We start from the raw sequence: 57,671 nt of genomic DNA, 5'->3' as shown, positions 1-57,671 counted from the left end.
AATTCAGGAATATAGAGACTCCCTTTTACTATTACGATTGCGATCTTCTGCGCAAGACATTACATGTCATTCAAGAAGAAGCACGTAAGTACGAAGGTTATTTAGTACATTATGCTATCAAAGCAAACGCTAATAAGAAGGTTCTTAACCTAATTAGTCAGACGGGAATAGGTGCAGATTGCGTTAGTGGAGGTGAGATTCAACGCTGCTTGGAGAGTGGTTTTCCTGCAGATAAAGTCGTCTTTGCAGGTGTCGGAAAAGCCGATTGGGAGATCAACTTAGGGCTTGACAACGATATATTCTGCTTTAATGTAGAGAGCAAGGAAGAGCTTGAAATCATCAATGAACTAGCCCAGAAGCGAGGGAAGATAGCGAGTGTCTGCCTTCGAATTAACCCAAATGTAGGGGCACACACACACGCTAATATCACCACAGGACTGGCTGAGAATAAGTTTGGAATAGCCATGCAGGACATGCATTCAACGGTGCTTGCTGCAATGGAGATGACGCATATCAAGTTCATTGGTTTGCACTTTCATATAGGCTCACAGATTATGGAGATGGGAGACTTCCAGGCGCTTTGTGAACGCATCAATGCCATTCAAGATGACCTCAAGGAACGTGGTATTGAGGTCGAGAATATTAATGTTGGAGGTGGCTTAGGGATAGATTATAACGAGCCAGATGAGCACCCAATCCCTGACTTCCAATCGTACTTCAAGACCTTTGCTAAGCACCTCAAGTTGCGCAAAGGACAGAAGGTTCACTTCGAATTAGGGCGTTCCGTCGTTGGTCAAATGGGCTCTTTAATCACACGAACACTCTATGTGAAACAAGGTACAAGTAAGCAGTTTGCCATCGTGGATGCTGGTATGACGGACTTGATAAGACCGGCTCTCTATCAGGCACACCATCGAATAGTAAACCTGTCAAATACCGATGAACTACAGTCGTATGATGTAGTTGGTCCCATCTGTGAGTCTAGTGATGTCTTTGCAAAAGGGGTATCTCTTAACATGGTACATCGCGGTGATCTCATAGCGATAAGGTCGTCAGGAGCTTATGGAGAAATCATGGCTTCACAATATAACTGTAGAAAACTACCTATCGGATATATGTCCGATGAACTTTAAAACAACAATTCTTTAAACGAATGTTTACCATTGATAATACAACAATCATCTTATCAGCAGTATTGCTGGTGATGGCTTTATTAACACCTCTAATTAATCCTTTCTTTCGGAAGGTGCGCACAAGTGCGATAGTAACAGAGCCGACCACTCCACCAGAAGAAGCCAATGAGACGGAGACTTCATCGACTGAGACTACTGTTGAGAACTTCAGTTTGCCTCCCGTGTCGATTGTGTTTACCCCACACGACAATGCTAGCGAACTAGAAAAATACCTTTCCCTCTACTTCAACCAGTCGTATGACAATGACTTTCAAGTTATCGTTGTTGTTCCTCAGGGAGACCATGAAACGAACGATGTACTCAAGCGGTTCGCTGATAATAAACGCCTTTATACAACCTTCATACCCGACTCTTCACGCTATATGAGTCGTAAGAAACTTGCAATAACATTGGGTGTTAAAGCTGCAAAATACCCTTGGGTTGTTATGGCGGATGTATGTTGTTATCCTCAAAGTGACCGATGGTTACAAACGCTGGCACAGCATTGCATGAATGGAAGAGAGCTTGTTGTCGGTTACACCCGATACGAAGATGGCACACCAGACTATAGTCTTTTTGAACGTTACTATGAGGCTCGTTATATCATGCGAGAGTATCAGCACGACCACGCCTACCGCTGTCCTTTCAATGCATTGATGTTCCGCAAGGAGCTATTCTTACGGCAAGAAGGATTCCGAGGAAACCTTAAGTATCTTCGTGGAGAGTTTGATTTCATGGTCAACAAATATGCAAAAGGTAACAACTTAGCCTTTGAGTCTTCCCCAGAGGGTACATTGATTGAGGAAGTTCCAACCGATAAGGTATGGTTAAGCACACACCTCTTTTATATGGAGAATCGCCAGCACTTGGAAGGTTCGGGACGGCATCGTTGTTTGTCAATCATCGACCAGTTGGCTCTTCATGGCAATTACCTTATATTGTTTGTGGCTCTCGCTGTTTCACTCCTTACCCACAACTGGATCATAACAGCAGCCTCTGCACTTGGTTTACTGCTCACTTTAATACTCCGAATGATGATTGGTAAGCGAGCACTCAACCGCTTCGATATTGACATATCAGCATGGAAAGTAATCCCATACGAGCTTGCTATCACATGGAAAAGGCTCGGTTATAAGATCAAATACCGCCGAGCTAATAAGTATGACTTCATCTCTCATAAACTATAAATGCGTATTCTCCATTACATAAACAGCCTAAAAGCAGGCAACTTACTATCCGATTATATCCTACAACTCACTTCCGAGCAAAAGGAATATGCGGAGGTTAAGACCTTAACAAGCACTGACGACTTTCAAAAAGTAGCCGAGAAAGAGAACCCCGACATAATCCACATACATGCTTGTTGGGATTACCTCGCTGCCAAACGGGCGCAATGGGCAGTGAAGAAGGGCTATGCGGTCGTCCTTTCTACACACTGGGGACTGAACGAGCCTATACGTTCTAACGAACAGAGAATACGCAAGTTTATTAAGCAGATGATGTATCAGCAAAAGACTGTACATCAAGTGGATGCAATGCTAGTAACCAATGAGAAAGAGCGTCAAATGGCACTAACTCTAGGTTGGCAAAAGCGTATTGACGTTATTCCGAACAGCCTTTTAAACAGTAGTATATCGGCAAGTGAGATGGCAGAACAAACCATCCTCTATTATAATAAGGTGTTAGACACTCGTTACCAAGTGGCTATGTCTTCAATGGAAAACGATGCTGTATATAGTTTGTTACATGTTGGTCTGGCACGAGAAACCACTCACAACCTCCTTCCGAGCGATCAACTCCTGAATTTAAGGAGCTTAAATCCAGCGCAGTGGAGGCGTATCTTACTCTATTCCGATGATGAGAATATAAGGGAGATCATTGATGATGCCATTAGCAGATTACAGCTAAATGCCCCGAATATAGAGACTAGTACGATTCAACGTTTTGCCCTCGTCCTTCCCAAGGAGCGCAATCCTCTTAATCAAAAGAAGATAGTTGGAACAAAACCTCTTACTCGTCAACGTCTTAATGACAATATTAATAGCGACGAGACCATCGTTAGAACCATTGCAATCATGCTAGCCAATGCACATCAATTAGATAGGAAACAAATCCTTTCCATGCGTCATCTAGCAGATTTATATACGATGATTAAATATAATGACTACGACGAAGACCGCCTTGCAGAGGTGTTACGTCATATGCGCATCTATCGTTTCTCACGTCGTATCATCCAATTATTAGTAGACAAGCTACACCTAGAAGAAGGTTTCCGACCCTTCTCTCCACTTGCAGATAATGGGTTGAAAGCCATCATGAAAAGGAACTTTAAACATAGATACTAATAGGAGTTATCACCAAAGAAAGGCTGATTAACTCCATAACTAATAGAAAGGAGACATTCAAATGACACTTAAACAGTATGATCTAAAGAAGGATGAGCGTTACTTACAACTGCTTTCTAAGTCCTTCCCTACTATTGCTGATGCATCGACAGAGATAATAAACTTGGAGGCAATAGAACATCTTCCAAAAGGTACGGAGCACTTCCTTGCGGATATACATGGCGAGTATCAAGCCTTCCAACACGTGCTAAAGAACGCATCAGGTAATATAAAGAGAAAGGTCAACGAGTTGTTCGGTGACACTCTAAGAAACGCCGAGAAGAGAGAGTTATGCACACTTATCTATTATCCAGAACAGAAGTTAGAACTGGTCAAACATACCGAGAAGGACATCAACGATTGGTACCATATTACGATCTATAGACTCGTGGAAGTATGCCGCGATGTATCGAGTAAGTACACTCGTTCTAAGGTTCGTAAAGCCTTACCAACGGACTTCTCTTATATTATTCAAGAGCTTCTTCACGAACATTCGGACGATAAAGACAAGACCGATTACGTAAGTGCTATCATTCATACGATTGTCACTACGGGACGAGCTGACGATTTCATCATTGCCATCTGTGAGGTTATTCAACGCTTGGTTATCGATCAGTTGCACATCTTAGGGGATGTTTATGACCGTGGACCAGGTGCTCATATCGTCATGGATACGCTCAAACGCTACCATACATGGGACATTACTTGGGGTAATCACGACATCTTATGGATGGGAGCATGCGCTGGTAACGATGCTTGTATATGTAATGTCATTCGTATTGCCTTACGATATGCAAACATGGCAACTATCGAAGATGGCTATGGAATCAACCTCATTCAGTTGGCAACCTTTGCGATGGACATCTATGGAAATGACCCTTGTGAAGAGTTTAAGCCGAAGGTTTCTAAGGACAATCCACTCGATGAACGAAGTATGACCTTGACGTCTCAAATGCATAAAGCCATTAGTGTTATCCAATTCAAACTGGAGTCTCAACTCATCAAGCGACACCCTCTTTGGAAGATGAACGACCGCTGTTTACTGGAGGCAATAGACTATAAGAAGGGTACAATCATCGTCGATGGAAAGGAGTATAAGATGCGTTCTTGCAATTTCCCAACCATTGATCCGAAACATCCTGACCAGTTAACTGATGAGGAGCAAGCCCTCATCGACCGCCTTCACCAGTCATTTACTAGCAGTGAGAAACTACGTTCGCACATTCGTTCTCTACTACGTCATGGCTGCATGTATAACATCGTTAACCACAATCTTCTCTATCATGCTTCTATCCCATTGACGGCTGATGGAAAGCTAAAAGAGGTTGAGATAGGTCCTGGAGAGAAGTTAAAAGGAAAGGAGTTACTCTATCAGACGGGTATGAAGATACGTGCTGCTTTCCAAATGAATAACGATATTCAAACAGCAGAGGAGCACCAAGATGCAATCGACTTCTTCCTTTACTTGTGGTGTGGACCCGATAGTCCGCTCTTCGATAAGTCAAAGATGGCAACCTTCGAACGCTATTTCTTGACCGAAAAAGAGACCCATCACGAGGAGAAGGGATACTATTTCAGTATGCGAGACAATGAACAGATTGCAGACATGATAATGGATGAGTTCGATGTTCCTAAGCCCAACCGCCACATCATCAACGGGCATGTTCCTGTACACGTAGTGAAGGGAGAGAACCCAATTAAGGCCAACGGAAAGTTGATGGTGATTGATGGTGGCTTCTCACAAGCCTATCACAAGGAGACAGGTATTGCTGGTTACACCCTCGTCTATCACTCTCGTGGCTTCCAACTTGTACAACACGAGCCATTCACATCGGCGGAGGATGCAATAAAACGGGGCACTGACATCGTTTCGACTATACAAATCGTAGAGATGAATCAGCACCGCATTCGTGTGCAAGATACCGACAAAGGGTTAGAGTTAAAGATGCAGATTGAAGCGCTGAAGGAACTGCTCTATGCTTATCGCTCAGGCTTCTTGACAGAACAGGAACGCAAGAATCCACCCAAGCTATAGCCTACCACACCCCCTCCCCATCTCTTCCAACAGAAAAGGACAGCCTCCCCTTCCCACTCCTCTATGAATACAGAAGGGAGAAAACAGCAATGTTTACAAACAAAGAGGGCGTTTCTTTATAGCGAAGAGAGGCTTTCTTCACATCAAAGGAACGCCCTTCTCCAATCGAGAAGGGCGTTTCCTTTTATCCTAAGATTTGTAACCTCTTTTACACTTTACCATGATCTCATATCTTAATGACATTGTCCACTCCCCTATTTATTTGGCAAGGAGGACGGGAAAGTGCGCTCTCCATTCTCTAAAATAATGTTTGTTTATACAAACAAATAGCATAAACTGATAGATTTAAAGATATAAATAAGTATCTTTGCGGTCAAACTTTTGAATAATGACGACAAACGATAAGCATACTAAACGGGGTCGACTATTCATTACTTGGCTCTGTTCTCTCTTTCTAATTGCCGTTACGGGATGTGAAGAAACAACCACAACACGCTCTTTATCAGAGCAAGAATACCATTACGATGGCTCTCTCTCAACACTATCAGTAGACAAGCAAGGATACTGGATAGGGACTGAGAGTGGGTTATTATGGCATGTTGACGGACAAAATAAAACCCGCTATTATACGGGCTTAGACCGCATATACAATGTTGAACGTAACCTTGAACACCCTAATCAATTATGGATTGCAGCCCGAAATGCTGGTTTGCAATTATGGAACATAGCCCAAGATTCGTTGATTCATCAGGCTACTTTCCAGCTACCAAACAAACTGGATAAATATTCGCCTTATGATATTGAACAGGTAAAAGGGACTATTTATCTTGCAACATCGCAGGGGCTTTATTCCACTCCAGCCTCAAACACGCCAAAGGAGTTGGTTCCTATTTATCCAAAGAGTAATAAGAAAACCGAACAGGGGGTAATGCCTTTCTTGGTCAACAACCTCTGTCATGCTGGAGAGAAGTGGCTCTTCGCTGCAACGCAAGCAGGAATTGTCTCTCTGGACTTAGTATCTAATAAGGTGAACGTACGCCACAAAGGGGAATACATACGACACATTGAAGTTTATGATAACAAGCTCTATGCGCTTGCAGATGGTAAACTATTGATAGAGGAACTTGATAGACGAGGTGAGAAACAATATCCTCTCCCGCAAGCAGTACTTACTTTCTATAAAGTTGGGCGTACCTTTTACTTCATCACATTGTCAAGTGTGTTGCTTTCAGACAATCTTTCACACTTTATCAGTGCTCCCTTACACCATGAGATACCCAATAATCCACACGAGATAGCCATTCCTGATGATGGTAAAGGTTTCTCTCTGCTTTTAGGAAAGCATGCGGTATGGCGTATCCCACACCATCTTGGCATCTTCAGTACCAATGCGCCTATTGTTGCAGCATGTAAGGCAGGTGATAGTTACTTATATCTGAATGACAAACGGGAGCTCTTCCGCCAACAACGGAACGAAAAGGAGGCTACAAAGATATACGACTTTGAGGAAGGCGAACAGCCTAGAGAGATGAGAGCCTTGGGTAATGACATTTACTACTACAACTCAAATAACCAGTTGTGCAGGCTTACTGCAGATAAAAGTTACCTATTCAACCAACTCTTCGCAAGCCCGAAAGTACTCATGCAACCCACAACTCGCATTACAGCAATGGAACTGCAAGCAACCAAGGGACAGGTGTTGTTAGGAGTGCAAGACTATATGCTCTCCATTGACATGGCTTCCGGTAAGGCAGATACAATCAAGTCGATGCGTGGAAAATACATCACTTCGTTTTATCATTCGGCGTCAAAAGCGAACGAGATATACATCACCACATTGAATAATGGAGTATTCTATGGAGATGGGCAGACATTCCGTCCACTCCAGAGCACCATCAATAAGAGCTTTATGAATGGGGTTCTCACAAACAAGAAGTACCCAAATCGCATCCTTACCCTTACTAATCACCAGATAGAGATACAAGGTCTTGACTCGTTACAGATAGATGGTTGCAACCGAATGTACAGCATTAACGATAGTATCCTCTATGCTATTCCCGAGGCAGGTATTCGTAAGTTCATCATCAAACAAGGGCGAAAAATAGTGGACTGTGGTACATTCTATGATGATATACACTTCAATTCGCAAGCCGGATTCGTACAGAATCAAACCTTATATATTGGTTCTGACCTTGGAGTGATGGCACTTCAAGCAGGAAAAGAAACAGCAGGACGATGGATAAACTTCAATGATAAGGTGCCTAATCCACGCCTAATATTGCTCATAGCATTGGCTGTATTCCTCCTTATTAGTATGGTTGTCATTAGCTATCTCAAGCAGAAACACACGGAGAAGATACAACTACAACTAGGGAAAGAGGACCTCCTTCGCAGGCTCTCAACCCTTAATTCTATCCGTAACCGACTATCAGCAGGAGAACAAAAGGACATTGATAACATTTATCAAGAGATTAATTTGATTGGGAGTAAATCGCAAGACATGAAGGCTGCAGGTAAACAGTTTTCATCTGTATCAGCACGTATCTCACGCATTAATCGTGATACGGCATTGCAGATGGTGAAGTATTTGAACGAGCAAATAGAGCGTATCCATGAGGTAAATATATATGAAAGTAAGATCATATTACAGGCTTCGCAAGAGGCGAAACAATCGGATAATATTGAGCTAATCATACAACAATGTGAGAAGAACGAAGCGTGGCTTAACGAGATAGAAGATCTGCATGATCTATTGCACAAACTGCGTCGCTCGACAGAAGGAACACTAGTGCTAAAGGGCTTAAATGATGGTATGAAAGAGGCAATCAGCCATGTATCAGAGTTATATCAACAACGTCCTCTTACAGAATTACACGATAAGCTCCAAACTTTAAAGGGGCAATATGAGCGACTCTTTAGTACTGAAGGGCTCGCTATCATTCGTCAGTATATCGACACAAACATTGCTTACTTGAAGCAAGAGGAGGATTATCAGCATGTAAGTCAAGCTCTGTCTAAAGAATTAGAAGGTATTAAACAAGCGATAGAAGATTATGACAGAATAGACTTACTACGCACTTTGCAGATCATAGACTACCGCATTGCACAGGTGAAACAACTGAAGGCACTGCAACGACTCATGCACCACTTCGTCACAGTACACGATAACATCATACATGAGAATGAGTCAAGACGAATGAAGAAGTTTGATTCTAAGCTCTTTGCAGATATAGACTCTGCAACGCGAGACATCACTGATCGGATTAAAGCACTATCCGCTTTCTTCTTCGATAGTATGATGAAGACAGATGGAAGAGTGTGTGAGGATCTCTTCCACTTCACCTCTGCTAGCAGTCAGCAAGTGCGTGTGCTCATCCTCTTACTCGCAATTCCTAAGGTGAAGCGAACGCTCCTGCCAGGTATGCTAGGTATATATGGTAACCTCAACCCTGTTGTTAGTAGGCTTTATCACAGCAAGATTGGGGACAACAGAAAGGCGCTCACTGACTATTGCAAGCAGAATCCTTCAAGTATAGTACACTATATTTTAAAGTTGTCTGAATAGACAAGTAGTTTGAGAACCAGTGCCTTATAATAGTTGCATTAGCTTATTTATAAGAAATAAACTGATGCAACTTTTTTTATACCAGCATTCCTCCTACCTTTGCAGGAACAATATGATTCAATCTTATTAATAAACCTTTTTAAATTAAAAACCAAATGACAAAGAAAGCTCTCATCGTTGGTTTCGTTGCAATGTTATCGTTGTCAACATTCGCACAGACGGTATCTACTAAGATTAAAGATGCACGTACTAAACCCGACCTCTACTTCCTTCAGGACGGTCAACAGGCTAGTTCGCTCGACTTGCTACCACCTCCTCCACAGCTAGGAAGCATTCAGTTCTTATATGATGAAGCTCAATACCAATGGGGAAAGATGCAACGTGACACGCCAAGAGGCGACCAGGCGGCTGCAGATGCACGTGTTGGTGGTGACGGAGTGCCTAATGCTTTCTCTGAAGCATTCGGTGTTAAGATAAGCAAGGAGACCACTCCTGAGATTTACAAGCTCATTCTGAATATGCGTGAGGACGCTGGTGACTTAGCTACTCGTGGTGCTAAAGACCACTACATGCGTGTTCGTCCGTTTGCATTCTACAAGGAGATGACTTGCAATCCAGAGCAGCAACAGGAGCTATCCACCAATGGTTCTTATCCTTCTGGTCACACCGCTATTGGCTGGGCAACGGCACTTGTATTGGCAGAAATCAATGTCGACCGACAGAATGAGATATTAGAACGTGGCTACCAGATGGGACAGAGCCGTGTTATCTGTGGTTACCACTGGCAGAGCGACGTGGATGCTGCACGCATAATCAGCGCAGCCATCGTGGCACGTTTGCATGCCGACCCTGCATTCCAAGCACAGCTAGCAAAGGCAAAGAAGGAGTTTTCGAAGCTACAAAAGGATGGGAAGGTAGCTAAGAGTACCTTCAAAGCAGCCAACTAAACCGAGGATAACAACAACACAAACAACCTAATAATATCAAAGACAATGAAGAGAATAAACTTTATCGGCAATTGTTTGGGAGATTAACAAATAAGTTTTACTTTTGTCGGTGCGTGTAGATAAGGATGCAAGGCGGCAGAGATTCACGAACATATCATCTATCACATACACCTAAAGACCAAGTAAACAGACACTATAAAACAAATTATGAATAAGAAAGAATACGTGCGTTCATGGGCTGAAAGCTACAAGAACGACTTGACAAACAACATCATGCCATTCTGGTTGGAACATGGTTGGGATAAAGAGAATGGCGGTATTTATACATGTCTTAACCGTGATGGTTCGTTGATGGATACCACTAAGTCGGTGTGGTTCCAAGGGCGATGGGCATTCATCTGCGCCTTTGCCTATAACAATGTAGAGAAGAATCAAGAGTGGTTAGAGGCGTCGAAATCGGCTATCGACTTCATTGAGAAGTATTGTTTCGACCAAGATGGTCACATGTACTTCGAGGTTTCTGCCACTGGTCAACCTATACGCAAACGCCGTTATGTATTCTCTGAAACCTTCGCAGCTATAGCCTTTGCAGAATACTCAAAGGCAACGGGCGACCGCCATTATGCCGAACGTGCATTGCAAGTATTCCATGACGCACAACGCTTTCTGGCTACTCTAGGATTCCTCCCAGCCAAGTATGAAAAGGGTGTGGAGGCGCAGAGTCATTCGATTATCATGATTCTCATTAATGTTGGCTCACGCCTTCGAGAAGTAATTGACGACCCTACTCTCACCGAGCAGATAGATAAGTCAATCGCACTATTGCGCCAGTACTTCATGCACCCAGAGTTTAAGGCACTCCTTGAAACCGTTGGCATGAATGGAGAGTTTATAGATACTAATGCAGGGCGAATCATCAATCCAGGTCATTGCATTGAGACGGCATGGTTCATCATGGAGGAGGCTAAGCTGCGCAAGTGGGACAAGTCACTCCTTGACACAGCCCTGACCATATTCGACTGGTCGTGGGATTGGGGATGGGATAAGCTCTATGGTGGTATTATCAACTTCCGCGATTGCCGCAACTTACCTGCACAGGACTATTCACAAGATATGAAGTTCTGGTGGCCGCAATGCGAGACAATCATTGCCTCGCTCTATGCTTACCTCGGTACGGGTGATGAAGAGTACCTCTATCGGCACCAGCGAATCAGTGAGTGGACATACGCTCACTTCCCAGATAAGGATTACCCAGAATGGTACGGATACCTCCATCGTGATGGTACGGTAGCCCAACCAGCCAAAGGAAATATATTTAAAGGGCCGTTCCATATCCCTCGTATGATGATTAAAGGCTATATGCTCTGTCAGGAGATCTTACAGAAGATGGAGGAATAAAGCCCCTATCACTCCGCTTAAAGCATAAGCAGGGAAAGCGAGATACGCACGTATTGCATTTCGTTTTCCCTGCTTTTCTTTTGCTTACAAGCGTGTTCTGTATTACTTTACTACGTGTTCTGCATTGTTTTGATGCGTGTTTTGCATTGCTTTGATACGTATATTATTTAATTATCTAAGCGTGATAATACTTTATCACGCTTAGATAATATAAAAACATACGTGCTCTGTAAATACGAAAAGCGCACTAAATGAAAACAGATTACGTACAAAAGGAATACAAAAACGGCAAGTAAGCGCAGGCAGATGGGCAATGAAAAGAGGATTAGAGATAGCTGTCACAATTTCATACAATAGAATGTGTCAAACGAAAAAGAGGGTATGTGCCTATTGACACATACCCTCTTCACCTTATTATATATGTATTTACTCGAAACTACTAAGATATTTTATCGCCTCTTGCATATCGGATGCAAAGGTGCTATGGGTCAGCAAGAACCCTTCCCTACCGGATGCTAGTTTGTCATAGAGTTCCTTATTCATCGAGTCAACATACGAACTAATGGCATACTCTATATCGTCCTTTTGCCGTTCACTATGCGAGAATGCATACACTTGATACTTCTGATGAAAGAAGCAATAAGCCGCATCTATACTGTCTTTTGTTATCATATTACATTACTTTTTACCTATCTATTCATACGCTGTAGCGTGTTCATTAACATGCTCAAGCATACATTGAAAAGAATTTCCAAAGCGGTGCGACCATCAGTGCTTGTATGAATTTCCCTTGCACAAGCATATCCTTAACTTCCGCTTTCGTGCGTAAGAAAACCTCTATATCTTCGGTCTCATCCAAATGTTGCAGGCTTGTCTTCTTCACCCCACGAGCATAGAAACAGTGGCAGAGATTATCCATCACGCCAGGGTTAGGGGCGATTGTCATAATTTCTTGCCACTCGCCACCGGTGTAACCCGTCTCTTCCTCCAGTTCCCGTTGTGCAGCGTGCAAGGGTTCCTCACCTGCTTCAATCACACCAGCACAGATCTCGGTTGAGACAACACCCAGCCCATGACGATACTGACGTTCTAATATAATGTCGCCTTCCTCGGTCTCTGCAATAACATTGATCCACGACGGATAAGAGAGCACATAATATTCATCATAAATCTTGCCATTCGGGAGTTCCACCGTGTCGCAACGCGCCTTCAGCCAAGGGCGATTGATGAGTTGCTTTGAAGAAAGCGTATGCCATACCATTTCTTTATCGTTCCGTGCCCCACCGTGTCGCAACGCGCCTTCAACCAAGGGCGATTGATGAGTTGCTTTGAAGAAAGCGTATGCCATACCATTTCTTTATCGTTCCGTGCCATATTATCATTCATTTAATTGATTGTCATTCGTTATACACCAACAAAGGTAAAGGATTACACTTGAATAAGCAAATATATACTCGCAAAGTAATAAGCACATAACACCTATTCCGTGCAACATATACGCCTTGAACGAAAACATTTCGTGTTTATTGACAACTTATTCATCTTTTATACCTATCTTTGTACACGAGCTAACAAAAAGGATACAATCCTATCAATCACAGAATACTAACCCCATCACCTGTAGTGAAGCTAATTAATTATGGAGGAATACAACTATGAAAAGAAAACGTAAGATGCACAATGAACGTGAGTTTGAACTTGATAATATCTATCAAGATGATGAACGTCAGCTTGACATTCTAGATGATCTGCCTTTTGAAAGGCTCAATAGATAAAAGGATAGGCTGTATTAAAAGACTGAACATGGATACCTAATACTGGGGCAATAGCTCTTGTCGATAAGATACAGCCTCCTTCCTAACTCACTGACCACAATTATACATTGCTGGAACAGAGCTTAACTTTCTCCCACCCGACAATGATAAGTCGCAGAACTTGTCATTAATATTACTATTGTCACGCATCAACACCACTAAGCAATATTAATCAACTAATTATTGTTAACGAACTAACATTTATCATAAGGAGCTGTCACGTATAATACAAAAAATTACTAACTTTGCAACCGATTATGCCGTATTGGGCTCAGAACAAGTGCTGGATAGATGCTCAGCCGCCCATCGGTACAAACCCGTTTTACAATATAAACATGTACGCAATTGTAGAAATTAACGGTCAACAGTTTAAGGCAGAGGAGGGCAAGAAGCTCTTCGTAAACCACATCAAAGATGCGGAAGAAGGTAAAGCTGTTGAGTTTGACAAGGTCCTGTTAGTAGATAATAACGGATCTATCACAGTAGGTGCACCAACTGTAGAAGGTGCAAAGGTAGTAGCTGAGGTTGTAGCTCCTCTAGTAAAGGGCGACAAGGTTATCGTCTTCAAGATGAAGCGTCGCAAGGACTACAGAAAGAAGAATGGTCATCGTACCCACTTCACTCAGGTAGAAATTAAATCAATTAACGCTTAAAAAGGAGGACTTAAGAATGGCACATAAAAAAGGTGTAGGTAGTTCTAAGAACGGTCGCGAATCAGCTTCAAAGCGTTTAGGTGTTAAGATCTGGGGTGGTCAGAAAATCATAGCTGGTAACATCATTGTACGCCAGCGTGGTAACAAGCACTACCCAGGTGAGAATGTCGCACAGGGTAAGGACGACACATTGTATGCTCTTGCAGACGGTGTTGTTTACTTCCACAAGGGCAAGTACAATAAGAGTACTGTATCTGTTCTTTCAGAGGAAGTTTACGCTGCAAAGACTGTAAAGCCTGAAGCTTAAGCGAGAAACAAAACAACTATTCCAAACAAACAACATAATCCCAGCTCCATTAGGAGACTGGGATTTATGCGTTTAAAGGGGTAGACAAATTAGGGAGTTGATGGGTAAACGAGTGATTGGGGAATGATTTGAAGAGGGTAATAGTTTATGTATTGATAGTTTATCTGTGGATAAACTGACGGGGTATTGATCGACTAATGAAGATGTTCAAAGTAAATAGACCATGAGATAAAAGATCGGAGAACAATAACTACTAGGTTCTCCTTTAACAACATCCATTAAGCTAATCAATAGTCCCAAACCTTTGCTGCGAGCTTTACATACTCCACCTTTCCCTCAATATAATCAGCAAAGTACTCAACTGCTGGTACACCATCTGGTAAAGCGCACGAACCACAACGCCCACAAGAAGGAGCCTTACAATGATAACGATCTTGTATAAACTCGAGACGTTCCTCTCTATCCGAATATTCTATTTGTGGTGCCATCATCTTATTTCAAATGTTTTGATTCAATATAAATTATTTCATAACTAGGTATACAAAGTTACCATTTTCCAGCCATAAAAACAAGCTTTTAACGTATCAAATATGCTATAATACCATCACAAAGCAATAATCATATCATCATCTAAACTATAAGATCGCACATATCCATACTTCTTTTATATCATAAAGTATGGCTCACTATAATTCAAATATCCAATACCAGAAAAGGACTACCCCAATGGGATAGTCCTTAATTATAATGTAGTTCCCCCCTTAATAGGAGCAAGAACTTACTTCAACTTTGTATAACCATACTTAGCGCAAGCACCGAGTTCCTCCTCAATACGGATGAGCTGGTTGTACTTAGCCATACGGTCTGTACGAGACATAGAACCTGTCTTAATCTGACCAGAGTTTGTTGCAACAGCGATGTCAGCGATAGTTGTATCCTCAGTCTCACCTGAACGGTGTGAAGTTACAGTTGTGTAACCATGACGATGAGCCATCTCAATAGCCTCAAGTGTCTCTGTCAATGAACCAATCTGGTTAACCTTAATGAGGATAGAGTTAGCTGCGCCCATCTTAATACCCTTCTCGAGGAACTTAACGTTAGTAACGAACAAGTCATCACCAACAAGCTGGCAACGATCGCCAATAGCTGATGTTAGCTTAACCCAGTTCTCCCAGTCGTTCTCATCAAGACCATCCTCAATAGAGTCGATAGGATACTTTGTAATCAAATGCTCTAGATAAGCAATCTGCTCATCTGCGGTCAACTTCTTGCCATTAGGATCCTTTGGCATACCATTCTTGAGCTGACGATAGTCATAGAACCACTTACCACCCTCGCATACAGCGAACTCAGAAGCAGCACAGTCCATAGCAATCTTAACATCCTTACCTGGCTCGTAACCTGCATCCTTGATAGCCTGAATGATTGAATCGAGTGCATCCTCGATACCATCGAACTTAGGAGCGAAACCACCTTCATCACCTACTGCAGTAGAGAGACCACGCTTCTTCAACAACTTAGCAAGTGCGTGGAATACCTCAGCACCCATACGGATACCTTCTTTCTCTGTAGGAGCACCAACAGGACGAATCATGAACTCCTGGAAAGCGATAGGTGCATCAGAGTGAGCACCACCATTGATGATATTCATCATAGGTACTGGCAATACATAAGTATTAGCACCACCAATGTAACGATACAATGGGATGTTCAATGCCTTAGCAGCTGTCTGAGCGACTGCCAAAGAAACACCAAGGATAGCGTTAGCACCGAGCTTGCTCTTAGTTGGAGTACCGTCGAGTTCGAGCATCTTGTAGTCAATAGCACGCTGATTGAGTACGCAATCACCTTTCAATGCTGGAGCAATAAGGTTGTTTACGTTTTCAACAGCCTTGAGGACGCCCTTACCCAAGAAACGATTCTTATCGCCATCACGGAGTTCAAGAGCCTCGTTCTCACCAGTAGAAGCACCAGATGGAACACTTGCACGACCCATTACACCATTTTCGAGGGTTACCTCAACCTCAACTGTAGGATTGCCACGTGAATCAAGAATCTCGCGAGCATGTACTTTTTCAATCTTCATAACTTATTTTGTTTATTAAAACTGTTATATTTTATATTCTTCTCTACGGAATGCAAAGTTAATAAAAAAAGTTGGAAACGTATTGCACCAACCTTTTATATTTATGTTTTTGACATAATTAACGTTTAATCTATAATTATGACAGTAACACCTCTTGCTGCCTGAGCACCCATAACGAGCGCTTGTTCTATATCTGCTGTCTTACTCGGCCCTGATATAAAGCATCCATAACCATAGTCGGTCATGTGTATCTTCTTATAGGCTTCGTGCATATTGTTAACGATTTTATCACGATGAACAAGTATAACGAGGTTCTCGGAGATGAAGCAAACAACTCTCTCCTTCATAGTTTGAGGAACCCATACACACCCATTCTCTGCCACGGCAATATCACCTTCAATAATACCGACATCTGTTCCATTGAGATCTTGTGCCTCAGAAACTATATCGGGATTAATATCAGCCTTTACTCCATCTACATTTGATGCTAACACCTCTGCTACTGGATAAGCCTTACGGATGAGTTCGTTAATATCATCATCAGCCTTTGCCTCGATGACTTCACTCCCCACATTACGACTCATATCAATAAATTGCTGTACAACATCTTGATACTTAATTCCTTCAACAGGGGTTTCTGGCAGATCAAACTGATGTATGGTATTACGACGCAGTTTGCTTAATAGTTCTTCCTTATTCATGCTTCAATTCCTTCATTGCTTGCTTAAAGATAACGTGGAAAGGCTTCTTGGCAAATTGTGGCATAGTATGTCCAATGCTCCAAGGATTCAGTTTTATATCCATCAACGACTTAGGTATGTGGTTGGCAACTGACGAATTACGCAATAAGGCATCATAGACATGATAATTCTCATAAACAGCCTTCATTCCCTCTGCCATCACCTTCTTTTCCTTATTCTCTGTACCATATTTCTCTAGACTCTGGCGCCAACGATAAATCTGACTACCTGGAGAAACCTTCGCCGGGCACACACAATCACAACTCAAACACAATGAACATGCAGACACGTTACCGCTGTGTTTCTTTGGACTCTTCAGCATACCGAGGTTGACACCAATAGGTCCAGGAATGAAATAACTATATGAATACCCCCCCGAACGACGATAGACAGGACAGGTGTTCATACATGCACCACAACGAATACACTTCAACGTCTCCCAGTGTTCATTATTGGAAACAATGTCACTACGTCCATTATCTACCAAGATAACATGCATCTCTCCGCCTGGACGAGGCTTACGAAATTGAGAAGTAAAAGCCGTAGATGGCTGACCAGTACCACTACGAGCTAATAATCGTTGAAATACTGCTAAAGCATCATAATCAGGGATGACTTTCTCAATACCCATGGCTACAATATGCAATTTAGGCACCGATGTTGACATATCAGCATTACCCTCATTGGTGCAGACAACACAATCTCCTGTTGAAGCAACACCAAAGTTACAACCTGTCAAACCTGCATCAGCATCCATAAAGTCCTCTCGGAGATCTTCACGTGCGCATCGTGTAAGATAAGCGGGATCGTGGTTTCCCTTTTCATGAGATATTCCTTTTTCCTCAAACATCTCACCCACCTCATCACGTGTCAAGTGAATTGCAGGCATAACGATGTGTGCTGGCTTTAAATGCATTAGTTGAAGAATACGCTCACCAAGGTCTGATTCAACCACATTGATACCTCTTTCTATGAGATAAGGGTTCATCTCACATTCCTCGGTAAGCATTGATTTCGATTTAACGAGCTTCTTAACTTTATGAGACTTCAGTATCTCATAAACCATCTCATTAAACTCTTGTGCATCTTTTGCAAAGTGAACGATAACGCCATTACGCTCTAAACTATTAGAGAATTGCTCTAGATAGTCAGCTAAATGGCTTGCTGTGTGTTCTTTAATACGACTAGCATGTTCGCGTAAGTCCTCCCATTCGGGTAATGCAGCAGCTGCGGCATCTCGCTTCTGACGCACCGACCAAAACGTACGATCGTGTTGCTCAACCTTCTTAGGGTCTTTCAGAAACTCTTTAGCTCTCTTTGAATGGTATGTTGTCATAACTTAGTTACCCTTATATAACCTTATTTATATATATCAAAAACCAGCAGCTAAAATCTCAGCTACGTGCATAAACTTAATAGGATAATGATTCTTTGCAGCCACCCCTTGCATGTGCATCAAACAGGAACTATCAGAGCCAGTGATAAATTCAGCCCCTGTTTCCATGTGACGTTTCACCTTGTCATTACCCATAGCAGCACTGACACGTGGCTCTTCTATTGCAAACATACCACCAAAGCCACAACATTCATCTTTGCGATCAGGCTCTTTTATAGTGATACCTTCCTTGAGTCTCAATAAATCAATTATCTTATTAAAAGGCTTCTCTTGTATTTCTGAAGGTGCACTCAATCCTAACTCCCGCACACCATGACAGGAGTTATGTACTGAAACAACATGAGGAAAACTCCCCGGGAGTTCCTTCACCTTCAAAACATCATGCAGGAACTCTACAAGTTCCATTGTCTTTTTAGGGGTCTGACACTCATGGTCAAGTATTTGTGGGTAATTTACACGCACGAAAGCAGCACAAGACACGCTCGGCGTTACCACATAATCAAAGTCTTTAAACTTATCCTCAAACCGCTCAGCAAGGTGACCTGACATGCGCTGAAAGCCACCATTTGCCATAGGTTGCCCACAACAAGTCTGCCGTTCGGGATAGACTACATCTAAGTGAAGCTTTCGCAAAAGCTTATAAGTTGCTACGCCAACATGTGGATAGAGTGCATCGACGTAACATGGAATAAAGAGTCCAACTCTCATAAATTTATATTCTCTTGTTCGTTTCTATGCTACAAATTTAGATAAAATAACTTAGATAGGAAAAGAAAAACGCAAAAAAACATAGCTAAAGATACTTGTTTAATTCTCCTGTAGAATATTTTTCATAACTTTGCAGGGGTGAAAGAGAGGTTTAAGAAGCGTAGAGTAAAAAAGAATACATGAAAGTTTGCATAGCAGAGAAACCTAGTGTTGCAAAAGATATTGCCCGTATCCTTGGCGCAAATAGTGCGCACACAGGATATATGGAGGGGAATGGATATCAGGTAACATGGACTTTTGGCCACCTTTGTGAGCTAAAAGAACCGCGCGATTATACCCTCAACTGGAAACACTGGAGTCTTGGTTCGTTACCAATGATACCTTCTCGCTTTGGTATCAAACTAATAGAAGACGAAGGTATCAAACGTCAATTCGACATCATCAAGAAACTATTTCAAGCTGCAGATGAGATTATTAATTGTGGTGATGCTGGTCAGGAAGGTGAATTGATACAGCGTTGGGTCATGCAGAAGGCTGGTGCAAAATGCCCTGTTAGGCGTCTTTGGATATCCTCCATGACCGATGAAGCTATCCGAGAAGGCTTTGCTAATCTAAGAGATGAGGCTCAATACAAGCCACTCTACCTTGCTGGACTTTCAAGAGCGATTGGTGATTGGCTCTTGGGAATGAATGCTACACGCCTTTATACACTCAAGTATGGCAGGAATTCATACGGGAAAGGACAAATACTATCCATCGGGAGAGTGCAAACTCCTACCCTTGCACTCATCGTGAAACGCCAGGAAGAGATTGACAACTTCAAGCCTGAGCCTTATTGGGTACTCGCAACCATCTATCGAGACACACAATTTACGGCTACAAAGGGGAAGTTTACATCTAAAGAAGAGGGAGAAAAGGCTTTCTCAACCATTGAAGGAAAACCTTTTACTATCACCAATGTCACTAAAAAGAAGGGTACAGAACAACCCAAACAACTCTATGATCTCACGTCATTGCAGGTGGATTGTAACCGAAAATATGGTTATTCGGCTGAAATGACGCTGAACACAATCCAGAGTTTATATGAAAGAAAGCTCACAACTTACCCTCGCGTTGATACCCAATATCTATCGGATGACATCTATCCAAAGTGCCCGCAAACCATGAACGGACTTTTCCAAACAACGTTTGCAGGCAAGCGACCTTATGCCGAGTTGGTTAAGACATTAGGAGGGAAACCACTTCCGAAGTCGAAACGTGTGTTTGATTCTTCAAAGGTAACTGATCACCACGCCATCATCCCAACAGGTATTCCCCCACAGGGACTGACAGATGTTGAACGAAATGTGTATGATCTCATTGCGAGAAGATTCATCGCAGCCTTCTATCCTGATTGTAAATTTGCTACGACAACGGTGTTGGGTGAAGTGGATAAGATTGAATTTAAGGTTTCAGGAAAGGAGATTCTAGATAAAGGATGGCGTGTAGTGATGGAAGTATCCAACCCGCAGTTCACTCTCAAAGGAGGGGAAACAGAACAGCAAGAGGCACTAGGCAAGGATAATCAAGAGGCTAGTTCTTATCTTCCAACATTTGTTAAAGGGGAATCAGGCACACACACACCGACCCTTACAGAGAAACAAACAACACCACCAAAGCACTACACAGAAGCATCATTATTGCGTGCCATGGAAACAGCTGGTAAGTTAGTTGAGGATGAGACATTGCGTGCTGCCATGAAAGAAAATGGTATAGGGCGACCTTCTTCACGTGCAGGAATCATAGAGACACTATTTCGAAGACATTATATTCAGCGTAAACGCAAGAACATTGAGGCTACTCAAACGGGGATTGCACTCATCAACACAATTCATGAAAAGCTCCTGACATCAGCTGAATTGACAGGTATTTGGGAGAAGAAGTTGCGTGATATTGAGGCAAAAAAATATGATGCTGCGCAGTTTATCAACGAATTAAAGGAGCAAATCAACAACATTGTTAATGATGTCTTAGCCGATAACTCTAACCGAAAGATTGGAGTGATAGAACCGCCCCAAACCCCTCCAAGAGAAGGAGATGCAACTTGACGCAGTGTTAGAGAGGCTTTCTTTCATGCAAAGAAGGCACCTTTTCAACCTGAAAAGAGCATGTTTTCAAGTTGAAAAAGGCGTCTTTTGTTTTAGTGTTTATAAACAAAGAGTAATTTAAGGGGCCATCTCCCATAGAATTATACTCGTATACACATCTCTTGCCATTATCAAAGATTGCCTATCATCCATAGCTATCTATGAACTCTCACATTTATCTTAATCAGGACAGAAAAGGTGAGAAACAAAAGGACTTCACCATGGAATTAAAGCGAGAAAGATATTTAGACTATCATTCCTGCCGCCTATTTACGCTTTACAAGACACAAGAAATCAACATATTAAGGCAAATGTTAAAAGTAAAAGGAGAGCAAATTAAAACTAAATTCATGTATTTGTGATTGATTTTTATGCCCCAATACACACCTAAAACAGCAAGAAGTTAATACTACCTACACGAAACTCATCTTCAAACAGAGCATTTTAATATATTTTCAAACCATCTTTTACTGATACTTAATATATAATTACTACCTTTGCACAGATTATTTCGAAATAAACATTTTCTGCCCTTCTCCCATGCTGATAAGTGGCAGATTGTAAATACTAATCGCACAAATGAAACAATTCAGACTGGTGGACAACATCGTTGGATGGGTGGCTTTCTTAGTTGCCGCATTCGTCTATTGCTCCACAATTGAGCCGACAGCCAGCTTTTGGGACTGTCCGGAATTCATTACAACAGGCTATAAGTTAGAGATTGGTCACCCTCCCGGGGCACCATTCTTCATGCTTACTGCTAATTTATTCTCACACTTTGCGAGTGATCCAACACAAGTTGCAAAGATGGTCAACACGATGAGTGCATTGTTGTCGGCTACTTGTATCATGTTCTTGTTTTGGACTATTACCCATCTCTCACGCCGTCTTATCGTTCGTGATGGCGATGCTCCGTCACTTGCAAAGACTATTGCTATCGAGGGTGCAGGCCTTGTTGGTGCACTGATCTATACTTTCAGTGACACATTCTGGTTCTCTGCTGTCGAGGGCGAGGTGTATGCTTACTCATCAGCATTTACTGCTGTTGTGTTCTGGTTGATACTCAAGTGGGAAGATGTTGCAGACCAACCACATTCCGACAGATGGTTGGTATTGATCTTCTATATGACTGGTCTTTCAATCGGTGTACACCTGTTGAACCTCCTCAGTATCCCTGCCATCGTTCTGATTTACTATTATAAAAAGGTGCCAGAGGCTAATCTTAAGGGTTCGTTATTCGCTCTGCTCATCTCGGTAATATTGGTTGCAGCCGTCCTCTATGGCGTTGTTCCTGGTATTATCACCGTAGGTGGATGGTTCGAATTGTTCTTTACTAACACCCTAGGCATGCCTTTCAACACGGGTACCATTATATATATAGTACTGCTTGTATCCGCCTTTGTATGGGGTATCTATGAAACTTATCAAGATAAGAGTCAAGCTCGTCAGAACATAGCCTTCCTATTGGCTTTCGCCTTAATTGGTATTCCTTTCTATGGTTATGGTTGGAGTGCTTTCATCATTGGTATTATAGTTTTAGCTGTTGTTTACTTCCTTTTGCGCTGGCGTCGACCTGTTAATAAGGATGGTAAGAGACAATCAGTAATGTTGGTGACTGCCCGTCTAAAGAACACAGCTTTACTATGTATGCTGATGTTGATAATCGGTTATTCATCTTATGCTGTAATAGTTATTCGCTCTACAGCTAACCCTCCAATGGATCAGAACTCACCAGAGGATATCTTCACACTGGGTAGTTATCTGAGCCGTGACCAGTATGGTGATCACCCTCTACTCTATGGTCAGGCTTATACGAGTCAACCAGCAGTGGCAGAGGATGGTATGCACTATAAATTTAAGGAGGGAGCACCTGTCTATGAGCGTAAAGAGAAGGCTTCAAAGAATGAGAAGGACTCTTACTTCCTCGTTAGAAATAAGGCTACACAAGTGTTCCAACAGAACATGTTCTTCCCAAGAATGTATGATGACGCTCATGCTGCACAGTATGAACAATGGATGGGAGGCGTTACGGGTCATACTGTTGATGGTGTAAAGATGCCTACACAATGGGAGAATCTAAAGTTCTTCTTCTCTTATCAATGTAACTTCATGTACTGGCGTTACTTCATGTGGAACTTTGCTGGACGTCAAAACGACCTACAAGGCAATGGTGAACCAGAGCATGGTAACTGGATAACAGGTATATCGTTCATTGATAATGCACTCTATGGGGACCAGAGTAAACTGCCCGATGAGTTGAAAGCAAACAAAGGTCACAATGTATTCTATTGTCTTCCATTATTGCTCGGACTACTTGGTTTGTTCTGGCAAGCATGGCGTGGCAAGCGTGGTATACAGCAGTTCTGGGTGGTATTCTTCCTGTTCTTTATGACAGGTTTAGCTATTATCATCTATTTGAATCAGACTCCTAGCCAGCCACGTGAGCGTGACTATTCGTATGCGGGATCATTCTATGCTTACGCAATATGGTGTGGTTTAGGTGTTTTGGCACTCTATGATTGGGCAAGAAAACTGAAGATTGCACCAGTATTATCGGCTTCTGTGATCTCACTTGTTTGTTTGCTTGTGCCAATTCAGATGGCATCACAGACTTGGGATGACCATGATCGTTCTGGTCGTTATACATGTCGTGACTTCGGACAGAACTATTTGATGTCACTTCAAGATAAGGGAGCTCCTATCATCTTCACTAATGGTGACAATGATACCTTCCCACTCTGGTACAATCAAGAGGTTGAAGGTGTAAGAACAGACACACGTGTTTGCAACCTTTCTTACCTACAGACTGACTGGTACATAGACCAGATGCGTCGCCCTGCTTACAACTCTCCGAGTGTGCCAATATCATGGCCACGACTTGATTATGTGAGCGGTACGAATGAGATTATACCTATTCAACCAGAGTACAAACAGCAGGTTTTGGACTTCTATAAGCAGAATCCCGCTGCTGCAAAGGCTCAGTTTGGCGAGGAACCATTCGAGTTAAAGAATATATTGAAGTACTGGGTACGTTCTAAGAACGCTGAGACTCACCTCATTCCAACCGATACCATCTACATGACTATCGATAAGGAAGCTGTGAAACGAAGTGGTATGATGCGTCCAGGTGATTCTATTCCTGATCGTATGGTCATCTCTTTAGCAGGTAAGCAGGCATTATATAAGAATGATTTAATGATGCTTGAGATGATTGCTAATTGTAATTGGACTCGTCCACTCTATGTAGCTGTTACTGTAGGAAGTGAGAATTTCATGAATCTCGGTGATAACTTCATTCAAGAGGGATTAGTAAATCGTATCACACCATTCAATACGACACAAGGTGGAAACAATCCATTGGGAATCAATCTACGTAATTTCGATACAGAAAAGACCTATAATGTCGTGATGAATCGATTCAAGTGGGGAGGTCTCAATAAGCCTGGTCTCTACATAGACGAGACTGTTGCACGTATGTGTTATACGCATCGTCGTGAGATGGCAGACCTTGCGCTCCACCTTATTGCTAAGGGTGAGAAAGCCAAAGCACTGAAGGTTCTACAGAAGGCAGAGAAAGAGATACCTTATTATAATGTACCAATAAGTTACATGAGTGGCTCTGGTGATATGGCAGAAGCTTATACATTGTTGGGACAGAAGGCAAAGGCTCGTCAGTTATATGACGCTCTTTGGAAGATTTCAATGCAGTATGCTAATTACTACATGTCGCTTCCTTCACGTTACTTTGATATGTCGCAAAGTTCATGCAAGATGCACTTCCAAATTATGATGAACCTTGTTAATGCTAATGATCATACTGACAGAGCATGGGCTAACAAGCATGCTCAACAGTTGAACGGGCTGATGAACAGATTTGCAAGTCTAGGAGGTACATGGCAACAGGGTGAATAATCCAACTTTAAAAGAAACTATTTCTTGATAAAGATGGAATAAATTAAACTGGGGCGTGGTCTACCATATCTGGATGATCACACTCCAGTTTCTTCTTATATCATACTTCATCACTTCTTAAAATCAGCTATAAGTAACAATGTTAATAGAACAACCAGCACGATGGCTACGCCTCTTTTATCCGCACGCATTATGGCGCATGGATAAGAATGACCATTCTGTATACCTTACCTTTGATGATGGTCCCATCCCAGAAGCCACTCCTTTCATCCTTGATGTGTTGGATGAATTCGGTGCGAAGGCTATGTTTTTTATGGTGGCAGATAATGTAAGGAAACATCCAGACCTATATAAAGAGGTGATAAGAAGAGGGCATAAAGTGGGAAATCACACCTATCATCACCTCGGATCATTTAGACATTGGACATTAACTTACGCTGTTGATGTCACAAAAGCTGATAACTTGCTTAATACTCCCTACTTCCGTCCACCTCACGGATGGCTTCGACACACTGTTTACCGGTGGGTGAAACAGAATTACAGGGTTGTAATGTGGGATCTTGTCACACGTGATTATTCTAAGTTATTGACTGCAAAAGACGTGGTAGAGAACGTAAAACGATATGCACGAAATGGGTCTATCATTACCTTCCACGACTCTTTAAAGAGTATAGACAAGCTCCGTACAGCACTTCCGGAGTCACTTCAATGGCTCAAGGAACAGGGATATGAGTTTAAGACATTCCCCGATAATCCCGAAGAAACAAGATGATTAGTATCAACGCAACATGGATAAAGGAAGAAGCAAAGCATCTCGGATTCTTCACTTGTGGGGTTGCAAAGGCAGAACCGGTTGATGAAGAGGTTGCAAAAGGGTATCGGAAATGGTTAGAGAATGGTGAGGAAGCAACCATGGCATATATGTCGAATTATTTAGAGAAGCGTCTCGATCCTCGTAAACTGGTTCCTTGTGTGCGAAGTATAATATCTCTTGCCCTCAATTATGCCCCTTCTCAACACCTACCTAAAGGTGAATATCAGTTTGCAGCATACGCTCTAGGACAGGATTACCACGACTTAATGAAGGCAAAGATGCGGGAGTTGGCTAATAAGATAATGGAATCAGAACCTTATCTTAATGCTTTTCAAGAAAACAAGGAAGGGCAAGAGGAGAAATTAGAAATACGTTGTTTCTGTGATACAGCACCTGTTCTTGAACGTTATTGGGCACAGAAAGCAGGCTTAGGATGGGTTGGGCGGAATCATCAACTTATCATTCCTCATGCTGGTTCGATGTTCTTTCTCGGGGAGATATTTCTTCCTTTCGACGTTGATAAATATGACGAACCTATGGAGAGTAGGTGCGGTAACTGCCATAGATGTATAGATGCTTGCCCTACGAAAGCCATCATCCCGAATGAAGACTTTCATACAGATAGATGCTTATCGTACCAACTGATTGAGAATAGAGGGGACTTGTCAGAGGATGCAAAGGTAGCTATGGGCGACACAATCTATGGTTGCGATAGATGTCAAACAGCCTGTCCTTGGAATCGTTTTGCCACTCCTAACACCGAACCAAGCCTACAACCGAAGGCCGAACTACTCTCAATGAGTAGGGAAGCATGGCACAATCTCTCTATTGAAGATTATCGACAATTATTTAAAGGGTCAGCTGTTAAGCGTGTAAAGTTCGAAGGTTTGAAACGTAATATAGCTGCAACAAAGCATAAAGAGAACGAGTAACATTTGTTACCAAGGCTTTCTGTGGCATTCTTATTGCTTGTTAGGAGATAGTAAACAGTTATAAACAATTTAATTATAAAGATATGGCAAAACTAGAGAAAGGTATTATCTTTTCAGCAAACAAGGTAATTGATTACGCTGATGGTGGTGTAATTAGCAAGGAATTAGTACATAGTAACGCAGGAAGTGTGACACTCTTCAGCTTCGATGCAGGACAAGGTTTATCAGAACACTCCGCACCTTTTGATGCCCTCATACAGGTGATTGAGGGTAAGATGGAGCTAACCGTTGAAGGCACAAAGCACGTTATTAATGCAGGTGAAAGCTTTATCATCCCTAGCGGTGCCCATCATTCAGTAAATGCAGCAGAGCGTTTCAAGATGATAATTACAATGATTAGAGGTTAAGAAGAGCCTTTACTAGATAATAAGTAAAACCTGCCTGAACTATATAGAGGATGTGTCATACATCCTCTTTTTGCATAGTAATTTAAGACGAAACAAAGATTTTAATTAAGATTATTTGGCTGAATTAAAAGAAAGCCTTACCTTTGCCGCCGTGAAACAGTTAGCAATGACATATCAAGTGAACGAAGTACTGCAAAGAATTATCCGATTCTTTGCATCTTTTTGCACTTTATCTTTGGTCAATCCAAATAATTTGCTAACACACACACACACACACACACACACACACACAATATGCGCACCTAGCGTCTAATAACACATTTTTTCTTCTCGCATACGCGCGCGCGAAACGTGCCGTAACCCCTGTAAACAAAGGACTTCCAAGAGTTTCCTTTGTTCGCTTTTTTATGCCCTTTTGTGAACTCGATTTAGAGCGAAATAAGAACGAAATAACAACTATTTTAATCAATGAAGTAATGAGAAAAAAGCAAGTAAAGAAGAGTTACTCTGCACCAGAGTGCATGATAATTCAAGTCAACGAAGCCACTAATTTAATGCAAACGTCTTTCCCTAGTCAGCATAAGAAGGCTCACAAGGCTACTGGTCCATCAGCTCCTGCCAAAGAGTCAGGCTTATGGAATGATGAAGACTTAGAAGATGAAAGCACATCTTCATGGGAAGACTAACAGAGAGTTATTAACAAAGAGAACAAAGAAAAGATGAAGCAAACAATGAAACAACATTCATTCACATCACAGCTAAAGTCCTTGGCTGTTGTATTTGGTATAGCCTTGGCTTTTGCATCCTGTGCTAACGAGGATGTAGCACAGAACCCAACGAACCCCAATGAGGATAACGACAAGAACCTAACGACTTTTGTAGCAGGTGACGAGGCAAAGACCCGCACATCATTGAATTATAACAGCAGTGACTTCTCTTGGGAAGCAGGCGATTATATCTACGTAAAGGATGACAACGGCGATTTGAAGAAGAGTACGAACGCTCCAAAGAGCAAGGTTGCATCTTTTAAGTATATGGTTCCAGGTAAGTTTACAGACCATAGCAGTTATGAGGTTTATTACTTGGGCAAGAACAGCAGCAGCAACTCTGTAACTATCTCAACCGCCCAGAGCCAGACAGCTCCAGACAACACCGAGCATTTCGGCACAGCAGGCGATTACGGTACTGCTACCGCTACAAAGGTGACAGGTAAAAATCAGTTTGCATTCGAGTTAGAGCACCAGCCAGCTTACTTAGTTTTCCAGCCTTACATAAGCAACACTGTCCTACATGACTGCTACTTAACAAAGGTGGAGGTAAGCTCCGACAACGATATTGCTGAGACCTACACCGTCAATACAACTACAGGTGCTTTAGATGCTTCAGCAGTTACAGGTGGTGATAAAATTGTCTTAACCACAACTGGCAGTGGCAGCTATAGCAACGGCTTCCCACTGACTAACAGCGCAGCCAGCGTAACTACTAACGGTGCTTACATGGTCATCAAGCCAGGAACTCATACCTTAAAAGTACGTTATTGGGTAAAAGACGTAGCAACAAATGTGGAGGGCACCATAACTAAGACATATACATCCACAGCATACGCTTCCAACACCTACTACGATATGACCGCACAACTTGACGTAAAGAACTACGATGGCGACCATTATTACACGTGGGATGCTCAGGAACAATACTGGAAGGGTCACGAATGGTGGTCGAGTAATAAAGACCAGCCAGTGTTGAACTATACCAGTAACGGCAACTACGCCCAGAGCAACACAGACCCTCGTTACTACCACGAGGGTAGCGGTGCGTTTCAAGCAAACAATAGTTGCTCAACTCTCCCCAACGTGAACGAGATGACATGGTACGCAAAAGAGGGCGATCCTCGTTGGGATGCAGATGAGTTATGGACTACAATGGGTCATTTATATAAAGGTGGTATGTGGTTTAAGAAGAAGGCATACATAAGTGGTTACAACAGCAACACCGCTGCCGACGGTACTGATTGGCGTACAATTGGAGGCAATGGCAGCTGGTCCGCTTCTCCGACTCTTCCTTCCGCAGCCGATGCAAACAAATATTTCTACCTGCCCGCCTTGGGTTCCTACGGCTCTGGTCAGCTGTACGACATTGGCTCCAACGGCGCCTATTGGTCGTCAAGTGTTTACCCAGCTGGCGGCGCATACGGCCTGAGCTTCTACAGTGGTAACGTCTACATTAGCAACTACAACCGCAAAAACGGGTTCAGGGTCGGCGTGCTCGAGTAGTCCGTGCGATTGCCCTGTACCGGTATCGCCCTCTAAAAGGCGAAGTTTAATGCGAAAAAACAGGACAAAATAGGGGTAGAAATAGACCTCTTATAACTAATTGATAATCAACGCATTATAGAAGAGGGTATCTCGGTATAGGACTAAGACCCCCTCGGTATAGGACTAAGGGTACCTCAGTATAGGACCGAGGTACCCTCTGTAACGGACCGAGATAGACTGTTGCTTGAAAATAATTTACATATCGTTTATTATAAATCTATTTATTAATCTTTAAAAGTTTGAGACTATGGCTTTTTTTAAGAAAGTAAAAAAGAAAATTACAGGTTTGTGGTATCCGCAGGTAGTAGTTGTGGGTAAGCCCGTAACAACCGACCAAGTGGCTGACCGATTGGCATTGATTTCGACGGTGAGTCGTGGTGACACGTATGCTGTACTGAAAGACTTAGGTGTTGTTATGGCTGCCTTTATGGCTGAAGGTCGAACGGTGAAGTTGGAGGGTGTTGGTACATTCTATTATACCATCAATGCCGACAAGGGTATCGCGAAGCCTGAAGAAGTGACGGCAAAGCAGATAAAGAATGTCCGTGTTCGTTTCATCCCCGAGACTTCGCGCACACAGAGTAACAAGGTTGCTACTCGCTCGTTGGTTTCGGATAACATTCATTGGGAGGAGTGGAAGGAAAGCCTCACCCCCGCCCCCTCTCCGAATGGAGAGGGGAGTGAAGAGCACCCTGGACCGCAGGTAGGGTAAGCCTACAGCCCCCTCCAACTCCCCCGAAATGGGGAGAGTGCCTAATGGAAGCTAGTTAGGGAGGAGGACTTAATAGATGAGAGGGTGTGCCAAAAGTATTTGCTTTTTAGCACACTCAATTTATTTTATAATTGCTTGATAGTCTTTATCAAAGGGGCGAGGATGACGACCAATGAGGACTGTATTAAGTAGACAATTAGCCACTAACTCCTCATCCGTTAGGTCTACTTTCGGCTCCTTCTTCACTTCCTTGCCTAATAACACATCCCATGGACCATTGAAATCATGGTCGTCAGCACCGAAGAACATCTCATTTGTATCGGGATCTTCCATCAGTTGATATCGGATTTGCTTCTTTGATAACACAGGATTAATGCTTAATAACAACTCGTATGCATTACGGAACTCATTCCGTAAATGCCTACCTTTAGGAAACATAAGTCCTATTTGTGGATAAATCTCATCAAACTCGTAGGCTTGAAACAACTCTTTCAGTTTCATAATATATTGTTGTTTAATTATCAGAACAAATCTTTTATTCATCAGAAGATTATCCTTAATAATCAAGAGAATAAGAGATTGTGCCTGCAAAGATACATTATTTTTTTTGATACGTTTGCATGTTAGAACATTAATTCGTATATTTGCGGCATATTACTAACCCCGAGTTCGTCTAGAAAAACACGGACTCCTTTAAAACTTTTGATACACATGAGAAGAGATCAAGAAATTTTCGACCTCATTGAGATGGAGCATAAGCGACAGCTGAAGGGCATGGAGCTGATTGCATCTGAGAATTTTGTTAGCGATGAAGTAATGCAGGCTATGGGTTCTTACCTCACTAACAAGTACGCAGAGGGTTATCCTGGCAAACGCTATTATGGTGGATGTCAAGTGGTTGATCAGGTTGAGACACTTGCTATTGAGCGTGTTAAACAACTCTTCGGAGCAGAGTATGCCAATGTTCAGCCACACTCTGGCGCACAAGCAAACCAAGCTGTTTTACTCGCAGTACTAAAACCTGGTGACACATTTATGGGTTTAGACCTTGACCAAGGAGGGCATCTCTCTCATGGAAGTGAGGTGAATACTTCTGGAATCCTTTATCACCACGTTGGTTACACACTGAATCGTGAGACTGGAAGAGTGGATTATGATGAGATGGAAAGGCTCGCTCTTGAACATAAGCCAAAGCTAATTATTGGTGGAGGATCAGCTTATAGCCGTGAATGGGACTATAAGCGTATGCGCGAAATAGCTGACAAAGTAGGTGCTTTATTGATGATTGACATGGCACATCCTGCTGGTCTCATTGCTGCTGGATTGTTGGATAACCCCGTAAAGTATGCTCATATTGTTACAACAACAACCCATAAGACACTTCGTGGACCACGTGGTGGTGTCATTCTAATGGGTAAAGACTTTGAGAATCCATGGGGACTTACCACAAAGAAAGGCGTTGTAAAACCAATGTCATTGCTCTTCAACTCTGCAGTATTCCCTGGTAACCAGGGTGGACCATTAGAGCATGTCATTGCAGCAAAGGCTGTTGGCTTCGGTGAGAACCTTCTCCCAAGTTGGAAGGAATATGCAATGCAGGTAAAGAAAAACGCTTCTGTTCTTGCACAAGCACTCGTTGATAAGGGCTTCAGTATTGTTAGTGGTGGTACAGATAACCATTCTATGTTGCTCGATCTACGTCAGAAATATCCAGACCTTACTGGAAAGGTGGCAGAGACGGCACTTGTTGCTGCTGATATCACAGCCAATAAGAATAAGGTTCCATACGATGAGCGTTCAGCGTTCCAGACAAGTGGTTTGCGTCTCGGAACAGCTGCTATGACAACTCGTGGATGTAAGGAAGACATGATGTTGCTCACTGCAGAACTCATTGATGAGGTTCTCGCTGATCCAGAGAACGAGCAGGTAATCAAGAGAGTACGTGAGAAAGTAAACGAGACGATGGCTACTTATCCTCTCTTCGCTTACTAATAGTAAGGCTTACTAGCATTTAAAAGATTACAAGAAGGGAGCTATTAAAAGTAAGGATATAATAATCTATGTCCAACGGATATCAATCCATTAGTACTAGCAAGGCTAGATAACTAAATAAGATTGAATAATCCATACTTTTAATATCGCCCCCTTTTTGTATATAATAATCTTATTACCTTCTTTAAAGTTACACACTAAAAGAAGACAATCACCTTAATTGATACCTTATATACCTCGCCTTTTGAATCTCATCACTATAGAGAATATTATATCTGTCAGGGATATACAATGCACCATCAAATATTATGTATGGTTCAGGACCATCCCGCTCTATCCTATAAGCCAGCCCCTTTTTATTATCCACCAACTTTATAAAGCTTATCCAAGGTCCCGTTATCGTAGCTACCTCTTCTAACGAATACCTCAAACTATCTATAGAATCAACTACAAGAAGTGCTCCCGTTGAAGGGTCGCAAGACTTTATTGATGACAAGCGAAGCCTTACTTCCTTTGGTAATTCTTGATAGGAAAGTTCTATACTTGGTAGCGATGAAACTTTATAGTCATAAGAGCTACAACCACAAAAAACTAACAAAAGACTAAAAAGAAAATATCTCATTGCTATGGACTTATCTTTACCTAATCATTATACAAGCATACATCATTATAGAATATATGTTTAATAAGTACGTACAAACTTACTTAAAATAATTGAGTGCGGTATAAATTACCAAAGAAAAATACACCCTATCGAATCCACAAAAAACTTAATTTGGCTTTAATCATCATTGCTTTCACTTTTAACATTTAGCATAATAAGCTGTGAAACAACACTTTGAAGAATCTGATAGGGTGACAGGAATGACAGTAAAAATGATTTGCTTTTTATAAACGAAATCCTTCATCTATCCTTTTTCATCACCATTAATATTGTATGATAGCCCCATCCCCTCGTGAGTCAACTATCAACACTTATCTAGAAGATGCTAAAAGCATTAAAGAATATCTATGAATTAGCCCTAAAGAAATAAATATCTCAAAATATTTGGTATAGTCAAAAAAACTTAGTACCTTTGCAACCGCAATTAACAAAAGCGTAGGGAGATCCGCTAGCTCAGCTGGTAGAGCACAACACTTTTAATGTTGGGGTCATGGGTTCGAACCCCATGCGGATCACAAGAAGGTATGTCATTAGACATACCTTTTTTCTTTATAGATACGAAAGAGACGATAACAAGATTGTTTAATAATAAGAGAAACAACTCTCCAAATACTCCTTAAAAAGCAAAATAAGCAAGAACTAGTGTGTAAACATATGTATAAAGAGTAATAAGAAATCCCTATATCTTGACGATATAGGGATTATCATTTACACAATTAAGCGGAAAGAGGGGGATTCGAACCCCCGATACCCTTTAGAGGTATACACGCTTTCCAGGCGTGCCTCTTCAACCACTCGAGCATCTTTCCTAGTCTCCTCACATATAGAAAAGCATCCACATATGAAATATATGTGTACAAAATTACTCCTTTCGTTTGATAAATTCACATAAAGGAGTTACTATTTAATATTCTTTAAGACGATAATATCCATTATATTTGAACCTTATCATCCTCTACAAAAACTGACTCCTGAATTTCAAGTATTATGTTCGATAATACAATCTTACACCTTAATACCAAAGATACGCTCTACATTGGCATTCGTCTGACGTGCTATTTCTTCTTCATCAACGCCATAACTCATTGCTAATGTACGCATTACCTCTATAATAAATGAACTTTCGTTCCGTTTACCACGATATGGAACAGGTGCCATATAAGGGCTATCTGTCTCTAAAACAATACGATCCAAAGGAACAGCAGCAGGCAAATCTTCCCTCAGATGACTACTCTTAAAGGTTGAAACGCCCCCTATACCCAATGCAAAATGCTCAAGACGAAGGAAGGCTTCAGCCTCTTTTTGATTACCAGTAAAGCAATGAAAGACACCACCTGGTAATTCTTTTTCATACGCCCGCATGATATGCAACATCTCATTCTGTGCCTTCCTACAATGTATCATCAAGGGTAGTTGCGTCTCAATACTCCATTTGACAGCTTCCTCAAAAGCAGCAAGTTGCTCTTGTTCATACTCACGTGACCAATAGAAATCAAGCCCAACTTCCCCTATGGCAATGAATGTCTCGCCAGATAAAGCTGTACCATCAGCCTGCTTCTTAATAGATTCTTTCAATCGAGCATACATCTTTTCAAGTACTATCTGCCAATCTTGACGTACCTCTTCTGGCTGTAATCCAATCATTGGATAGCACACATCAGGATATTGTCGACATACAGCTAAAGTCGTATCTACTGACTTTAAGTCTATTGCTGGTAGGAATATCTTCCCCACTCCAGCCTGCCGTGCTCGCAAAATAACCTCTGGAAGATCCTCAGAGAAATCTTCAACATCTAAATGAGCATGTGTATCTATTATCATTATAATCAACTAGTTATCGTTTACGGTGCAACATTCTTTGTGCATAAGAGACTAATTCTTGCTTACGATTATCACTCACCTTCACAGCAGCAAGATACTTATTTGCTTCTTCAAAATAGTAATTAATTCGATCAATAGCCATCTTGTCAACACCTATCTTATTATAGAGTTTGGTCACAGCTTCAACCTTTTCATCCCTCACGAAATGCTCACATGTAATCCATTTCTCCAATTCTTTACGTTGGCGAACATTAGCTTTGTTGAAGGCATTAATTAGCATGTATGTCTTCTTGTTAGACGTTATATCCCCCCCAATCTTCTTACCGAATACCTTTGGATCACCATACACATCAAGGTAATCATCTTGTAATTGAAAGGCCAAACCAACCTGTTCTCCAAACTTATAAAGGTTCTCTGCATCCTCTTGTGGGGCGTCTGCTAAGATAGCACCAATCTTCATTGCACATGCCAGGAGAACACTTGTCTTCAGGCGAATCATCTCTATATACTCCTCTTCCTTGACGTCATTTCGTGTCTCAAACTCCATATCATACTGCTGACCTTCGCCTATTTCCAAAGCAGTAGTAGTAAATAGTTTCAACACTTCACGCAGGTGTTTATCATTACACTTAGCCATCCGCTCAAAGGCTAGAACAAGCATGGAATCGCCCGAAAGAACAGCAGTATTCGCATCCCAACGCACATGTACAGTTTGCTGTCCACGCCTAAGTGGAGCATCATCCATCAAATCATCATGTAATAAAGTATAATTGTGATACGTCTCAAGGGCGCATGCTGGTGAGAGAATCGACTCTGGATCATCCTTAAAGAGATTGTAAGAAAGAAGCATTAATATCGGTCGGATTCGTTTCCCACCTAGTGACAATACATATTTAATAGGCTCATATAAGCTCCAAGGTTTACGATTATATGAGATGTTATTTATATAATCATTTACTTTAAATAGGATTTCATCAGCAGTAAACATATAGGATTGTTTTAAGTTGGTTGATTACAAATATTAATTCACTTTATAGGTAAACTTCAATGGATATTGACGCTTTCTAGATGAAAGACATGTTTATCATGAAAGTTTAAAGACAACAGGAATCTCCACTAATGACTGGCATTTTCTACCCTTCTGTATGCCAGGCTTCCATTTCCCCATGGTCTTCAAGACTCTCAAAACCTCTGCATTTAGCACAGGATAACGCCCACTCTTAATCGTAACATCATTCACAGAACCATCAACATTGATGATGAAAGTAATGTTTACAGTACCTTGCAGTTCTTGACTCTTCGCATCTGCAGGATATTGTAAAGTCTTTGTAAGCCATTTCATAAACTCAACCCAGCCACCAGGAGGTGTTGGAGTATCCGAGAGAATACGCTTACTAACCTTATCATCATAACGTTCCACCTCCACTTGTGATGGATCATCTGTCATCTTCTCCGTCACTTTTTTGGCATCTTCCTGCACCTTGGGTGGATCTGGCAAGGTGGTGACCATTGGCATAACGATAGGAATATCACTCACTTGCGGGGCGGCAGTTTTCTTGTCATTCGAGTTCATACTACCTGCGTCGTGAGGCGTCACCTTATTAGGGACATCCCTACGTTTAAGATTCAAAAGATCCTCAATTGTAGGTTTCTTATCGTCCTTTGTCTTTGCTAAGTCTTGCTGGTCAATGGCAGGCAACATATCCATATCGTGAAGAGTCACATTCTTAAAGGCTTTCACGTTAGTATCATCATCACTTGAAGGATTGGCATTGTATTCCATAGCAACAAAGAAGATAGAGAGGGCAATGATGATTCCCAAAAGGAAACCAACCCATCGCTTATTCTCTAAATCTGCTTTTTTTGACTTCTTAATCTCCACTGTTAGATACTAAAACTATAGCTATTGCCGTTATATGAAATACTGCTCTATCCCCGAGAAGCCTACCTTCTACTATTTAAGCAGTTCCAAAGACAAAAGTAATAAGATATTCGGAAAAAGCTGTAACTTTGCCCGATAAATTAATTTAGATTAAATGAAAAAGTTTGTTTTAACGCTCATCTCAACCCTTTTCACTTGTATGTTATGGGCTCAAGAGAGCCAAACTGAATACAATTTCTTACGTCTTCCTGTTAGTGCACATGCTGCTGCTTTAGGTGGAGATAATATTACAATTATTGAAGATGACCCTGCTTTGATGTTCTCTAACCCTGCTCTTGCATCATCGGTAAGCGATAAGACGATAGGTTTGAGTTATATGAATTACATGAGTGGTGCCAATTACATGGGTGCTTCTTACACAAAGGCTTTGGGTGAGAAAGGGACAATTGCAGGAGGAGTCCAGTACATGAACTATGGAAAGATGAAGGAGTATGACCAGAACAACACACAGATAGGAACCTTTAATGCTAGTGAGATTGCAATTGAGGGGATATTTTCTTACGAATTAGCACATAATCTCGTGGGAGGTATAACAGCGAAGTTTATCAACTCATATATAGGTAATTACAGCTCCATGGCAGTAGGTGTTGACCTCGGACTCAACTGGTTTGAACCTGATTACCAATGGTCTGTTTCTGTGGTAGTAAAGAACTTGGGCGGTCAGATCAAGGCTTACGAAGAAAACTACGGGAAGATGCCTATGGATGTACAAGTTGGTGTGAGCAAAACCTTTGCAGCCTTACCTGTACGACTATCTGCAACTCTCGTTGACTTAACTCATTATGATTACCGCTTTATCAATCACTTGAATCTTGGCGCAGACATTCTCTTGTCAGACAATATATGGGTCGGTGGTGGTTACAACTTCCGCCGAGCTGACGAGATGACCATCGGTACCAACGAGGATTCCAGTGCACATGGAGCAGGCTTTAGTGTGGGTGGTGGCATTAATCTCGAACGCTTCAAACTAAACTTAGCCTATGGTAAGTATCATGCTGCTAGCAGCTCCGTCTTAGTCAATCTTGCCTATTCATTTTAAGTAATAATTGTTTAATTAGATACAGATAACCTCATTTATCTTTGTAATTTCACATGATTTGAGTGATTGGAAACGATTTCTAGAATTTATCAAACATCCTCCAACTAACATTATAAACGCCTAGGAGCAGCTATCGAACAAATCTTTTCAAATTGAATATCCTTTCGCATAGACTTAAACAGGCACTCTTCTCTATTTAAAGAGAGCCTTTCTTTGGCATAAGAAGAGCCTCTCTTTACATCAAAGAAACGCCCTTCTCAAATGGAAGTAGACATTCCTTTCAACTCAATATATGAAATGAACACAATGACAAATAATCAATTTCTAACCATAAACATATTACTTTTTTTATTAACTTTGCACACACTGCAGAAGAAAGCAGTACTAAATAGATAAAACAAAACACGGATTCAGAATGAAAAAGATAACTATCGCCATTGATGGATACTCCTCATGTGGTAAGAGCACAATGGCTAAAGACCTTGCAAAGAAGATTGGTTACATCTATGTAGATACTGGTGCAATGTACCGATCCGTTACGTTCTATGCTTTACGTAATCATCTATTCAATGCGGACGGCTCGATAAAAGAAGAGGAACTAAAGGCACAGATGGATAAAATTAAAATTAGTTTCCAGTTGAATAAAGCAACAGGACGACCTGACACCTATCTCAATGGAGAGAATATTGAGACCGAAATCCGAACAATGGAAGTATCTTCACATGTCAGCATTATCGCTGCCCTCCCCTTCGTTCGTACTGCTCTCGTGGAGCAACAACAGCAAATGGGCGCAGAGAAGGGTATCGTTATGGACGGAAGAGACATCGGGACTGTGGTCTTCCCACATGCAGAACTAAAAGTATTCGTCACAGCTTCAGCAGAAGTTCGTGCCCAACGACGCTACGACGAACTGAAGGGTAAAGGCATGGATGCTGACTTCAATGAGATTCTAAAGAATGTACAAGAACGCGATTATATCGATACCCATCGTGAGACGTCACCGCTCCGTAAGGCGGATGATGCTATCGAATTAGATAACAGCAACTTAACAATTACAGAACAACAGCAATGGCTTTACGACCAATATTGTAAAGTGGCTCAATCGTAAAAGGATTTCATCTCCCCCAAAAGAGAGAACAAATCAAGCAATAGAAAGGCTAAGGTAGCATTAATATTTATAGGTCAACTCTATTTTACGAATCACCTAAGAGAAAAAAAGCTATTCGCTTGTAATTCTCAAAAAATAGTCGTATTTTTGCAGAAAAGAATTATTAATAGTTGACTTCACGCTATTTTTTAAATGAAAAAAATCATCTTATCTCTCATAGCAGTAGCTATGATTATGGCAATGACAGGATGTGGTTCTAGCAAGGGCTTCACCTATGTGGAGAACATTGACTCAACCAGTCTTGCCGCTTCACGTGGTCTCTTTGACGCACGAATCATGCCTAAAGACGAATTAACCATCACAGTCAATACAACTAATCCAGAGGCTGCTGCACCCTTCAATCTGCAAGGTGGTGACAAAGGATCTACGGCTTTCAAGGGCTATCTAGTTGATAACACGGGATTCATTAACTTCCCTATTATCGGTAAGATACATGTTGTTGGCTTAACAAAAACTGAATGTGAGGACTTGATAAAGAGTAAGATTCAACCTTACCTTGCACGCACCGAGAACCCTGTTGTGACGGTTCGCATGAGCAGTTATCACATTACTGTCATGGGTGAAGTAGGTCATCCTAGTGTGATACCAGTATCTACTGAGAAGATTAGTGTTCTAGAAGCTATTGCGCAGGCAGGCGATTTAGGTGTATATGGCAAGCGTAATAATATTCTGTTGATACGTGAGGATGCAAGAGGAGAAAAGCATGCAGTACGTCTGAATTTGAATGATGCTAACATCATCAACTCACCTTATTATTATCTACAACAGAATGATGTGTTATACGTTCAACCAAACTCTGTGAAGGCAAAGACCTCTGGTGTGGGTAGTTCCACTACCATTTGGTTCTCCTTTATAGGTATTGTTACATCAGTAGCATCGCTATTGGTTAACGTTTTAAGAAAGTAAGATTCTATCTTTAAATGGGGACTTATATCCTCATTAAAGAGGCAAATATTAAAAATGAGAACATTCTTTGACATCCATATCTTGCCTAGCCTAGAACAGAGCTAGATGATAGGAAGCGGGTGTAAGGGTGTTCTCATTTGTTATAAAAGGAAAGGGTTAAGGTAAAATGTGTGGTATTGTAGGATATATTGGGACAAAGCGTGAGGCTTACCCCATACTGATTAAAGGCTTGAAACGCCTTGAATATAGAGGATACGACAGCGCAGGCGTGGCACTGATAGACGATAATGGCAACTTAGATGTCTATAAAACAAAAGGAAAAGTGGCTGACTTAGAGGAGTATTGTACTGATAAGAACGTCACTGGAAACATTGGGATTGCTCACACACGTTGGGCAACTCATGGTGAGCCATCATCTATAAATGCGCATCCACACTATTCGCAGTCAAAGAATTTGGCAATTATTCATAATGGTATTATCGAGAATTATGCAGAAATAAAGCATAATTTGATAGAGAAAGGAATACAATTTCAGTCGGATACAGACACTGAAGTGTTGGTTCAACTGATTGATTATATACAGACAAAGAAGGACATTAGTCTCCTAGAGGCAGTACAGTTGGCTTTACATCAAGTAATTGGTGCATACGCCATAGCCCTCTTGGATAAGCGTAACCCTGATACCATCATTGCTGCAAGAAAGCAGAGTCCACTTGTAGTAGGCATTGGTGATGGTGAATTCTTCCTCGGCTCGGATGCTAGTCCGATAATCGAATATACTGATAAAGTTGTCTACCTTGATGATGGAAACATTGCAGTAATGAAGTTAGGAGAGGAGTTGAAGGTCGTAAATATCCTCAATGAAGAGCTATCTCCAGAGGTTCGTACGGTTGATATCAACCTTGGACAGATTGAGAAGGGAGGCTACGACCACTTCATGCTCAAGGAGATCTTTGAACAACCAGAGTGTTTGACAAACTGCATGAGAGGTAGAATTAACGTGGAGCACGACAATGTTACCTTGAGTGCAATGATTGATTACCGCAGCAAACTACTCAATGCTAAGCGCATCATTATCGTTGCTTGCGGTACAAGTTGGCATGCTGGACTTATCGGTAAACAGATGATTGAAACCTTCTGTAGGATTCCTGTAGAGGTTGAATATGCTAGTGAGTTCCGCTATCGTAACCCGGTTGTAAGTGATAGCGACGTTGTCATAGCCATTTCACAGAGTGGAGAAACAGCCGATACACTTGCAGCTGTAGAGTTAGCAAAGTCTAGAGGTGCTTTTATCTATGGCATTTGTAATGCCATCGGGTCTAGTATCCCGCGTGCAACTGATACAGGAACTTACATCCACGTAGGCCCTGAAATCGGTGTTGCTTCTACAAAGGCTTTCACTGGACAGGTCACTGTCTTAACGATGTTTGCACTAGCTTTAGCAAATGCCAAAGGTACTATTAAACACGAAGAATACGTGCGTACGGTTAAAGAATTGGCAGAAATTCCTAATATGATAAGGGATGTGTTGAAGGTAAATAACCAAATTGCAGATATGGCACGCACCTTCACTTATGCACGAAACTTCCTCTACTTGGGACGTGGATTTAGTTACCCAGTAGCTTTGGAAGGTGCATTAAAATTAAAGGAGATTTCTTACATTCATGCAGAAGGCTATCCCGCAGCAGAGATGAAACATGGTCCTATTGCCTTGATAGATTCTGATATGCCTGTAGTAGCTATCGCAACGCAGAACGGGATGTACGAGAAAGTACGTAGCAACATACAAGAGATAAAAGCAAGACAAGGTCGGGTTATAGCCTTAGTAACTAAAGGTGACACGACAATCTCTCATATTGCAGATGCCGTAATAGAGCTTCCTGATTGCATGGAATGTCTAGAACCATTGGTTGCAACAATCCCATTACAGCTTTTGGCATACCATATTGCAGTTTGCAAAGGCAAGGATGTGGATCAACCACGTAATCTGGCTAAGTCTGTTACAGTAGAGTAATAGTCTCAGAAATCACCATCATCTAGGATACTCAATAGGGTATCCAAAATGACGGGGAATGCTTATAAGCTGGTAACAAAAACACAAACAAGATTAGTAAACATCGGTAATTGTAAAAGACAGACAATACATCTTATAAATGGAAAAGAACATTCATGAAGATTGCGGAGTAGCAATGATTAGGTTGCTAAAGCCGTTAGAGTATTATCAGGAGAAGTATGGAACCTGGATGTACGGGTTAAATAAACTCTATCTTATGATGGAGAAGCAGCATAACCGTGGTCAGGAAGGGGCTGGATTATCTGCTGTGAAACTCTCATCCGAGCCTGGTAACGAGTATATGTTCCGTGAGCGAGCAGAGGGAAAGAATGCTGTTACAGAGATATTTGCTGATGTACACAAGCATTATAAAGGCTTATCACAGGAACAATTGTCTGATGTTTCTTTTGCAAAAACTAGTCTTCCCTTTGCGGGAGAGCTTTATATGGGCCACCTCCGGTACTCAACTACTGGCAAGAGTGGTCTTTCTTATGTCCATCCCTTCCTACGTCGCAACAACTGGAAGGCAAAGAATCTATGTATGTGTGGCAACTTCAATATGACAAATATTGAGGATATATTTGAGAAACTGACTGACCAAGGGCAATGCCCACGCATCTATAGCGATACTTACCTTCTATTAGAATTCATGGGACACAGGCTTGATCGTGAAGTTGAACGCAACTTTGTGAAAGCGCAGGAACTTGGACTTACGAAACGAGACATCACTGAGTATATTGAAGATAACATACAAATAAGTAATGTTCTCAAGACTACCATGGAACATTTCGATGGTGGTTACGTTATCTGCGGACAAACAGGTTCAGGCGAGATGTTCTCTATTCGAGATCCATGGGCTATACGTCCTGCATTCTATTATAAGAACGATGAGATTGTAGTAGTTGCTAGTGAACGCCCCGTCTTACAGACAACCTTCGACCTAGAATGTGAAGACATACAAGAGTTAAGACCGGGTCAAGCCTTAATAGTTAACAAACGGGGAGAAGCAAGCCTACAGCAGATACTTGAGCCAAAGACTTATTCGGCCTGTTCGTTTGAGCGTATTTACTTTTCTCGTGGATCGGATAGAGACATCTATAAAGAGCGTGAGAAACTAGGTCAACAATTGACAGAACGCGTCTTAGAAGCAGTCAATTATGATACAACTCACACGGTTTTATCATTTATTCCTAACACTGCAGAAGTAGCGTTCTATGGGTTAACTCATGGCTTTAAAGAATGGATTGACAAACGAAAAGTTGAGCAAATAACAGCCTTGGGGAGCAACCCTTCAGAAGAAGATATACATCAGATTCTAAAGCAAGGAATACGTGCTGAGAAGGTAGCATGGAAGGATATCAAGCTAAGAACATTTATCACTGAGGGTAATTCACGCAATGACCTCGCCTCTCATGTCTATGATATAACGTATGAGAGTATCGAACCCTACAAGGACAACTTAGTAATCATAGACGATTCTATTGTTCGAGGGACAACTCTCAAGGAAAGCATTCTTCACATCTTAGATCGTCTACATCCGAAGAAGATTGTCATTGTTTCCAGTGCACCACAGATACGCTTTCCCGACTATTACGGCATTGACATGCCACGTCCAGAAGAGTTCTGTGTATTCCGTGCGACCATTGAGTTAATACGTGAACGGAATATGGAGAATCTTCTACATGAGGTTTATGAAGCCTGTAAGAAAGAGGTTGCCAAACCTAAAGGAGAACATCTCTATAATTCAGTAAAGGCCATTTATAAGCCTTTCACCATAGAAGAAATCAATCAAAAGATTGTAGAGATACTTCGACCGCAGGGCATGACGACGCCAGTCGAACTTGTTTTCCAAAGCATTGAAGGTCTACATAATGCTATTCCGAACCATCCTGGTGACTGGTATTTTACGGGTGATTACCCTACTCCAGGTGGTATGAGACTGGTCAACCAGAACTTCATCAATTATTATGAACATGAACACCTCAAGCATAACATGAGCTAATCTCTATAGATAAGGACGTACGGCTTGTGCGCTCAAGACATTTCTCTTGAATTAACCGCACAAACTATACGTCCTTTTTCCAGTGTTAGAACATTAACAAGAAATACATAAAAACAATCAACTCAACAATACTAAGTAATAATGAGGAACGTAACTTTAGTCCTGAGTGACGGAACAAAATTCCATGGCAAGTCGTTTGGATACGATGCACCAGTTGCTGGTGAGGTAGTATTCAACACGGCCATGATGGGTTATCCAGAGAGCCTTACAGACCCTTCCTATGCTGGTCAACTTCTGACCATGACCTTTCCTTTAGTAGGAAACTATGGTGTGCCTCCATTCTCTATAGAGGCAAATGGCATCCCAACATTCATGGAGAGCGACAAGATTTATGCGTCTGCTATCATCGTATCAGACTACACAGAACAGTATTCCCATTGGAATGCTGTAGAGAGCCTAGGCGATTGGTTGAAGCGTGAACATGTACCTGGTATCACCAACATTGATACTCGTGAGTTAACCAAAGTACTGCGTGAACATGGCGTGATGATGGGTAAGATTCTCTTTGACGATGAGCCTGATAACATCCCAGAAGCTAATTATGAAGGTGTTAACTTCGTTGATCTCGTTTCCACAAAAGAGATTATTCGATACAATGAAGGCGCAGGCAAGAAGGTTATACTTGTAGACTGCGGTGTGAAAGCAAACATCATTCGTTCACTTATTAATAGAGGAGTAGAGGTTATCCGAGTACCTTGGAACTATGACTACACATCGATGGATTATGATGGACTCTTCCTAGCGAATGGACCTGGAGACCCCGATATGTGCGTTGATGCTGTTAATGTAATTCGCAAACAGATGAGCATGAGTAAGAAACCTATCTGCGGTATTTGCATGGGTAACCAACTATTATCAAAGGCAGCGGGAGCAACTATCTATAAGTTGAAATATGGTCATCGTGGACACAATCAACCAGTACGCATGGTTGGTACTAATAAGTGTTATATCACCTCCCAGAACCATGGTTACGCCGTAGATGCGTCTACTCTTGATAAAGACTGGAAAGAACTTTTCGTCAACATGAATGATGGTAGTAATGAAGGTATCTGTCATGTTGAGAATCCATGGTTTACTTCTCAGTTCCATCCAGAGGCTTGCTCTGGTCCTGTTGATACATACTTTATGTTTGACAAATTCGTAGAAACACTAAGATAATGAAAGACGATTCAATTAAAAAAGTACTGCTTCTCGGATCGGGAGCATTGAAGATAGGTGAGGCAGGAGAGTTCGATTACTCTGGTTCACAAGCATTAAAAGCATTACGAGAAGAAGGTGTTTCTACCGTTCTCATCAATCCGAACATCGCTACAGTGCAAACTTCTGAAGGCGTAGCAGACCAGATCTATTTCCTTCCAGTACAACCATATTTCGTAGAGAGAGTGATTGAGAAGGAGCGTCCTGATGGCATTCTCTTGTCGTTCGGTGGACAAACTGCATTGAATTGTGGTGTAGAGTTAGAACGAACAGGCGTACTAAAGAAATATAATGTACGAGTTCTTGGTACCCCAGTTGCGGCTATCATGAATACAGAAGACCGTGAACTCTTTGTTGAAAGACTTGATGAAATCGATGTAAAGACCATTAAGAGTGAGGCTTGTGAGGATATTGTTCAGGCACGTAAAGCGGCTAAGACGCTTGGTTATCCTGTCATTGTGCGTGCTGCCTACGCACTCGGCGGACTTGGCAGTGGCTTTGCTGACAATGAAGAAGAGCTAAACACTCTATGTGAGAAAGCCTTTTCTTTCTCTCCTCAAGTACTTGTTGAGAAGAGTCTCAAGGGCTGGAAAGAAATCGAATATGAGGTTGTTCGTGACCAATATGACAACTGTATCACAGTTTGTAACATGGAGAATTTCGACCCACTAGGCATCCACACGGGTGAATCTATCGTAATTGCTCCATCACAGACATTGACGAATAGCGAGTATCACAAGCTCCGCGCATTATCAATAAAGATTGTTCGTCACATCGGCATCATCGGTGAATGTAACGTACAATACGCCTTCGACCCACAGAGCGAGGATTATCGTGTCATCGAGGTAAACGCCCGTTTGTCTCGTTCGTCAGCTCTCGCAAGTAAGGCAACAGGCTATCCTTTGGCTTTCGTGGCGGCTAAATTAGGTATGGGCTATGGTCTCTTTGAATTGAAGAACTCTGTTACAAAGACTACATCAGCCTTCTTTGAGCCTGCACTCGACTATGTTGTCTGCAAGATACCACGCTGGGATTTGAGCAAATTCCGTGGTGTCGACAAGGAGTTGGGGTCAAGTATGAAGTCCGTCGGAGAGGTTATGGCGATTGGACGTAACTTTGAGGAGGCTATCCAGAAGGGCTTACGAATGATAGGACAAGGCATGCACGGCTTTGTTGAAAACAAGGAGTTACAGATTGAAGACATAGATGCTGCATTGCGCGAACCTACTGACAAGCGTGTATTCATCATCTCAAAAGCTATGCACAAGGGCTATACTGTTGATCAAATACACGACTTGACAAAGATTGACAAGTGGTTCTTGAATAAGTTAAAGCATATCATTGACATTGACGAAGAGCTGAAACGCAAGAATATCAATACGCTTGATAAAGAGTTATTGCGTGAGGCTAAGGTCTACGGATTCACTGACTTCCAGATAGCACGTGCTGTCAATCTAGAGGAGGAATGCCCTAATATGCACAAAGCAATGATGCTTGTGAGAAGATTGCGTAAGGGTTTTGGCATCCTTCCTGTCGTCAAGCAGATAGACACACTAGCAGCCGAATATCCTGCACAAACCAATTATTTATATGTAACCTACGCTGGTGTTGGTTCGGACATCACGTTCTCCAACGATCGTAAGTCGGTTGTTGTATTAGGTTCGGGAGCCTATCGTATCGGTAGTTCTGTAGAGTTTGATTGGTGCGGTGTACAGGCATTGAACACCATTAGAAGACAAGGGTATCGATCTATCATGATCAATTATAACCCTGAGACAGTATCGACAGACTATGACATGTGTGATCGTCTTTACTTTGACGAATTGACCTTCGAACGTGTCATGGACATCATTGATGCCGAGACTCCTCATGGTGTCATCGTATCAACAGGTGGTCAGATTCCTAACAACTTAGCCATGTATCTCGATGAAGAGAACGTACCAATTCTAGGTACAGCAGCTAAGGACATTGATAACGCAGAAGACCGTGCTAAGTTCTCGTCTATGCTTACTGAGAACGGAATTAACCAACCAGAATGGAGCGCACTAACGAGTATGGAGGATATAGACAGGTTCGTTGACCGTGTCGGATTCCCTGTTCTTGTCCGCCCATCTTACGTTCTTTCAGGTGCAGCCATGAATGTTTGTTCTAATAAGGATGAGTTAACTCGATTCCTCCAGTTGGCTGCTAACGTTAGTGAAGACCATCCTGTAGTAGTTAGTAAGTTTATCGAGAACGCAAAGGAGATCGAGATGGATGCTGTTGCAAAGGATGGAGAAATCATGGCATATGCCATCTCTGAGCACATAGAGTTTGCTGGTGTACACTCTGGAGACGCAACTATTCAGTTCCCACCACAGAAGCTTTACGTCGAAACAGTGCGTCGAATCAAACGCATTAGCCGCCAGATTGCAAAGAAGCTACACATCAATGGGCCATTCAACATTCAGTATATGGCACGCGACAATGACATCCTTGTCATCGAATGTAACCTTCGCGCGAGTCGCTCATTCCCATTTGTTAGTAAGGTTCTAAAGCTCAACTTCATCGATCTAGCTACTAAGATCATGCTCGGTGTACCTGTTGAAAAGCCTAACAAAAACCTCTTTGACCTTGATTACGTGGGCATTAAGGCTTCTCAATTCTCGTTCAATCGATTGCAGAAAGCCGACCCTGTGCTCGGTGTTGACATGAGTTCAACGGGTGAAGTGGGCTGTCTTGGTGACGATTCTGCCACTGCTTTACTGAAGAGTATGCTATCTGTCGGACAGAGAATACCGAAGAAGACCATCCTTCTCTCTACTGGAGGTGCAAAGCAGAAAGCCGAGATGTTGGATGCAGCAAAGACTTTGAAGCAACATGGATATGAGCTCTTTGCAACCGTAGGAACGTCTAAGTACCTCACAGAGAATGGTATTGAGAACACACTTGTGTATATGCCATCTGACAAGGAACATTCTCCTCAGGCCTTGGACTTGCTACATGAGAAGAAAATTGACATGGTTGTTAATATGCCAAAGGACTTGACTCCACGCGAGCTAACCAATGGGTATAAGATTAGACGTGCCGCCATCGATCTCAACATACCATTGATTACGAACAGCCGATTGGCAAGTGCGTTCATCAATGCCTTCTGTAATGTCTCGCTCGACGACATCGACATCAAGGCATGGGGTGAGTATTAGAATCAATCATCATGAGATTACAATCCATGATGCTGTTACCAGTCGCCTTTCTGACGCTGGTAACAGCAACAACTCTTACGTCCTGCACCTCGTGCTCATCGCGTGGTGTGGGACATTATGATACTACACTCGTTGATACCATGGTGGCTGTTAACCTCGATAGTACTAAGGGTGACAATGGTTCTTATGTATCAGCATGGGTCTACTTAAACGATTCGTCGCTAGCAACAATACAAAGTGCTCCTAACAAAAAATCGCAGATTACAAGCTCTAACCACATGTTTATCCGTGTGAGAAAGGTTGGACGTCTAGGTTTGGAAGCCTGTATGATTCTTGGAGATGGCGAACAGTTCGCTGGGAATAGTTTTGATAGTTCTAATTATGTAAGGGTCTATGCGCAGGGAGATGAGGTCGGACGATTCACTTACAAACCAGGTGTTAGTAAGCAGACAGACTCTGCTTTCGTTCAAAATCCCGTCGCTTTCGTTGATTGTTTACGCAAGTATCGCTCATTAAAGATTGAGGCAAGCACCTTTACCAGTGGTTCTTTGGTTTATTCCTTCGATGCTATTGAGGCTTTAAAGGGCAAGAAGTAGTTAATAAAAGAGGACAGGATGCAAGATTAGAACTCCACCTCTTAGTTTTTAAAAAACATCTAACACTATTCAAGAAGGGCGTTTCTTCACATCGAAGAGACGCCCTTCTCATAATGAAGGAACGCCCTCTTCAAATGAAGGAGGGCGTTCCTTTCGTTTCACAAATTATATTGTTAGCTTAGAAACAAATTGTTCGTTGATTGTCGTTAAGTATTCTTTTGAGATTTAAATTATGGAGTTTGATTTGGAAAAAAGCCCCTTTACACCCCTTCCTCTTCGGACAGCTCTTCTTCAGTCTTTGGTTTCTCTGCTTTCTCCTGATCGCTACTTGTATCTAACTCAGTGGCATTTGTGATACGAATATGGCACGACTTATCAATAGAAAAGTTCATTGGTACATATTCATCACTATTAGGGTCAGGAGAACCAACGCTCACTCCAAAGCGTAAAACATCGCCTTCTACATGGTCAAACATAAATCCGACAAGCGAACCATGCTCTCCGTAATCATTGTTTGTGAACTCTTTAAAGTCGTTCTTTGTGAATGTTCTATCATAGAAAGTGGTACCATCAGGACGCTTGATAGTCAGTTGCACCTTATTGTCATAATACTTCCTTCCATCTTCATCCTCCGACAACTCAAGGTCTTTATCAGCATATCGCCGGATAGTAATGGTATATATTCCCCCTACCCACTCGACCTTCTTTTCATATTTAAAGTCGGATAGGCTCTTTGGACCAGTTGGTACTTTCGGACGCGGAGCAATCTTTGTTATGATGTCATTCGACTTCTTTTCCTTCTTACATGCAGCCACACTACAAAGGGCGAGGGCTACAATCAGAATGGTAATTAGGTTCTTTGCCATAATAAATGTGTAATTAGATAGTACAAAAGTACACAATTTCTTTGAATGTAGCAAGTGTTCCCTTTCAAAGTTCATACAATGGGGGAAAGCCCTCCTAAGGACTTCCTAAAGGAAAGGTTATACCTAATTATTTATTATTGAGGTACAAAAAGGCGGACAGATGAGGATATCTGTCCGCCTTATCAATATATCTTTCCCCCCAAATAAACCAGCTTTTAGTAAGAACTTCTTCCCTTTTAGAAAGACAGGAAAGTGTCTGCTGTTAGGGTAAAGAGGGTTTTTACAACTTCTTCAACACAACTTGAAGGCTATTGAAATCGTATGCCTTATCGAGAGCAGATAACACATCCGACCACTGAGAGGCAGGAACACGATATTGCTTATATACCTTTTCGAAAGTAATTAAGAGTTTACCATCCTCGACAGAAGCCTTAGAAGTAAAGGAAATAGCACTATTATCTACATTAGAATTGAGTTTCTGCAAGCTTTCCGGAGATACTTCATAGCCGCTAGGAATGGCTAGGCGCACCGTAACAGAGTAAGTTCTAGGGTAAGGATAGATGATATCTACATTGCGCTGACGCTCTGCTCCCTCTATATGAGCTTGTTGTCCGACTAGCTGACCGACGGAGATTACAAGATTGCGACCAGCTTTCTTGACCAGACCATCCATCTGGTAATCCACAAGATAAGTAAAGGGTTTATTCTTCTCACCGCATGAGAGCACCTTAGTGTCATTCACTTTCACTGCTGCATGGTCATGATATGCCTTTATCTCATCGTTGAAGTTATCTGCAATAGACTTCTTGTCTTGCTCCGCGCGTTCTGCTGCTCGCTGGTCAGCAACGCTTGCTCCCTTGTCATAAAGCTGTGCAAACTTTGTTACACCATAGTCAGCACCCCATGCTTGAGCCATCTGCTCGGCTGAAGTATAGTCCATGATGTTACCTTCCTTGTCGCATCCTGTGGTGGCATCTTGGCGTTTGATGTTGAGTAAGATACCATCAACTGTAGCATCAACATCTACTTTCTCAGTGTTATCCTTCGCCTGGCTGCCAGGGATAGTCACGTTTCTAAAGGGTCCATTTTGGAACTTCTTCTTCGCATCAGTAGCCACAGCCTCTCGGTTCTGATAGATAGAAGGAATGGTGTTAGCCGTTGTGCCATATCGAGTACTTACTGGGAAGTAACACTGACCATTACTCAACATGAAGCCATAGGTTACGTTCCAGATGTTCGCCAACTGCCCAATAGGTTCGGTCATACAATCAGTTACCAACACACGTGAGTATGGTACTTTGAGCTTATCAAGTAGGAATGAGAATACAGAACCAAAGTTCCTATATGAGAAGTAAGGCTTATCATGCACCAAGGTATTCAACATGGCGAAGTTGTAGATATAGTTTGCTCTCTCTGTTGGATCGCTGATTTTCTTCGCTTCATCAATCACTTTGTTAAACATCTTATAGAATGACCACTTGCTAGTAGTCACATCCCAAAGTGTCCAAGCGTCCTCTTGAATGACCTTCGCATCGGGGTTTGCCTGCAAACCTTTGACCTTCATACTCTTTGGAATATACTCCAATGCTACCTTCGCATTGATGAATAACATTGTGTAAGGGGTCTGCGCCAATGGATTATAAGCGTAGTCAGGCATGGTCTTATCGATGTTTTTCTCACGAACATCTAGAACAATATCATCTTTATCTGCACCTTGCTTGAAGTCAGGAGCACCATTCATTGTGCGGTACTGAGTACATAAGTCCTTATCAATAGAGCAATGAATTTGATAGTCAAGGATGGGATATTGACTACCAAAGAAGAATGTTATTGGATCAATATTCTCCTCTCTTAACTTGTCATAGTTATAGTAGAAGTAGTCAATCATATCGCCTACTTGCAGATTAGGAACAGCAAGTTTTGCATATTTCTCTTCTCCTTTCTTACCTTCGTTATTGTCTTGATAATCCTTTTCTTCCACTTCCTTAATGGTACCATTGGGCTTAATAACACGCACACCGAGCACTGTTCTGCGGTCATTACGCCATAGTCCATTATTGAGAGAATAGTCGTATGTGCGGAACTCAAACGTGGAGAACTTATCCAAAGCAGCCTTATCATTAATCTTAACAAGGTTTCGGATGAGGTGAGTACCCGTACATTGCTTCACATTACCAAGGCTAAGAGCACTGAAGTGGTTGCTATAGTCGACTCCAACCTCTTCATATCTCGCCAAGACAACAGCCGACTCTTTATTATACTTTGTCGGTACTGTGCGGTTGTTGAATTGTGGTAGATCCTTCTTCCAAACCTCCGCTTTCACTTCACGTGCAAACTTTTGATAGTCCTCATCATTGAATGCCATCATAGGAAGAGTTATGATGGTGAGGAGGAGCAATGTGATTAGCTTTTTCATAACTATATGTATTGAAAATAATTAATAACAATTAGAACGAATGAAGAAAGGGCTATTTCCGCTTCAAGACAACTTGCTCGTTACAAGCATCCGTCCACTTCCTTAGCGCATCATTCCATTGTGGTATGTTCTTTAAAGGGATTTGTCTGTGGTTAATTTGCATCTTTTGATGGAAAGTAATGACATTCCCGTTTTGTACAAATCGGCATGTGAGCGTACCCTCTGGAGTATTGAAAGTAGCTGAAGAAGGTAAGTAATCAACACGATAACCAGCTGGAATGGTTAGCACAGCCTGCCTAACAACGTTGCATCGAACAGGCAAATAATAGTCGTGTGTGCGCTGAACAGTATCAATGCGGGCATCGAAAAGATTGTTATGAGGGTTCATCTCAATATATAACTCGCCATCAGCCTGTTGCACCGCAGGCTTATTAACCACCTTACCAGTAAACTTTCCCCATTCGTGGCGAGGGTCGTCATCCACCCACTTCACGTCAGATACCATCATATTATGCGCATCTGAGTTAAGGTTGTTAGCAAGTAAATCATCGTTATGTTTGCTCCCGACATTGTCAGAAACCGACATAAACCATTCCTTCATATCGCCTCGAGTCATATAGGTAGCCGTTCCCACAAGAGCATCTCCTTGTAGTTGATAATTGTAAGAGAGGCTATCAATGGACTCATCAGGCTTCCTGACGGGTACAATCTCAAGTCTTGGGCGGTCGCCGTTGGCTATCATTGCTTGTGAACCTTGTATTCCTTGCGGTGTATAAGTGTATGGGATGTGCTTGCAAGTAGCATCAACAAAGTAAGTCTTACCTTTATATAAGAGCGTACAAATCACGTGGTCAGCCCCAGCGAGAGTAGGAACATCACTCATCTTAAAGGGTATCTCCTCCGTTCCTATATCTGTCCAACGAGCATCGAAACCCTGTGCTTTAAGTAAGGTAGTAAGCAATAACGCCATACCCTTACAATCACCATAACGTTTACGGAGCACCTCGGCAGGTGTATCTGGGCGATGCCCAGCTATTCCGGCTTCGTAGGCTATGTATCTAATGTTGTCCTGCACCCATCGATAAGTATTGCTTATGCGGTCTTCGGGAGTCTTACTTGTCTTGTTAATCTCGGCTAAGAGTGACTGAAGATTAGGTATATTACAATCCACGTCAGCCATTTTCATCGACCAGCTGTACAATGCGTTGACATCAGCAAAGGGACCGATGATCAAAAGATAAGGATAGACACTTGAAGAAGGAGGCATTTGCGCATCCTCTTTCATGCGATTGCAGTTGGTCATAGTATAGCGATAAACCTCATCCGTAGGCGTTGACTCATGCGCTACCTGTATATTATAGCCCTCAAAGTTCATCTCTTTAAGCCTATAACCAGCCAATTTCTTCGGAATAGTGATGGTCAGTGTCTTGTGCTGAATGAAGTATTCTTCGAGCAAATAAACACGTGTGAAATACTTAATATCCTTAAAGGTGCGCTCGAAGGAAGCACTGCTTGTTTTGCCTTTCTTAGTTATCTCACCTTGAAGGGTGCATGCCTTCGTATCGTCATAGAACACATTTTCAGGCGTAACATTCGTATATTGCTTCTGACCATGCCCCGAGATATTATCCAAAGAGATAAATTCTCCATAGAAGACAGTGGTTTCTGGCATTACTTTCGTCACTGAATTAGATAGATAAGTGACTTTCTCTGTGTTCTTAACAATAGGTTTATCACCATCAAAAGTCAATGTGTATTGTTCGTCACATTGCGAGATAAGAATCTTATCGTCCCATTGTTGTGCCTGAGCATAAGCCGTACAGCACGTGAAAAGAAGTACTGTAACCAGCGAACGGATTGTTTTTAAATAGCTTACCATCTGAAGTTTAAATAGATAGAAATCGTTATATAGCCTGTCGGCAATGACTTGAAAATGTGGAATAAAGCCCACATGCAAAGATAGACAATTATTCTGAATGAGGCATAAAAGTCTTATGTTTTTTTAATAACATCGCTGAATTATATGGTTGTTACCTACTTTCTTTTTAACTTTGTAGCGTAACTAAGAACCCAAGCTATAATTATCAACAATGAAGAATACCTATCTCTTCCATTTCACGAGACGCCCTTCTCCCCTGTACGTAACGGCTTCGTTGATGTCAATAGGGGCTCTCCTTCCAGCTAATGCACAACAAGTAAAGTCGCAGCCTAATATTATCTTCTTTATGGTTGACGATATGGGATGGCAGGATACGTCCCTTCCTTTTGCCGATTCGATTACTGCTAATAATCGAAAGTACGACACCCCGAACATGGAAAGACTTGCTGCAGAGGGGATGATGTTCACAGATGCGTACGCAACACCTATCAGTTCGCCCTCAAGATGTAGCTTGATGACTGGTATGAATATGGCACGGCATCGGGTAACGAATTGGACTTTGCATCGCGACCAGATGACAGACGGGAAGCGAGAGGGGGTCACGCTACCTGATTGGAATTACAATGGTATTGCGCAGAGTGGTAATGTGGGGCATACAGCAAAGGCGATTTCCTTTGTACAACTACTAAAGAATGCGGGCTATCACACCATACATTGTGGGAAAGCACACTGGGGAGCGATTGATACTCCAGGTGAGAATCCCTGTCACTTTGGCTTCGATACAAACATAACTGGTACTGCTGCTGGAGGCTTAGCAACCTATCTAAGTGAGCGTAACTATGGCTTTACTAAGGATGGAAAGCCCACATCTCCCTTCGCAATACCTGGTTTGGAACGTTATTGGGGGACTGGCATCTTTGCGACTGAAGCCCTTACACGGGAGGCAATAGCGGCTTTGGAGAAGGCGAAAAAGTATGACCAGCCGTTCTATCTATATATGTCTCATTATGCCGTACACGTTCCCATCGACCGAGATATGCGTTTCTATCCCACCTATCGTGCACGTGGACTATCAGAGAAGGAGGCTGCCTACGCTTCGTTGATTGCTGGAATGGATAAAAGTTTGGGCGACCTCATGGACTGGGTGGCGCAGGCTGGACTCAAGCGAGAGACTATTATCATCTTTATGAGCGATAACGGGGGACTCGCCTCATCGTCCTATTGGAGAGACGGGGAGCTTTACACACAGAATGCACCACTCAAGAGCGGTAAAGGGTCACTATATGAAGGAGGGATAAGAGTGCCTTTCATTGTGAAATGGAACCACGTAGTAAAGCCCAACTCACGTTCGCATACACCAATAATCATCGAGGACCTTTACCCTACCCTGCTCTCTATGGCGGGAATCAAGCACTATCGTGTGCCACAGACTATTGATGGGAAAGATATTACACCGATACTTCGTGGTAGACAACAGGGCTTTGAGAAACGTCAACTGGTGTGGAACTACCCTAATATATGGGATGGTGAAGGACTGGGCATCAGCCTCAACTGCGCTATTCGTGAGGGAAAGTGGAAACTAATCTATTCGTATCTTACAGGGAATAAGGAGCTTTACAACCTCTCAACCGACCTCTCCGAAAAGCATGACTTAGCCCCTTCGCATCCTCAACTCGTTGCTCGTCTCTATCGTCATCTCACGTCTCGTTTGCGTAAGATGAAGGCACAGCAACCGATTGTTAAGTTATAAAATCAAGTGTATGGAATTAGGCGTTACACCAATGCAAGCGATGGGCTTTCACGTGAACTATCATTCCGTCGCACTTTGATACGCACTAATGAAGGCTATTGGTGTAACGCTTTATCGTAATCAATACTATTCAGTACGAGGCGAGGACGTTTATTGTTGAAACGTGGAGAGATGACATTCCTTTCTGCCTTGTACTCTTTAGTACTTATTCCAGCCAAATACAGCAATAGATGTGGTAGGTCGTCAGTCATGAACCTATTATGCCTTGCCTTCATAATCTCTATGAATATCTTGTGATGTCTCTGCCTATATGCAGGCGAACACCATATCCAGAAAGGTATTTCAAACTCCTCATGATACTTCTTAGCATCAATGTTCTCTACTTCAGTGAGCCTACCAGCCATATCCACATCCTTGCCATAACAATCCTCTCCGTGGTCGGATAGATAGACAACAACAGCCTCCTTATTGCGGAATCGTTCGACGATCTTACTCAAAACAAAGTCATTATAAAGCGTCGCATTATCATAGTCTGCAATCGTCTGTTTCGCATGATCTGACAGGTTCGAACGTGTGTAATCCTTTATACTAAACCTCTTCATACCGCTTTTACAACGTGATGAGTACTGGAAATGCTGTCCTAGTAGATGAAAGATGATTAATTGTGGTTTCCCTTTATTGATACGCTCATCGTAATCGTTTAATAGCTCATCGTCATAGTCGTGGATACTTGTATTCCTGTAATCAAACATCTGCTTGTTGAGTTGTGGATGATTTAAGAAGAAGCCACCGACGAGGTTATTCGTCCAATCAGGCGTATAATTGATTCCATACGGGAATTGGTTAGACAGGAAGCTAACATGATAGCCTGCTTTCTTGAAGGCTACAGGGAAGAGAGGACAGTTACTCCAATCCTCTTTCTCACCCACTGATTGCAATGAGAAAATCTGCTTGAATACTCTACTGGTTAGATTCCATGGCGAAACGACATCGGTGAATACTGCCAAAGAGTCATTACCTTCCATGAGTGCAAGCTGACGGGGCGTTGTAGGCAAACGATAACCATATAACTGCGAATGGTGTCGGTTCGCACTTTCGCCTATAATGAGAACAATGGTTGGAGACGTAAAGTTACAGGAATCCACCGCCAGTCTTTCATTAGCCACGATGACTCCTTCCACTTGATTCGCTATCAAATGATTGAAATAAAGTCCATAAATAACACGTTCAACAGGGTGGTAAAGATGGGCAAAACCATTATTCACAGCTATTTCAAGCCCCGACAGATTCCTAACAGTGTATAGTTGTACCTTATCATAGACGCTTAAACAAGTCCCGACAACAAGTGTGAGTAATAAAGCAGAGGCGATAAGGGGTTGCTTAAGATAAGCGGTTGGGAAGCTCATCCTCCTTATCGCCATAACAGTATGGCTGAGGGCAAGAAGGAAGATGACTGTCGCCAGCGAAAACAGAAGTCCTGGTTGAAGATATTGCGAGAAGAACTCGGAGGCTTCCCTACCAGTTGTCTCCTGCGCTAAAAGGAGCATCGTCGGTGTAAGCGGTGTATTGAACAAGCTCTTACAGCAGGCATCTATTATCGCAATCACATAAATGAGACTGCTCAATATAACCTCCAACCCTTGGCGTAATATACGTGGACAAAGGCTCAATAAAAGGCAAACAATATACACATCAGCTATCAACTCTATGTA

General features: G+C 42.1%; 43 protein-coding genes and 2 tRNA genes (1 of these 45 running past the window's edge). 28 read left to right on the top strand and 17 right to left on the bottom strand.

Annotated features, from left to right (window positions below):
* From lysA to O3603_RS06170, 7 genes are all read left to right on the top strand, one after another.
* A protein-coding gene (lysA, locus tag O3603_RS06200; protein ID WP_371521527.1) for a diaminopimelate decarboxylase crosses the window boundary here: on the top strand, nt 1-1,133 show its 3' portion. The gene continues 25 nt to the left of window position 1, outside the view; the window shows 1,133 of its 1,158 coding nt (coding positions 26-1,158); its start codon lies off the left edge, out of view; it ends in the stop codon at nt 1,131-1,133.
* Between the two features lie 20 nt (nt 1,134-1,153).
* Nucleotides 1,154-2,359 carry a glycosyltransferase gene (locus O3603_RS06195; RefSeq protein WP_371521525.1) on the top strand — a complete coding sequence of 402 codons (1,206 nt, stop codon included), beginning with the start codon at nt 1,154-1,156 and terminating at the stop codon, nt 2,357-2,359.
* The gene (locus tag O3603_RS06190) at nt 2,360-3,517 is read left to right on the top strand and encodes a glycosyltransferase (RefSeq protein ID WP_371521523.1); all 1,158 of its coding nucleotides are present in this window, start codon (nt 2,360-2,362) and stop codon (nt 3,515-3,517) included.
* A gap of 61 nt (nt 3,518-3,578) precedes the next feature.
* Nucleotides 3,579-5,591: a fructose-1,6-bisphosphatase gene (locus tag O3603_RS06185; RefSeq protein ID WP_371521521.1), complete on the top strand. Its 2,013-nt coding sequence runs from the start codon at nt 3,579-3,581 to the stop codon at nt 5,589-5,591.
* Nucleotides 5,592-5,979: 388 nt separating this feature from the next.
* The gene (locus O3603_RS06180; protein ID WP_371521519.1) at nt 5,980-9,156 is read left to right on the top strand and encodes a hypothetical protein; all 3,177 of its coding nucleotides are present in this window, start codon (nt 5,980-5,982) and stop codon (nt 9,154-9,156) included.
* A 155-nt stretch (nt 9,157-9,311) separates the two neighbouring features.
* Entirely contained in the window at nt 9,312-10,103 is a 792-nt protein-coding gene (locus O3603_RS06175; RefSeq protein ID WP_371521517.1) for a phosphatase PAP2 family protein, read from the top strand.
* Nucleotides 10,104-10,310: 207 nt separating this feature from the next.
* Nucleotides 10,311-11,501, top strand: coding sequence for an AGE family epimerase/isomerase (locus tag O3603_RS06170; RefSeq protein ID WP_371521515.1), 1,191 nt, complete (start codon nt 10,311-10,313; stop codon nt 11,499-11,501).
* A 426-nt stretch (nt 11,502-11,927) separates the two neighbouring features.
* On the opposite strand, the gene O3603_RS06165 is transcribed toward O3603_RS06170, so the two are convergent.
* A complete protein-coding gene (locus tag O3603_RS06165; protein ID WP_288952306.1) occupies nt 11,928-12,173 on the bottom strand; it encodes a hypothetical protein in 246 nt (81 codons plus the stop codon).
* 55 nt (nt 12,174-12,228) lie between these two features.
* On the bottom strand, nt 12,229-12,762 hold the full coding sequence (locus O3603_RS06160; protein WP_371521575.1) for an NUDIX hydrolase: 534 nt from the start codon (nt 12,760-12,762) through the stop codon (nt 12,229-12,231).
* Between the two features lie 888 nt (nt 12,763-13,650).
* On the opposite strand from O3603_RS06160, the gene rplU reads away from it, so the two are divergent.
* Together rplU and rpmA are read left to right on the top strand one after the other, a co-directional pair.
* Complete coding sequence (rplU, locus tag O3603_RS06155) at nt 13,651-13,968, top strand: 50S ribosomal protein L21 (RefSeq protein ID WP_009434990.1); 318 nt, start codon at nt 13,651-13,653, stop codon at nt 13,966-13,968.
* 16 nt (nt 13,969-13,984) lie between these two features.
* Nucleotides 13,985-14,275: a 50S ribosomal protein L27 gene (gene rpmA / locus O3603_RS06150; protein WP_004381900.1), complete on the top strand. Its 291-nt coding sequence runs from the start codon at nt 13,985-13,987 to the stop codon at nt 14,273-14,275.
* Nucleotides 14,276-14,562: 287 nt separating this feature from the next.
* Here rpmA and O3603_RS06145 read toward each other — a convergent pair whose 3' ends face one another.
* The 5 genes from O3603_RS06145 to O3603_RS06125 all read right to left on the bottom strand — a co-directional run bounded on the left by O3603_RS06145 (nt 14,563) and on the right by O3603_RS06125 (nt 19,205).
* Complete coding sequence (locus O3603_RS06145) at nt 14,563-14,766, bottom strand: hypothetical protein (RefSeq protein ID WP_036895293.1); 204 nt, start codon at nt 14,764-14,766, stop codon at nt 14,563-14,565.
* Between the two features lie 287 nt (nt 14,767-15,053).
* Complete coding sequence (gene eno / locus O3603_RS06140; RefSeq protein ID WP_009435074.1) at nt 15,054-16,361, bottom strand: phosphopyruvate hydratase; 1,308 nt, start codon at nt 16,359-16,361, stop codon at nt 15,054-15,056.
* Between the two features lie 125 nt (nt 16,362-16,486).
* Nucleotides 16,487-17,062 (bottom strand): lactate utilization protein C, encoded by a 576-nt coding sequence (locus O3603_RS06135; protein ID WP_371521512.1) that lies wholly within the window; start codon nt 17,060-17,062, stop codon nt 16,487-16,489.
* Entirely contained in the window at nt 17,055-18,437 is a 1,383-nt protein-coding gene (locus O3603_RS06130) for a lactate utilization protein B (RefSeq protein WP_288952420.1), read from the bottom strand. The genes O3603_RS06135 and O3603_RS06130 overlap by 8 nt, the downstream gene beginning before the upstream one ends.
* Before the next feature lie 36 nt (nt 18,438-18,473).
* The gene (locus O3603_RS06125) at nt 18,474-19,205 is read right to left on the bottom strand and encodes a (Fe-S)-binding protein (protein WP_371521510.1); all 732 of its coding nucleotides are present in this window, start codon (nt 19,203-19,205) and stop codon (nt 18,474-18,476) included.
* Nucleotides 19,206-19,384: 179 nt separating this feature from the next.
* On the opposite strand from O3603_RS06125, the gene O3603_RS06120 reads away from it, so the two are divergent.
* The 8 genes from O3603_RS06120 to O3603_RS06085 all read left to right on the top strand — a co-directional run bounded on the left by O3603_RS06120 (nt 19,385) and on the right by O3603_RS06085 (nt 30,423).
* Nucleotides 19,385-21,292 carry a DNA topoisomerase 3 gene (locus O3603_RS06120; RefSeq protein WP_371521508.1) on the top strand — a complete coding sequence of 636 codons (1,908 nt, stop codon included), beginning with the start codon at nt 19,385-19,387 and terminating at the stop codon, nt 21,290-21,292.
* Between the two features lie 618 nt (nt 21,293-21,910).
* Complete coding sequence (locus O3603_RS06115) at nt 21,911-25,243, top strand: DUF2723 domain-containing protein (protein ID WP_273541246.1); 3,333 nt, start codon at nt 21,911-21,913, stop codon at nt 25,241-25,243.
* Nucleotides 25,244-25,382: 139 nt separating this feature from the next.
* Nucleotides 25,383-26,015, top strand: coding sequence for a polysaccharide deacetylase family protein (locus tag O3603_RS06110; RefSeq protein WP_314519754.1), 633 nt, complete (start codon nt 25,383-25,385; stop codon nt 26,013-26,015).
* On the top strand, nt 26,012-26,989 hold the full coding sequence (queG, locus tag O3603_RS06105; protein WP_371521506.1) for a tRNA epoxyqueuosine(34) reductase QueG: 978 nt from the start codon (nt 26,012-26,014) through the stop codon (nt 26,987-26,989). The genes O3603_RS06110 and queG overlap by 4 nt, the downstream gene beginning before the upstream one ends.
* Nucleotides 26,990-27,072: 83 nt before the next feature.
* On the top strand, nt 27,073-27,396 hold the full coding sequence (locus O3603_RS06100; RefSeq protein WP_371521504.1) for a cupin domain-containing protein: 324 nt from the start codon (nt 27,073-27,075) through the stop codon (nt 27,394-27,396).
* 476 nt (nt 27,397-27,872) lie between these two features.
* A complete protein-coding gene (locus O3603_RS06095) occupies nt 27,873-28,082 on the top strand; it encodes a hypothetical protein (protein ID WP_371521502.1) in 210 nt (69 codons plus the stop codon).
* Nucleotides 28,083-28,115: 33 nt separating this feature from the next.
* The gene (locus tag O3603_RS06090) at nt 28,116-29,669 is read left to right on the top strand and encodes a hypothetical protein (protein ID WP_371521500.1); all 1,554 of its coding nucleotides are present in this window, start codon (nt 28,116-28,118) and stop codon (nt 29,667-29,669) included.
* A gap of 289 nt (nt 29,670-29,958) precedes the next feature.
* The gene (locus O3603_RS06085) at nt 29,959-30,423 is read left to right on the top strand and encodes an HU family DNA-binding protein (RefSeq protein ID WP_315441285.1); all 465 of its coding nucleotides are present in this window, start codon (nt 29,959-29,961) and stop codon (nt 30,421-30,423) included.
* Nucleotides 30,424-30,543: 120 nt separating this feature from the next.
* Here O3603_RS06085 and O3603_RS06080 read toward each other — a convergent pair whose 3' ends face one another.
* Nucleotides 30,544-30,924, bottom strand: a complete 381-nt coding sequence (locus O3603_RS06080; RefSeq protein ID WP_371521498.1) for a hypothetical protein — start codon at nt 30,922-30,924, stop codon at nt 30,544-30,546.
* Nucleotides 30,925-31,134: 210 nt separating this feature from the next.
* Here O3603_RS06080 and glyA point away from each other — a divergent pair, with 210 nt between their 5' ends.
* Nucleotides 31,135-32,415, top strand: a complete 1,281-nt coding sequence (gene glyA / locus O3603_RS06075; RefSeq protein WP_371521496.1) for a serine hydroxymethyltransferase — start codon at nt 31,135-31,137, stop codon at nt 32,413-32,415.
* Nucleotides 32,416-32,626: 211 nt separating this feature from the next.
* On the opposite strand, the gene O3603_RS06070 is transcribed toward glyA, so the two are convergent.
* Nucleotides 32,627-33,037, bottom strand: a complete 411-nt coding sequence (locus tag O3603_RS06070; RefSeq protein ID WP_371521494.1) for a response regulator — start codon at nt 33,035-33,037, stop codon at nt 32,627-32,629.
* A 484-nt stretch (nt 33,038-33,521) separates the two neighbouring features.
* Between O3603_RS06070 and O3603_RS06065 the strand changes: the two genes are divergently transcribed.
* A tRNA-Lys gene (locus tag O3603_RS06065) sits at nt 33,522-33,594 on the top strand.
* Nucleotides 33,595-33,800: 206 nt separating this feature from the next.
* Here the strand turns inward: O3603_RS06065 and O3603_RS06060 are convergent.
* The 4 genes from O3603_RS06060 to O3603_RS06045 form a co-directional block, all read right to left on the bottom strand.
* Nucleotides 33,801-33,888, bottom strand: a tRNA-Ser gene (locus tag O3603_RS06060).
* A gap of 196 nt (nt 33,889-34,084) precedes the next feature.
* The gene (locus O3603_RS06055) at nt 34,085-34,900 is read right to left on the bottom strand and encodes a TatD family hydrolase (RefSeq protein WP_371521492.1); all 816 of its coding nucleotides are present in this window, start codon (nt 34,898-34,900) and stop codon (nt 34,085-34,087) included.
* 13 nt (nt 34,901-34,913) lie between these two features.
* Entirely contained in the window at nt 34,914-35,888 is a 975-nt protein-coding gene (locus O3603_RS06050; RefSeq protein ID WP_288952428.1) for a polyprenyl synthetase family protein, read from the bottom strand.
* A 96-nt stretch (nt 35,889-35,984) separates the two neighbouring features.
* Nucleotides 35,985-36,782, bottom strand: coding sequence for a TonB family protein (locus tag O3603_RS06045; protein ID WP_288952429.1), 798 nt, complete (start codon nt 36,780-36,782; stop codon nt 35,985-35,987).
* A 154-nt stretch (nt 36,783-36,936) separates the two neighbouring features.
* Here O3603_RS06045 and porQ point away from each other — a divergent pair, with 154 nt between their 5' ends.
* The 8 genes from porQ (at nt 36,937) to O3603_RS06005 (ending at nt 49,048) form a co-directional block, all read left to right on the top strand.
* A complete protein-coding gene (gene porQ / locus O3603_RS06040) occupies nt 36,937-37,881 on the top strand; it encodes a type IX secretion system protein PorQ (protein WP_288952430.1) in 945 nt (314 codons plus the stop codon).
* 415 nt (nt 37,882-38,296) lie between these two features.
* Nucleotides 38,297-38,989 carry a (d)CMP kinase gene (gene cmk / locus O3603_RS06035; protein ID WP_288952431.1) on the top strand — a complete coding sequence of 231 codons (693 nt, stop codon included), beginning with the start codon at nt 38,297-38,299 and terminating at the stop codon, nt 38,987-38,989.
* 192 nt (nt 38,990-39,181) lie between these two features.
* Nucleotides 39,182-39,955 (top strand): polysaccharide biosynthesis/export family protein, encoded by a 774-nt coding sequence (locus tag O3603_RS06030; protein ID WP_288952432.1) that lies wholly within the window; start codon nt 39,182-39,184, stop codon nt 39,953-39,955.
* 166 nt (nt 39,956-40,121) lie between these two features.
* Nucleotides 40,122-41,969 carry a glutamine--fructose-6-phosphate transaminase (isomerizing) gene (gene glmS / locus O3603_RS06025; RefSeq protein ID WP_155715293.1) on the top strand — a complete coding sequence of 616 codons (1,848 nt, stop codon included), beginning with the start codon at nt 40,122-40,124 and terminating at the stop codon, nt 41,967-41,969.
* 139 nt (nt 41,970-42,108) lie between these two features.
* Nucleotides 42,109-44,010, top strand: coding sequence for an amidophosphoribosyltransferase (locus tag O3603_RS06020; RefSeq protein ID WP_371521489.1), 1,902 nt, complete (start codon nt 42,109-42,111; stop codon nt 44,008-44,010).
* 141 nt (nt 44,011-44,151) lie between these two features.
* On the top strand, nt 44,152-45,228 hold the full coding sequence (carA, locus tag O3603_RS06015; protein ID WP_009435042.1) for a glutamine-hydrolyzing carbamoyl-phosphate synthase small subunit: 1,077 nt from the start codon (nt 44,152-44,154) through the stop codon (nt 45,226-45,228).
* Complete coding sequence (gene carB, locus O3603_RS06010; protein ID WP_155715296.1) at nt 45,228-48,452, top strand: carbamoyl-phosphate synthase (glutamine-hydrolyzing) large subunit; 3,225 nt, start codon at nt 45,228-45,230, stop codon at nt 48,450-48,452. The genes carA and carB overlap by 1 nt, the downstream gene beginning before the upstream one ends.
* 11 nt (nt 48,453-48,463) lie before the next feature.
* Entirely contained in the window at nt 48,464-49,048 is a 585-nt protein-coding gene (locus O3603_RS06005) for a hypothetical protein (RefSeq protein WP_371521487.1), read from the top strand.
* 260 nt (nt 49,049-49,308) lie between these two features.
* Here O3603_RS06005 and O3603_RS06000 read toward each other — a convergent pair whose 3' ends face one another.
* From O3603_RS06000 to O3603_RS05990, 3 genes are all read right to left on the bottom strand, one after another.
* The gene (locus tag O3603_RS06000; protein ID WP_371521485.1) at nt 49,309-49,914 is read right to left on the bottom strand and encodes a DUF4738 domain-containing protein; all 606 of its coding nucleotides are present in this window, start codon (nt 49,912-49,914) and stop codon (nt 49,309-49,311) included.
* A gap of 280 nt (nt 49,915-50,194) precedes the next feature.
* Nucleotides 50,195-52,330, bottom strand: a complete 2,136-nt coding sequence (locus O3603_RS05995; RefSeq protein ID WP_371521483.1) for a DUF3857 domain-containing protein — start codon at nt 52,328-52,330, stop codon at nt 50,195-50,197.
* Between the two features lie 52 nt (nt 52,331-52,382).
* Complete coding sequence (locus tag O3603_RS05990) at nt 52,383-54,209, bottom strand: transglutaminase family protein (protein WP_371521481.1); 1,827 nt, start codon at nt 54,207-54,209, stop codon at nt 52,383-52,385.
* Between the two features lie 211 nt (nt 54,210-54,420).
* Between O3603_RS05990 and O3603_RS05985 the strand changes: the two genes are divergently transcribed.
* Nucleotides 54,421-55,959 carry a sulfatase gene (locus O3603_RS05985; RefSeq protein WP_371521479.1) on the top strand — a complete coding sequence of 513 codons (1,539 nt, stop codon included), beginning with the start codon at nt 54,421-54,423 and terminating at the stop codon, nt 55,957-55,959.
* A 95-nt stretch (nt 55,960-56,054) separates the two neighbouring features.
* Here O3603_RS05985 and O3603_RS05980 read toward each other — a convergent pair.
* Nucleotides 56,055-57,671: phosphoethanolamine transferase (locus O3603_RS05980; RefSeq protein WP_371521477.1), on the bottom strand; the 1,617-nt coding region annotated here is incomplete at its 5' end.

Source organism: Prevotella sp. 20925_1_30, from assembly GCF_041433025.1.
In the GTDB taxonomy this organism is placed as follows: domain Bacteria; phylum Bacteroidota; class Bacteroidia; order Bacteroidales; family Bacteroidaceae; genus Prevotella; species Prevotella vespertina.
Note: the sequence above shows the minus strand (reverse complement) of the source record. Positions and strands in the feature narration are given on the sequence as shown.

What these genes read in the sequence shown, in the direction of transcription:
- O3603_RS06195 (WP_371521525.1), top strand. Translation starts at nt 1,154, where the DNA reads ATGTTTACCATTGATAATACAACAATCATCTTATCAGCAGTATTGCTG.
- O3603_RS06190 (WP_371521523.1), top strand. Translation starts at nt 2,360, where the DNA reads ATGCGTATTCTCCATTACATAAACAGCCTAAAAGCAGGCAACTTACTA.
- O3603_RS06185 (WP_371521521.1), top strand. Translation starts at nt 3,579, where the DNA reads ATGACACTTAAACAGTATGATCTAAAGAAGGATGAGCGTTACTTACAA.
- O3603_RS06180 (WP_371521519.1), top strand. Translation starts at nt 5,980, where the DNA reads ATGACGACAAACGATAAGCATACTAAACGGGGTCGACTATTCATTACT.
- O3603_RS06175 (WP_371521517.1), top strand. Translation starts at nt 9,312, where the DNA reads ATGACAAAGAAAGCTCTCATCGTTGGTTTCGTTGCAATGTTATCGTTG.
- O3603_RS06170 (WP_371521515.1), top strand. Translation starts at nt 10,311, where the DNA reads ATGAATAAGAAAGAATACGTGCGTTCATGGGCTGAAAGCTACAAGAAC.
- O3603_RS06165 (WP_288952306.1), bottom strand. Translation starts at nt 12,173, where the DNA reads ATGATAACAAAAGACAGTATAGATGCGGCTTATTGCTTCTTTCATCAG.
- O3603_RS06160 (WP_371521575.1), bottom strand. Translation starts at nt 12,762, where the DNA reads ATGGTATGGCATACGCTTTCTTCAAAGCAACTCATCAATCGCCCTTGG.
- rplU (WP_009434990.1), top strand. Translation starts at nt 13,651, where the DNA reads ATGTACGCAATTGTAGAAATTAACGGTCAACAGTTTAAGGCAGAGGAG.
- rpmA (WP_004381900.1), top strand. Translation starts at nt 13,985, where the DNA reads ATGGCACATAAAAAAGGTGTAGGTAGTTCTAAGAACGGTCGCGAATCA.
- O3603_RS06145 (WP_036895293.1), bottom strand. Translation starts at nt 14,766, where the DNA reads ATGATGGCACCACAAATAGAATATTCGGATAGAGAGGAACGTCTCGAG.
- eno (WP_009435074.1), bottom strand. Translation starts at nt 16,361, where the DNA reads ATGAAGATTGAAAAAGTACATGCTCGCGAGATTCTTGATTCACGTGGC.
- O3603_RS06135 (WP_371521512.1), bottom strand. Translation starts at nt 17,062, where the DNA reads ATGAATAAGGAAGAACTATTAAGCAAACTGCGTCGTAATACCATACAT.
- O3603_RS06130 (WP_288952420.1), bottom strand. Translation starts at nt 18,437, where the DNA reads ATGACAACATACCATTCAAAGAGAGCTAAAGAGTTTCTGAAAGACCCT.
- O3603_RS06125 (WP_371521510.1), bottom strand. Translation starts at nt 19,205, where the DNA reads ATGAGAGTTGGACTCTTTATTCCATGTTACGTCGATGCACTCTATCCA.
- O3603_RS06120 (WP_371521508.1), top strand. Translation starts at nt 19,385, where the DNA reads ATGAAAGTTTGCATAGCAGAGAAACCTAGTGTTGCAAAAGATATTGCC.
- O3603_RS06115 (WP_273541246.1), top strand. Translation starts at nt 21,911, where the DNA reads ATGAAACAATTCAGACTGGTGGACAACATCGTTGGATGGGTGGCTTTC.
- O3603_RS06110 (WP_314519754.1), top strand. Translation starts at nt 25,383, where the DNA reads ATGTTAATAGAACAACCAGCACGATGGCTACGCCTCTTTTATCCGCAC.
- queG (WP_371521506.1), top strand. Translation starts at nt 26,012, where the DNA reads ATGATTAGTATCAACGCAACATGGATAAAGGAAGAAGCAAAGCATCTC.
- O3603_RS06100 (WP_371521504.1), top strand. Translation starts at nt 27,073, where the DNA reads ATGGCAAAACTAGAGAAAGGTATTATCTTTTCAGCAAACAAGGTAATT.
- O3603_RS06095 (WP_371521502.1), top strand. Translation starts at nt 27,873, where the DNA reads ATGAGAAAAAAGCAAGTAAAGAAGAGTTACTCTGCACCAGAGTGCATG.
- O3603_RS06090 (WP_371521500.1), top strand. Translation starts at nt 28,116, where the DNA reads ATGAAGCAAACAATGAAACAACATTCATTCACATCACAGCTAAAGTCC.
- O3603_RS06085 (WP_315441285.1), top strand. Translation starts at nt 29,959, where the DNA reads ATGGCTTTTTTTAAGAAAGTAAAAAAGAAAATTACAGGTTTGTGGTAT.
- O3603_RS06080 (WP_371521498.1), bottom strand. Translation starts at nt 30,924, where the DNA reads ATGAAACTGAAAGAGTTGTTTCAAGCCTACGAGTTTGATGAGATTTAT.
- glyA (WP_371521496.1), top strand. Translation starts at nt 31,135, where the DNA reads ATGAGAAGAGATCAAGAAATTTTCGACCTCATTGAGATGGAGCATAAG.
- O3603_RS06070 (WP_371521494.1), bottom strand. Translation starts at nt 33,037, where the DNA reads ATGAGATATTTTCTTTTTAGTCTTTTGTTAGTTTTTTGTGGTTGTAGC.
- O3603_RS06055 (WP_371521492.1), bottom strand. Translation starts at nt 34,900, where the DNA reads ATGATAATAGATACACATGCTCATTTAGATGTTGAAGATTTCTCTGAG.
- O3603_RS06050 (WP_288952428.1), bottom strand. Translation starts at nt 35,888, where the DNA reads ATGTTTACTGCTGATGAAATCCTATTTAAAGTAAATGATTATATAAAT.
- porQ (WP_288952430.1), top strand. Translation starts at nt 36,937, where the DNA reads ATGAAAAAGTTTGTTTTAACGCTCATCTCAACCCTTTTCACTTGTATG.
- cmk (WP_288952431.1), top strand. Translation starts at nt 38,297, where the DNA reads ATGAAAAAGATAACTATCGCCATTGATGGATACTCCTCATGTGGTAAG.
- O3603_RS06030 (WP_288952432.1), top strand. Translation starts at nt 39,182, where the DNA reads ATGAAAAAAATCATCTTATCTCTCATAGCAGTAGCTATGATTATGGCA.
- glmS (WP_155715293.1), top strand. Translation starts at nt 40,122, where the DNA reads ATGTGTGGTATTGTAGGATATATTGGGACAAAGCGTGAGGCTTACCCC.
- O3603_RS06020 (WP_371521489.1), top strand. Translation starts at nt 42,109, where the DNA reads ATGGAAAAGAACATTCATGAAGATTGCGGAGTAGCAATGATTAGGTTG.
- carA (WP_009435042.1), top strand. Translation starts at nt 44,152, where the DNA reads ATGAGGAACGTAACTTTAGTCCTGAGTGACGGAACAAAATTCCATGGC.
- carB (WP_155715296.1), top strand. Translation starts at nt 45,228, where the DNA reads ATGAAAGACGATTCAATTAAAAAAGTACTGCTTCTCGGATCGGGAGCA.
- O3603_RS06005 (WP_371521487.1), top strand. Translation starts at nt 48,464, where the DNA reads ATGAGATTACAATCCATGATGCTGTTACCAGTCGCCTTTCTGACGCTG.
- O3603_RS06000 (WP_371521485.1), bottom strand. Translation starts at nt 49,914, where the DNA reads ATGGCAAAGAACCTAATTACCATTCTGATTGTAGCCCTCGCCCTTTGT.
- O3603_RS05995 (WP_371521483.1), bottom strand. Translation starts at nt 52,330, where the DNA reads ATGAAAAAGCTAATCACATTGCTCCTCCTCACCATCATAACTCTTCCT.
- O3603_RS05990 (WP_371521481.1), bottom strand. Translation starts at nt 54,209, where the DNA reads ATGGTAAGCTATTTAAAAACAATCCGTTCGCTGGTTACAGTACTTCTT.
- O3603_RS05985 (WP_371521479.1), top strand. Translation starts at nt 54,421, where the DNA reads ATGAAGAATACCTATCTCTTCCATTTCACGAGACGCCCTTCTCCCCTG.